The organism is Kineococcus deserti, assembly GCF_050871945.1.
Classification (GTDB): Bacteria; Actinomycetota; Actinomycetes; order Actinomycetales; family Kineococcaceae; genus Kineococcus.
In genome coordinates this window covers 57672-108562 of sequence record NZ_JBJLSI010000014.1, presented here as the reverse complement: position 1 = coordinate 108562, position 50891 = coordinate 57672, and the positions used below count along the sequence as shown (strand labels likewise).

Annotated in this window: 44 protein-coding genes, 1 tRNA gene, 1 pseudogene and 1 riboswitch (1 of these 47 only partly in view); of the genes and pseudogenes, 36 read left to right on the top strand and 10 right to left on the bottom strand. The window is 72.4% G+C overall.

Features of this window, described 5'->3' with window-relative positions:
* Window positions 1-132: 132 nt before the first annotated feature.
* From rpe to ACRYR2_RS12930, 8 genes and pseudogenes are all read left to right on the top strand, one after another.
* Window positions 133-804, top strand: coding sequence for a ribulose-phosphate 3-epimerase (gene rpe, locus ACRYR2_RS12965; RefSeq protein WP_432563276.1), 672 nt, complete (start codon window positions 133-135; stop codon window positions 802-804).
* A 45-nt stretch (window positions 805-849) separates the two neighbouring features.
* Window positions 850-978, top strand: a riboswitch (FMN riboswitch).
* Window positions 979-1200: 222 nt separating this feature from the next.
* The gene (gene ribD, locus ACRYR2_RS12960; protein ID WP_432563284.1) at window positions 1201-2262 is read left to right on the top strand and encodes a bifunctional diaminohydroxyphosphoribosylaminopyrimidine deaminase/5-amino-6-(5-phosphoribosylamino)uracil reductase RibD; all 1062 of its coding nucleotides are present in this window, start codon (window positions 1201-1203) and stop codon (window positions 2260-2262) included.
* On the top strand, window positions 2243-2887 hold the full coding sequence (locus ACRYR2_RS12955) for a riboflavin synthase (RefSeq protein WP_432563275.1): 645 nt from the start codon (window positions 2243-2245) through the stop codon (window positions 2885-2887). Before ribD ends, ACRYR2_RS12955 begins: the two co-directional genes overlap by 20 nt.
* A 23-nt stretch (window positions 2888-2910) precedes the next feature.
* A pseudogene (gene ribB / locus ACRYR2_RS12950) lies at window positions 2911-3498 on the top strand (3,4-dihydroxy-2-butanone-4-phosphate synthase); the annotation flags it as partial.
* 17 nt (window positions 3499-3515) lie between these two features.
* On the top strand, window positions 3516-4001 hold the full coding sequence (gene ribH, locus ACRYR2_RS12945; RefSeq protein WP_432563274.1) for a 6,7-dimethyl-8-ribityllumazine synthase: 486 nt from the start codon (window positions 3516-3518) through the stop codon (window positions 3999-4001).
* 118 nt (window positions 4002-4119) lie between these two features.
* The gene (locus ACRYR2_RS12940; RefSeq protein WP_432563273.1) at window positions 4120-4383 is read left to right on the top strand and encodes a phosphoribosyl-ATP diphosphatase; all 264 of its coding nucleotides are present in this window, start codon (window positions 4120-4122) and stop codon (window positions 4381-4383) included.
* A gap of 9 nt (window positions 4384-4392) precedes the next feature.
* Window positions 4393-5238: an ATP phosphoribosyltransferase gene (hisG, locus tag ACRYR2_RS12935; RefSeq protein WP_432563272.1), complete on the top strand. Its 846-nt coding sequence runs from the start codon at window positions 4393-4395 to the stop codon at window positions 5236-5238.
* Window positions 5239-5255: 17 nt separating this feature from the next.
* Window positions 5256-5699, top strand: coding sequence for a PH domain-containing protein (locus ACRYR2_RS12930; protein ID WP_432563271.1), 444 nt, complete (start codon window positions 5256-5258; stop codon window positions 5697-5699).
* Here ACRYR2_RS12930 and ACRYR2_RS12925 read toward each other — a convergent pair.
* Both ACRYR2_RS12925 and ACRYR2_RS12920 read right to left on the bottom strand, forming a co-directional pair.
* Window positions 5696-6271: a nucleoside/nucleotide kinase family protein gene (locus tag ACRYR2_RS12925; RefSeq protein WP_432563270.1), complete on the bottom strand. Its 576-nt coding sequence runs from the start codon at window positions 6269-6271 to the stop codon at window positions 5696-5698. The two genes, ACRYR2_RS12930 and ACRYR2_RS12925, sit on opposite strands and share 4 nt — an antisense overlap.
* Window positions 6262-7542, bottom strand: coding sequence for a GNAT family N-acetyltransferase (locus ACRYR2_RS12920; protein WP_432563269.1), 1281 nt, complete (start codon window positions 7540-7542; stop codon window positions 6262-6264). The genes ACRYR2_RS12925 and ACRYR2_RS12920 overlap by 10 nt, the downstream gene beginning before the upstream one ends.
* 51 nt (window positions 7543-7593) lie before the next feature.
* Here ACRYR2_RS12920 and hisF point away from each other — a divergent pair, with 51 nt between their 5' ends.
* Window positions 7594-8367 (top strand): imidazole glycerol phosphate synthase subunit HisF, encoded by a 774-nt coding sequence (gene hisF / locus ACRYR2_RS12915; protein WP_432563268.1) that lies wholly within the window; start codon window positions 7594-7596, stop codon window positions 8365-8367.
* On the opposite strand, the gene ACRYR2_RS12910 is transcribed toward hisF, so the two are convergent.
* Window positions 8364-9005: a TIGR03085 family metal-binding protein gene (locus tag ACRYR2_RS12910; RefSeq protein WP_432563267.1), complete on the bottom strand. Its 642-nt coding sequence runs from the start codon at window positions 9003-9005 to the stop codon at window positions 8364-8366. The genes hisF and ACRYR2_RS12910 overlap by 4 nt on opposite strands.
* Window positions 9006-9079: 74 nt before the next feature.
* Between ACRYR2_RS12910 and hisI the strand changes: the two genes are divergently transcribed.
* From hisI to ACRYR2_RS12860, 10 genes are all read left to right on the top strand, one after another.
* Window positions 9080-9469, top strand: coding sequence for a phosphoribosyl-AMP cyclohydrolase (hisI, locus tag ACRYR2_RS12905; protein ID WP_432563266.1), 390 nt, complete (start codon window positions 9080-9082; stop codon window positions 9467-9469).
* A 38-nt stretch (window positions 9470-9507) separates the two neighbouring features.
* The gene (locus ACRYR2_RS12900) at window positions 9508-10092 is read left to right on the top strand and encodes a Trp biosynthesis-associated membrane protein (protein ID WP_432563265.1); all 585 of its coding nucleotides are present in this window, start codon (window positions 9508-9510) and stop codon (window positions 10090-10092) included.
* Window positions 10093-10191: 99 nt separating this feature from the next.
* Window positions 10192-10470 carry an HGxxPAAW family protein gene (locus tag ACRYR2_RS12895; protein WP_432563264.1) on the top strand — a complete coding sequence of 93 codons (279 nt, stop codon included), beginning with the start codon at window positions 10192-10194 and terminating at the stop codon, window positions 10468-10470.
* 79 nt (window positions 10471-10549) lie between these two features.
* The gene (gene trpC / locus ACRYR2_RS12890; RefSeq protein WP_432563263.1) at window positions 10550-11374 is read left to right on the top strand and encodes an indole-3-glycerol phosphate synthase TrpC; all 825 of its coding nucleotides are present in this window, start codon (window positions 10550-10552) and stop codon (window positions 11372-11374) included.
* Window positions 11371-12672, top strand: a complete 1302-nt coding sequence (trpB, locus tag ACRYR2_RS12885) for a tryptophan synthase subunit beta (protein ID WP_432563262.1) — start codon at window positions 11371-11373, stop codon at window positions 12670-12672. Before trpC ends, trpB begins: the two co-directional genes overlap by 4 nt.
* Window positions 12669-13496: a tryptophan synthase subunit alpha gene (trpA, locus tag ACRYR2_RS12880; protein WP_432563261.1), complete on the top strand. Its 828-nt coding sequence runs from the start codon at window positions 12669-12671 to the stop codon at window positions 13494-13496. Before trpB ends, trpA begins: the two co-directional genes overlap by 4 nt.
* 35 nt (window positions 13497-13531) lie before the next feature.
* Window positions 13532-14371, top strand: a complete 840-nt coding sequence (locus ACRYR2_RS12875) for a DsbA family protein (protein ID WP_432563260.1) — start codon at window positions 13532-13534, stop codon at window positions 14369-14371.
* Window positions 14368-15351 (top strand): prolipoprotein diacylglyceryl transferase, encoded by a 984-nt coding sequence (gene lgt / locus ACRYR2_RS12870; RefSeq protein WP_432563259.1) that lies wholly within the window; start codon window positions 14368-14370, stop codon window positions 15349-15351. Before ACRYR2_RS12875 ends, lgt begins: the two co-directional genes overlap by 4 nt.
* Window positions 15352-15600: 249 nt before the next feature.
* Window positions 15601-20202, top strand: coding sequence for a glutamate synthase large subunit (gene gltB / locus ACRYR2_RS12865; RefSeq protein ID WP_432563258.1), 4602 nt, complete (start codon window positions 15601-15603; stop codon window positions 20200-20202).
* Window positions 20195-21652, top strand: a complete 1458-nt coding sequence (locus tag ACRYR2_RS12860; protein ID WP_432563257.1) for a glutamate synthase subunit beta — start codon at window positions 20195-20197, stop codon at window positions 21650-21652. Before gltB ends, ACRYR2_RS12860 begins: the two co-directional genes overlap by 8 nt.
* A gap of 52 nt (window positions 21653-21704) precedes the next feature.
* Here ACRYR2_RS12860 and ACRYR2_RS12855 read toward each other — a convergent pair whose 3' ends face one another.
* A complete protein-coding gene (locus ACRYR2_RS12855; protein ID WP_432563256.1) occupies window positions 21705-22484 on the bottom strand; it encodes an FRG domain-containing protein in 780 nt (259 codons plus the stop codon).
* Between the two features lie 154 nt (window positions 22485-22638).
* A complete protein-coding gene (locus ACRYR2_RS12850; RefSeq protein WP_432563255.1) occupies window positions 22639-23043 on the bottom strand; it encodes a hypothetical protein in 405 nt (134 codons plus the stop codon).
* Window positions 23044-23178: 135 nt separating this feature from the next.
* Between ACRYR2_RS12850 and pyk the strand changes: the two genes are divergently transcribed.
* Window positions 23179-24618 carry a pyruvate kinase gene (gene pyk / locus ACRYR2_RS12845; RefSeq protein ID WP_432563254.1) on the top strand — a complete coding sequence of 480 codons (1440 nt, stop codon included), beginning with the start codon at window positions 23179-23181 and terminating at the stop codon, window positions 24616-24618.
* Between the two features lie 266 nt (window positions 24619-24884).
* Here the strand turns inward: pyk and ACRYR2_RS12840 are convergent.
* Window positions 24885-24958 (bottom strand) — tRNA-Leu (locus ACRYR2_RS12840).
* A 123-nt stretch (window positions 24959-25081) separates the two neighbouring features.
* Here ACRYR2_RS12840 and ACRYR2_RS12835 point away from each other — a divergent pair.
* The 8 genes from ACRYR2_RS12835 (at window position 25082) to polA (ending at window position 34681) form a co-directional block, all read left to right on the top strand.
* On the top strand, window positions 25082-25708 hold the full coding sequence (locus tag ACRYR2_RS12835; protein ID WP_432563253.1) for an ANTAR domain-containing response regulator: 627 nt from the start codon (window positions 25082-25084) through the stop codon (window positions 25706-25708).
* Between the two features lie 288 nt (window positions 25709-25996).
* Window positions 25997-27169 (top strand): branched-chain amino acid ABC transporter substrate-binding protein, encoded by a 1173-nt coding sequence (locus tag ACRYR2_RS12830; RefSeq protein ID WP_432563252.1) that lies wholly within the window; start codon window positions 25997-25999, stop codon window positions 27167-27169.
* An 84-nt stretch (window positions 27170-27253) separates the two neighbouring features.
* Complete coding sequence (locus ACRYR2_RS12825) at window positions 27254-28243, top strand: branched-chain amino acid ABC transporter permease (protein WP_432563251.1); 990 nt, start codon at window positions 27254-27256, stop codon at window positions 28241-28243.
* Window positions 28240-29382 carry a branched-chain amino acid ABC transporter permease gene (locus tag ACRYR2_RS12820; protein ID WP_432563250.1) on the top strand — a complete coding sequence of 381 codons (1143 nt, stop codon included), beginning with the start codon at window positions 28240-28242 and terminating at the stop codon, window positions 29380-29382. Before ACRYR2_RS12825 ends, ACRYR2_RS12820 begins: the two co-directional genes overlap by 4 nt.
* A gap of 55 nt (window positions 29383-29437) precedes the next feature.
* Window positions 29438-30211, top strand: coding sequence for an ABC transporter ATP-binding protein (locus tag ACRYR2_RS12815; protein WP_432563283.1), 774 nt, complete (start codon window positions 29438-29440; stop codon window positions 30209-30211).
* Window positions 30208-30960 (top strand): ABC transporter ATP-binding protein, encoded by a 753-nt coding sequence (locus ACRYR2_RS12810; protein ID WP_432563249.1) that lies wholly within the window; start codon window positions 30208-30210, stop codon window positions 30958-30960. The genes ACRYR2_RS12815 and ACRYR2_RS12810 overlap by 4 nt, the downstream gene beginning before the upstream one ends.
* A 286-nt stretch (window positions 30961-31246) precedes the next feature.
* A complete protein-coding gene (locus tag ACRYR2_RS12805; protein WP_432563248.1) occupies window positions 31247-31834 on the top strand; it encodes a GNAT family N-acetyltransferase in 588 nt (195 codons plus the stop codon).
* Between the two features lie 39 nt (window positions 31835-31873).
* Window positions 31874-34681, top strand: coding sequence for a DNA polymerase I (polA, locus tag ACRYR2_RS12800; protein WP_432563282.1), 2808 nt, complete (start codon window positions 31874-31876; stop codon window positions 34679-34681).
* 46 nt (window positions 34682-34727) lie between these two features.
* Here polA and ACRYR2_RS12795 read toward each other — a convergent pair whose 3' ends face one another.
* Window positions 34728-35582 (bottom strand): class I SAM-dependent methyltransferase, encoded by an 855-nt coding sequence (locus ACRYR2_RS12795; RefSeq protein WP_432563247.1) that lies wholly within the window; start codon window positions 35580-35582, stop codon window positions 34728-34730.
* Between the two features lie 169 nt (window positions 35583-35751).
* Here ACRYR2_RS12795 and rpsA point away from each other — a divergent pair, with 169 nt between their 5' ends.
* The gene (gene rpsA, locus ACRYR2_RS12790) at window positions 35752-37254 is read left to right on the top strand and encodes a 30S ribosomal protein S1 (RefSeq protein ID WP_432563246.1); all 1503 of its coding nucleotides are present in this window, start codon (window positions 35752-35754) and stop codon (window positions 37252-37254) included.
* Window positions 37255-37355: 101 nt separating this feature from the next.
* Here rpsA and ACRYR2_RS12785 read toward each other — a convergent pair whose 3' ends face one another.
* Window positions 37356-38399, bottom strand: coding sequence for a LacI family DNA-binding transcriptional regulator (locus ACRYR2_RS12785; RefSeq protein WP_432563245.1), 1044 nt, complete (start codon window positions 38397-38399; stop codon window positions 37356-37358).
* Window positions 38400-38734: 335 nt separating this feature from the next.
* On the opposite strand from ACRYR2_RS12785, the gene chvE reads away from it, so the two are divergent.
* The 6 genes from chvE to uvrB all read left to right on the top strand — a co-directional run bounded on the left by chvE (window position 38735) and on the right by uvrB (window position 47116).
* Window positions 38735-39883 (top strand): multiple monosaccharide ABC transporter substrate-binding protein, encoded by a 1149-nt coding sequence (gene chvE, locus ACRYR2_RS12780; RefSeq protein WP_432563244.1) that lies wholly within the window; start codon window positions 38735-38737, stop codon window positions 39881-39883.
* Between the two features lie 89 nt (window positions 39884-39972).
* Window positions 39973-41580 (top strand): multiple monosaccharide ABC transporter ATP-binding protein, encoded by a 1608-nt coding sequence (gene mmsA / locus ACRYR2_RS12775; protein ID WP_432563243.1) that lies wholly within the window; start codon window positions 39973-39975, stop codon window positions 41578-41580.
* On the top strand, window positions 41577-42797 hold the full coding sequence (gene mmsB, locus ACRYR2_RS12770) for a multiple monosaccharide ABC transporter permease (RefSeq protein ID WP_432563242.1): 1221 nt from the start codon (window positions 41577-41579) through the stop codon (window positions 42795-42797). Before mmsA ends, mmsB begins: the two co-directional genes overlap by 4 nt.
* Before the next feature lie 187 nt (window positions 42798-42984).
* On the top strand, window positions 42985-43950 hold the full coding sequence (locus ACRYR2_RS12765; protein ID WP_432563241.1) for a glycosyltransferase family 2 protein: 966 nt from the start codon (window positions 42985-42987) through the stop codon (window positions 43948-43950).
* Between the two features lie 45 nt (window positions 43951-43995).
* Entirely contained in the window at window positions 43996-44904 is a 909-nt protein-coding gene (gene coaE / locus ACRYR2_RS12760) for a dephospho-CoA kinase (RefSeq protein WP_432563240.1), read from the top strand.
* Window positions 44905-44914: 10 nt separating this feature from the next.
* Window positions 44915-47116, top strand: coding sequence for an excinuclease ABC subunit UvrB (uvrB, locus tag ACRYR2_RS12755; protein WP_432563239.1), 2202 nt, complete (start codon window positions 44915-44917; stop codon window positions 47114-47116).
* Between the two features lie 3 nt (window positions 47117-47119).
* Here the strand turns inward: uvrB and ACRYR2_RS12750 are convergent, their stop codons facing one another.
* Window positions 47120-47539, bottom strand: coding sequence for a DNA polymerase ligase N-terminal domain-containing protein (locus ACRYR2_RS12750; RefSeq protein WP_432563281.1), 420 nt, complete (start codon window positions 47537-47539; stop codon window positions 47120-47122).
* Between the two features lie 50 nt (window positions 47540-47589).
* On the bottom strand, window positions 47590-48198 hold the full coding sequence (locus tag ACRYR2_RS12745) for a MarR family winged helix-turn-helix transcriptional regulator (RefSeq protein ID WP_432563238.1): 609 nt from the start codon (window positions 48196-48198) through the stop codon (window positions 47590-47592).
* Window positions 48199-48423: 225 nt separating this feature from the next.
* On the opposite strand from ACRYR2_RS12745, the gene uvrA reads away from it, so the two are divergent.
* A protein-coding gene (gene uvrA / locus ACRYR2_RS12740; RefSeq protein ID WP_432563280.1) for an excinuclease ABC subunit UvrA crosses the window boundary here: on the top strand, window positions 48424-50891 show its 5' portion. 439 nt of this gene lie beyond the right edge of the window; only the first 2468 of its 2907 coding nucleotides appear in the window; the start codon lies at window positions 48424-48426; its stop codon lies off the right edge, out of view.

The following is a 50891-nucleotide window of genomic DNA, read 5'->3' as shown; positions in this document are numbered from 1 at the left end:
GGCGGCCCGCCCCGCCCCCCCCCCCCCCCCCCCCCCCCCCCCCCCCCCCCCCCCCCCCCCCCCCCCCCCCCCCCCCCCCCCCCCCCCCCCCCCCCCCCCCCCCCCCCCCACCGCGCGGCTACTGTCTGCGACGTGCCGAACGCCCGAACCCCCCAGGTCAACCCCAGCATCCTGTCCGCCGACTTCGCCAACCTGCAGGCGGAGCTGGCGCGGATCGCCAACGCCGACGCCGCCCACGTCGACGTCATGGACGGGCACTTCGTGCCGAACCTGACGCTCGGCCTGCCGATCGTCGAGGCGCTGCAGAAGGTCTCGCCCGTCCCGCTGGACTGCCACCTCATGATCGAGGCGCCGGACCGCTGGGCCCCGGCCTACGCCGAGGCCGGCGCGGCGGGCGTGACCTTCCACGCCGAGGCCGCGATGGCGCCCGTGAAGCTGGCCCGCGAGATCCGCGCGGCCGGTGGCCGCGCCGGGATCGCGCTGCGCCCCGCCACGCCGATCGAGCCCTTCGTCGACCTGCTGCCGGAGTTCGACATGGTCCTGGTCATGACCGTCGAACCGGGTTTCGGCGGCCAGAGCTTCCTCGACGTCACGCTGCCCAAGATCCGCCGCGCCCGCGCCGCGATCGGCGATCTCGACGTCCGGCTGCAGGTCGACGGGGGTGTCTCGGCGAGCACCATCGAGCGGGCCGCCGAGGCCGGCGCCGACGTCTTCGTGGCCGGTTCGGCGGTCTACGGGGCCGCGGACGCCGCGGCCGCCGTGGACGAGCTGCGTGACCTCGCGGCCGGGGCCTGCCGCCACTGACGGCGGTCCCGTGGCAGACTGAGGCCACCAGCAAGACCGCACGACACGCGTGCTCCGGGGTCGGTGGAAATCCGAACCGGCGGTGACAGTCCGCGAGCCCCCACCTCGGTGGGTGGTTGATCCGGTGGAATTCCGGGGCCGACGGTGAAAGTCCGGATGGGAGGCAGCGCGCGGCGTCGTCGGTGCGTGCCGTCGCCGTCCCCGTCCCGGGACGCAGTGCCGGCCCGGCCGTCGACGCCTCGTCGACGGTCCGCCGCGGTGCACCCCGACGCGGGGTGCGACCGCCGGCGACCCGTCGCGCCTCTCGGCACGTCCCCTCCGGGGTCCGCACGTCGGACGTTCCGCTCGGACGTGAGGAGGAGGACCGCGGTGGCGACACCCCGAGAGCTCGAGGCGATGGCCCGCGCCCTGGAACTGGCCGCGCGCGGCCCGGCCACGGGACCCAACCCCCGCGTCGGCTGCGTGCTGCTCGGCCCCGACGGGGAGACCCTCGCCGAGGGGTTCCACCGCGGCGCGGGCACACCGCACGCCGAAGTCGCTGCCCTGCAGGCCGTCGCGGGGTCGGTGGTGGGCGCCACCGCCGTCGTCACCCTCGAACCCTGCGCCCACTCCGGACGGACCGGGCCGTGCAGCCGCGCCCTGCTCGAGGCCGGGGTGTCCCGCGTCGTGGTCGCCGTGCCCGACCCGAACCCCCGCGCCGCCGGCGGGACCGCCGAACTGCGCGCGCACGGGGTCGACGTCGAGGTCGGGCCGCTGGGCGAGCAGGCCCGGGCGCTGAACGAACGCTGGGCCGTCGCCGTCGGGCGCGGCCGCCCCTGGGTGACCTGGAAGTGGGCCTCCACCCTGGACGGCCGGTCCGCGGCCGCCGACGGCACCAGTCGCTGGATCACCTCGGCCGCCGCCCGCGCCGACGTGCACCGCCTGCGCGCCGGGCACGACGCCGTCCTCGTCGGCACCGGCACCGCCCTGGTCGACGACCCGTCGCTGACCGTCCGCCGCGACGGCGTCGTGACCGGACCGCAGCCGCTGCGGGTCGTGGCCGGGCTGCGCGACCTGCCGGCCGGGGCCCGGCTCGCCGACGCCGCCGCCGAGACCCTGCACGTGCGCACGCGGGACCCGCGCGAGGTCCTGCGGGTGCTGGCCGCCCGGGAGGTCCGCAGCGTCCTGCTCGAGGGCGGCCCCGCGCTGGCCGCGGCGTTCGTCGCCGCCGGGCTGGTCGACGAGGTCGTCTGCTACCTGGCGCCCGCGCTGCTCGGCGCCGGAACCCCCGCGGTCGGCGACCTCGGGATCCGCTCCCTGCCGGACATCAGCCGGCTGCAGACCACCTCCGTCGACCTCGTCGGGGGCGACGTCCGCGTCGTCGCCCGACCCTGCTCGCCCGCGCCGGCGGAGGTTCCCCCGCAGTTCCAGTCCGTCCCCGAGTTCGAGGAGGCCGCCGGTGTTCACCGGGATCGTTGAGGAGATCGGCGAGGTCGTCGCCGTGGAGTACGGTGCGGAATCGGCGCGGCTGACCGTGCGCGGTCCGCTCGTCGTCTCCGACGCCGTGCACGGCGCGTCGATCGCCGTCGACGGTGTCTGCCTCACCGTCACAGGGCAACCCGAACCCGGCACCTTCACGGTCGACGTGATGGCCGAGTCGTTGCGGCGCAGTTCGTTGCACGACGTCGCCGTCGGGCGCCGGGTGAACCTGGAACGCGCGATGGCCGCGCACGGCCGGCTCGGCGGGCACATCGTGCAGGGCCACGTCGACGGCACCGGGACGCTGCTCTCCCGGACCCCGGGGGAAGCGTGGGAGGTCGTGCGGTTCGCCCTTCCCGCCTCCCTCGCGCGGTACGTGGTGGAGAAGGGCTCGATCACCGTCGACGGGACGTCGCTGACGGTCTCCGGGGTCAGCGAGGTCGCCGACCCCGACCCCTGGGTGGAGGTCTCCCTCATCCCCACGACGCTGGAACTGACGGTGCTGGGCAGCAAACCCGTCGGCGCCAGCGTGAACCTCGAGGTCGACGTGCTGGCCAAGTACGTCGAGCGGATCAACGCCTTCGACCGGGCGGCCCAGGACGTGTCGGGAGGGGTTCCGGCGTGACCGCCACGGCCACCGACCTCACGATCGCCGCCGCGCTGGAGGCCCTGCGCGCCGGGAAACCCGTCCTGGTCACCGACGACGCCGACCGCGAGAACGAGGGTGACGCCATCCTCGCCGCGGAACTGGCCACGCCCGAGTGGATCGGCTGGACCGTGCGGCACACCTCGGGGATGCTCTGCGCCCCGATGCCCGCCGACCGGGCCGAGGCCCTGGGCCTGCCGCGGATGGTCGAACGCAACGAGGACTCGCTGCGCACCGACTACACCGTCAGCTGCGACGCCGCGACGGGGGTGAGCACGGGGATCTCCGCAGCCGACCGGGCCCGCACCGCCCGGGTGCTGGCCGACCCCGGCGCCGTGCCGGCCGACCTGGTCCGCCCCGGGCACGTGTTCCCGCTGCGGGCGCGGCCCGGCGGCGTCCTGGAACGGCCCGGCCACACCGAGGCCGCCGTCGACCTGTGCCGGCTGGCGGGGCTGACGCCCGTCGGCATCATCGCCGAACTCGTCGAGGACGACGGCTCGATGTCACGGTGGAACCAGATCGTCGCGCTGGGGCAGCGGTACGACCTGCCGGTGCTGACGATCGCCGACCTGCGGACGCACCTGTCCGCGGCAGGAGAGGAGAACTCATGAGCGGGGACGGAAGCCCGGAGATCACCGTCGACGGCAGCGGGCTGAAGGTCGCGGTCGTCGCGGCCCGCTGGCACGCCGAGGTCATGGACGGACTGCTCGAGGGCGCCCGCCGCGCCCTGCAGGCCTCCGGCGTCACCGACGTCACCGAGGTCCGCGTGCCCGGCGCGTTCGAACTGCCCGTGGCCGCGGCCCGGCTGGCCCGGGCGGGGTTCGACGCCGTCGTCACCCTCGGCGTCGTCATCCGCGGCGGCACCCCGCACTTCGAGTACGTGTGCGACGCCGCCACCCAGGGGCTGACCCAGGTCGCGGTCACCACGGGCGTGCCGATCGGGTTCGGCGTGCTCACCGTCGACAACGAGGCCCAGGCCCTGCACCGCGCGGGTCTGCGCGGGTCGCGCGAGGACAAGGGAGCCGAGGCCGTGCTGGCGGCGCTGGAGACCGTCGTCGCCCTGCGCGACGTCGCGCCGAGGCCGAAGGACTGAGGCCGCGCTTCCGGCACGCCGACTCCACGGGCTCGCCGACCGGGGTCGTGGAGTCGACGTGCCGACCGGGGGACCGCGTGGTCGGGGGAGCAGGGCGGACCACCTAGACTCCGTGCACGTGAAGACCTTCGACGCCCTGTTCGCCGAACTGAGCGACAAGGCGCTGACCCGGCCCGAGGGCTCGCGGACGGTGCTGGAACTGGACGGGGGCGTCCATGCCATCGGCAAGAAGGTCGTCGAGGAGGCGGCCGAGGTCTGGATGGCCGCGGAGCACGAGTCCGGGGAACGGACCGCCGAGGAGATCTCGCAACTGCTGTACCACCTGCAGGTGCTGATGGTCGCCCGCGGTCTGACCCTCGACGACGTGTACGCCCACCTCTAGGAGCCCCCGATGTTGCGCATCGCCGTCCCCAACAAAGGATCCCTGTCCGAGGCCGCCTCGGCCATGCTGCGCGAGGCCGGTTACAACCAGCGTCGCGAGGCCAAGGAACTCATCCTCGACGACCCCGACAACTCGGTGCAGTTCGTCTTCCTGCGCCCGCGCGACATCGCGCTGTACGTCGGCTCCGGCACCCTCGACGCCGGCATCACCGGCCGCGACCTGCTGCTGGACTCGCGCGCTCCCGCCGACGAGGTCCTGCAGCTCGGCTTCGCGCGCAGCACCTTCCGCTTCGCCGGCCGGCCGGGGATCGCGACCTCGGTCGCCGACCTCGAAGGCCGCCGCATCGCCACCAGCTACTCCGGTCTGCTGGCCAAGCACCTGGCCGACCACGGGGTGACCGCCGACATCGTCCACCTCGACGGGGCCGTGGAGACGGCCGTCGCCCTCGGCATCGCCGACGTGATCGCCGACGTCGTCGAGACCGGCACGACGCTGCGCGCGGCGGGGCTGGAGATCTTCGGCGAGCCGCTCATGCGCTCCGAGGCCGTCCTCGTCCGCCGCTCGGGCGCGCCCCAGGACCCGGCGGTCGACGTGCTCGTGCGCCGGCTGCAGGGCGTCCTGGTCGCCCGGCAGTACGTGATGGTCGACTACGACTGCCCGAAGGCGATCGTCGAGCAGGCCTGCGCGATCACCCCCGGGCTGGAGTCGCCGACCGTCTCGCCGCTGGCCAAGCAGGACTGGGTCGCCGTGCGGGCCATGGTGAAGCGGTCGGAGACGAACCGGGTCATGGACGAGCTGTACGACCTCGGCGCCCGCGGCATCCTGGTCACCAGCATCCACGCCTGCCGGCTGTGACGACGGCGAAGACGGCGATGAGGGCACCGGAGCACCGCGACTTCCACCCCCGGCGCGCGCGCGTCGTGGGGTTCGGCGTCGCGATCGGCATCGTCCTGGTCATGGTCGGCGTCTCGATCGGGCTGTCCCTGTCGCCGGACTCGGGTTGGACGTGGAGCGACACCGTCTCCGCGCTGGTCTTCGCGGCCCTGGTCGCCGGGGGCCTCGTGCGGCTGGTCACGGTGCGGGCCAGGGTGACCGAGGCCGGGCTCGTGGTGCGCAACGTCGTCTACACCCGCGAGGTGGAGTGGGGGGCCGTCGTCGCCGTCCGCTTCGGCGGGGCCGACCCGTGGCTGACGCTGGACACCGACGACGGCGAGAACCTCGCCGTCATGGCCGTCCAGCGCGCCGACGGGGAGTACGCCAAGGCCGAGGCGCTGCGGCTGGCCCGGCTCGTCGAGGCGCACGCGCCGAAGGCTTAGCGCCAGGCCGGGTCCCCGCCCGCGCCCGTGTCGGACGTGAACACCACGTCCGGCCGCAACGGCTCGCGGGCGAACAGCTCCGTCTCCTGCGCGGCCCAGGACTCCCAGTGCGGGGCGAACGTCGCCCCGTCGCGGGCCAGGGCGCGGTCCCGGCGCAGCGCCGGACCGGCGACCAGCTCGACGAGCAGGTCCACCGCGCCGGCGCAGCCGGCTCCGACCCCCTCGACGACGAGCACCCCGTGGGTGGGCAGCGGCACCTCGCGGGTGTACCGCTGCCGGGTCCAGTCCCAGACCGGACGGGTCGTCGGCGCGCCCGAGCGCAGGCCCGCCAGCACGCCGCCCAGCAGCTCGACCCCGGCGGCCAGCCCGTCCCAGCCGGGGTACAGGTCGTCCATGTGCACCACGCTCGCGCCCGTACGGGCGGCCAGCGCGGCGGCCAGGTCGGTCTTGCCCGATCCCGACCGGCCGTCGATCGCGACCACCGTGGGCCCCGCGGGCGGCACGGGCACCGCGGCCAGCAGCGCCACGACCTCGTCGACGACGGCCGCGGTGGACCGCAGCGTCAGAACCACGTGGGGCACCACGGTTGCTCGGGCGTGGCCATCAGCGTCTGCAGGGACAGCGCCGCCGCCGGCGTGCCGTCCAGCCGCCCGGCCCGGTGCAGGGCCACCGGGGACGTCCCGCCGAGCAGCACCGACGCGAGCTCGGCCACGCCCAGCACGACGTCCGGGGCCGCGTCGGTCGTCGTGACCTCGGGGCAGGCCCAGCCGTCGGCGCCGGGATCCCCCACGTGCAGGCGCACGGTCGCCTCCGCCAGCCCCAGCGGGTCGAGGACCTGCAGCACGAGCGTGCCGCCGCCCAGGTAGCGCCGCGCCGTCAGCGCAGCGGGCACGTCCAGCACCCGCAGCCACAGGAAGTCGTCGACCGGCCCGGTCTGCACCGCGCGCGGGTCGGTCAGCAGGTGGGGGAGCAGTTCGTCGACGGGGCGGTTCTTCGCCCGGGTCGTGCGCACCAGGTCGATCGAGGTGACGAACTCCCACAGCGCCCGGTACGCGGCGGGGTTCGTCGCGGCCAGGTCCCCGACGTGGACGGTGCCGTTGGGGACGCGGCCGACGGCCTCGTCGACGACGTCGTAGGCCACGTAGCCGTCGGCGGTGCCGTGCTCGTCGCGGTGCAGCACGACGTGTCCGGCCGGGCCGACCCAGCGACCGGCCCCGCGCCGGCCGGCCGCCTCCCACCACGCCGCGTCGCGCAGCAGCCCCGCCGGACGGGCCCGACGGGTCACGTCGTGCACGCGGGAGAGCTCCTCGACGCGGCCGGCGGGCACGAACTCCAGCGAGCCTGCCGGCACCGGGGCGTCGGGGCGGAACCGCACGCGGGCGTTCTCGACGGCCAGGCTCGTGGCGTGGGTGGCCGGGCCGAAGCCGAAGCGGCCGTAGATGGGGGCCTCGGCGGCGATGAGCGCGGCGAAGACGTTCCCGGCGTGCCGGGCCCGCCGCAGGTCCGCGGTGAGCATCCGGGACAGCAGCCCGCGGCGGCGGTGGGTGGGCAGCACGGTCGCCGTCGAGACCAGGTCCACCTCCACCGGGTCCACACCGGGCAGCGTGAGCTCGGAGTCGTAGGTGCGCAGCGTCGCCACGACCCGCTGCTCGCCGCCGACCCCGCCGTCGACCACGTCGTGCACGGCGGTCAGCCGGTGGCCGCCGACCTCTGCGAGACGGTCGTCGAGGTCGGCATCGGTGGCGGCGGGCGTGAGGAACGCGGCACGGCTGGGGGTCGACCAGGCCCGCAGCGCCTCCCGGTCGTGGGGGTCGATCTGCGTCATCACGAGCGGGGCGTCCACCCGGTGACGGTACCGGCCCGGGACGGCGCCGGCTCCGTCTACCCTGCCCGTGTGAGCGTCGCCGTCCGTGTCATCCCCTGCCTCGACGTCGACGCCGGTCGCGTCGTCAAGGGCGTCAACTTCACCGACCTGCGCGATGCGGGCGATCCCGTCGAGCTGGCCCGCCGCTACGACGCCGAGGGGGCCGACGAGCTGACCTTCCTCGACGTGACCGCGTCGTCGGGCTCGCGCGAGACGACCTACGACGTCGTGCGCCGCACGGCCGAGCAGGTGTTCATCCCGCTGACCGTCGGCGGCGGCGTCCGCACCGTCGCCGACGTCGAGAAGCTGCTGCGCGCCGGGGCCGACAAGGTCGGGGTCAACACCGCGGCCATCGCCCGGCCCGAGCTCATCACCGAGATCGCCGAGCGGTTCGGGGCCCAGGTCCTCGTGCTGTCCGTCGACGCCCGCCGCACGCTGCCGGGTGGGCCGGCCACCGCCTCGGGGTACGAGGTCACCACGCACGGCGGCCGCCGGGGCACGGGTCTGGACGCGGTCGAGTGGGCCGCCCGCGCCGCCGAGCTGGGCGCGGGGGAGATCCTGCTGAACTCCATGGACGCCGACGGCACCAAGGCCGGCTTCGACCTGGAGATGCTGCGCGAGGTGCGGGCCCGCGTCAGCGTGCCGCTGGTGGCCAGCGGTGGTGCCGGTGCCGTCGAGCACTTCCCGCCGGCCGTGGCCGCGGGCGCCGACGCCGTGCTGGCGGCCAGCGTCTTCCACTTCGGCCAGCTGACGATCGGGGAGGTCAAGGACGCGCTGCGGGCGAGCGGGTCGCCCGTGCGCTAGTCCGGGAACGAGTCGCGGAAGCGCTGCACCGCAGCGGAGGTCCCGTCGACGGCAACCTGCGCGCGGGACCGGCGGCCGAAGGCGTGCAGCAGCAGTTCGGCCGGTGCGCCGGTCAGCGACACCGACTCCGCGCCCTGGCGGACCACCGCCCGGGGACCGCCCGGGGTGACGAGGACCACGCCCACCCCGGCCCGCCGGTAGGCGACCCGGCCCATGACCTTCACGGTGCGCCACAGCGCCGCGTCCTGGGCGCCGGGCAGCTCGCGCGGGGCCCAGTCCGGCTGGGCCCGCAGGATGTCCTCGTGGTGGACGAAGAACTCGGCGCTGTTGGCCAGGCCGTCCAGCGCCGGCACCTTCAACGGGCCGTGCGGGCCGTTGCGCACCCGGTCGACGAGGTCGCCGAAGGGCTGCGCGGCCAGCTCCGACCAGACCTTGTCGCGGTGCCCGCGCAGGGCGGGGACCGCCTCGCCCAGCACCACGTCGGGACGGTTGTCCCGCACCGCCAGGTGCACCAGCAGGTCGCGCACGTCCCAGCCCGCGCACAGCGTCGGCGCGTCGGGTCCCAGGTGCAGGGCGCTGTCGCACAGGCCCTCGCGTTCGCGGCGGGCGTCGCTGGGCTGCTTGGTGCCGGTGGCCATGCGGCTGATGGTGCCACCCCTGGCGCCCGGGACCACTCCGGGCCGGCCCCGAGGACGCGGGGCGCGGTGAGACGATGGCGGGCGTGTCGTCCCCCGGTTCCTCGCCCGTGCTCGATCCCGCCATCGCCGAGAAGCTGAAGCGCACCTCCGACGGGCTCGTCTGCGCCGTCGTGCAGCAGCACGACACCCGCGAGGTGCTCATGGTCGCCTGGATGGACGACGAGGCGCTGGCCGAGACCCTGACCAGCGGCCGCGCGACGTACTGGTCGCGCAGCCGGCGGCAGCGCTGGCGCAAGGGCGACACCTCCGGGCACGTGCAGTGGGTCAGGAAGGTGTCGCTGGACTGCGACGGCGACGCGCTGCTCGTCGAGGTCGACCAGGTCGGGGCGGCCTGCCACACCGGTGACCGGACCTGCTTCGAGGCCACGGTGCTGCCGGTCGCCGTCGGGACCCCCACGGCGTGAGCGACGAGGGGCGCGACGGAGCGGGCGGGGGTGACCGCGTGAGCGCCGGACGCGAACGCGGCCTGCTGCTCCTGCTCGGCACGGCCGGGGCCGTGGTCGCCCTGGGGGCCGGAGCCCCGACGTGGGTCACCGGTGCGGTGCGGACCGCGACCGGCGACACCGACGTGCTGGCGAGCGGCCGCGACGCCGCGCCGGTCGCCACCGCGCTGGCCCTGGTGAGCCTGGCGGCCGTCGTCGCCTCCACGCTGGGCCGCCGGGTGGCGCGGGTCGTGGCCGCGGTCGTCCTGCTCCTCGGTGGCGCCGGCGTGCTCGCCTCGAGCGTGGCCACCGTGACCGACCCGGCGAGCGCGCTGACCGTCCCGGCCCGCGCGGCCAGCGGGACGACGACCGTCGACCTGGACGGGGATCCGGTGCTGGCGCCCTGGCCGGTCGTCTCGGCGGCCGGTGGGGTGCTGGTCGCGGTCGCCGGGGCCGGGATCCTCGTCCGGTCCCGGCGCTGGCAGGCGACGACCGCGACCTCGGCCCGGCACGAGCGGGACGCCTCGCGAGGGCCCGCCGACGCGCGCGAGGACCCCGCGGCCGCGTGGGACTCGCTGACCCGTGGGGACGACCCGACCCGCTGAGGGAGCCGACCGCGCGGGCGCCGCGCCCGGGACTCGCCGCTCCGGCCCGACTCGGTACGGTGTGCGTAGTACGTCCCCCGCCTTCCGAGGAGTCCCAGCGTGAGCAGCCAGCAGAACCCGTCGACCCACGCGGACGTCGACATCGTCGACGAGCACGGCCACGGGCACAGCATCGCCGCCTGGGCCGGTGTCGGGGTCTGCCTCGTGGGGTTCCTGATCCTGTGCCTGGCCGTCGTGTTCACCAGCCTGGTGTGGGGCATCGTCGGTGGCGCCGTCATCGTGGCCTCGCTCGTGGTCGCCTACGTGCTGGCCAAGGCGGGCTTCGGCGTCAAGGGCGCCGACGGCAAGCCCGTGGGTGTCGGCCGCCCCAAGCGCTGAGCGAGGCCGGCCCTCGCGCGGTCCACAGGTCCCCTGGACCGCTGACGGTCGTGCCGCTGCGCGGCGATACCCTCGTCGCGTGACGGTCCTCGACGACATCCTGGCCGGCGTCCGCGAGGACTTGGCCACGCGCAAGGCGCTGACCACCCTCGACGAGCTGAAGGAACGGGCCCACCGGCAGGTTCCGGCCAAGGACGCCCACGCGATCCTCAAACCCCGCGACAGCGCGCAGCGCGGGGTCAAGGTCATCGCCGAGGTCAAGCGCAAGAGCCCGTCCAAGGGCGCGCTGGCCACCATCCCCGACCCGGCCGAGCTGGCCGGGCAGTACGAGGCCGGCGGCGCCAGCGTCATCAGCGTCCTCACCGAGCAGCGCCGCTTCGGCGGCAGCCTGGAGGACCTGCGCGCCGTCCGCTGCGCCGTCGACGTCCCCGTGCTGCGCAAGGACTTCGTCGTCGAGTCGTACCAGTTGTGGGAGGCCCGCGCCTGGGGGGCCGACGTCGTGCTCCTCATCGTCGCCGCCCTCGAGCAGGAAGCCCTCGTGTCCCTCATCGAACGCACCCACTCCCTGGGCATGACCGCGCTGGTGGAGGTGCACACGGCCGACGAGGTCGCCCGTGCCCTCGACGCCGACGCGCGGGTCATCGGGGTGAACAACCGCAACCTCAAGACCCTCGAGGTCGACAACGGCACGTTCGCCGACCTCGCGCCCCTCATCCCGGACTCCAAGGTCAAGGTCGCCGAGTCCGGCGTCTCCGGGGCGCACGACGTGGTCGAGTTCGCCCGTGCGGGCGCCGACGCGGTCCTGGTGGGCGAGACCCTGGTCCGGGGGGACGACCCGCGCCGGGCCGTCGCCGACCTCGTCGCCGCCGGCGCCCACCCTTCCATCCAGGCGGTGCGCCCGTGACGACGTCGGAGACCCCCCTGACCACCTCGGGTCGCAGCTTCAGCGCCGAGCGCGGGCCCTACTTCGGCGCCTTCGGCGGCCGCTTCGTGCCCGAGGCCCTCGTCGCCGCCCTCGACGAGATCGAGGCCGCCCACACCGCGGCGATGGCCGACGAGGGGTTCCTGGCCGAGCTGGCCGAACTGCACCGCAGCTACACCGGCCGGCCCAGCATCATCACCGAGGTGCCCCGGTTCGCCGCGCACGCCGGTGGTGCGCGGATCCTGCTCAAGCGCGAGGACCTCAACCACACCGGCTCGCACAAGATCAACAACGTGCTCGGCCAGGCGCTGCTGACCAAGCGCATGGGCAAGAACCGGATCATCGCCGAGACGGGCGCCGGCCAGCACGGTGTCGCGACCGCCACCGCCGCGGCCCTCATGGGGCTGGAGTGCACGATCTACATGGGCGAGGAGGACACCCGGCGCCAGGCCCTCAACGTCGCCCGGATGCGCCTGCTCGGGGCCACCGTCGTGCCGGTCACCGCGGGCAGCCGCACGCTGAAGGACGCCGTCAACGAGGCCTTCCGCGACTGGGTCGCCTCGGTCGACACCACGCACTACGCGTTCGGGACGGTCGCGGGCCCGCACCCCTTCCCGGTCCTGGTGCGCGACCTGCAGCGGGTCGTCGGCCTCGAGGCCCGTCAGCAGGTGCAGGACCTCGTCGGCCGGCTGCCGGACGCGGTCGCGGCCTGCGTCGGCGGCGGCTCGAACGCCATCGGCATCTTCCACGCCTTCCTCGACGACCACGGTGTCGCGCTGCACGGCTACGAGGCCGGCGGCGACGGCATCGAGACCGGCCGGCACGCCGCGCCGATCTCGGCCGGCATCGCCGGGGTCTTCCAGGGCGCCCGTCAGTTCGTCATGCAGGACGAGGACGGCCAGACGGTCGAGTCGCACTCGATCTCGGCCGGCCTGGACTACCCCGGGGTGGGTCCCGAGCACGCCTGGCTGGCCGCCAGCGGCCGCGCGAAGTACCACCCCGTCACCGACGCCCAGGCGATGGAGGCCTTCCGGCTGCTGTGCCGGACCGAGGGGATCATCCCGGCCATCGAGAGCTCGCACGCCCTGGCCGGTGCCCTCGACCTGGGCAAGGAGCTCGGCCCCGACGCCGTCGTCCTCGTGAGCCTGTCCGGCCGTGGGGACAAGGACGTCGACACCGCCGCCCGCTGGTTCGGGCTCGTCAGCGACGCCGACCTCGTGGCGTCGGAGGCCGAACGCGTCGGACAGACGCCCGAGAAGACCGAGGGATCCGGCTGGTGAGCACTGTGGAAACGTCTGCCCGCGTGGGGAAGGCCGCCGCCGCGATCGACGCCGCCAAGGCGGAGGGTCGCGCCGCGCTCGTGGCGTACCTGCCCGTCGGCTACCCCGACGTCGACGGCTCCGTCGCGGCCGCCAAGGCGGCCGTGGCCGGCGGCGCGGACGTCGTCGAGCTCGGCCTGCCGTACTCGGACCCGACGATGGACGGCGCCACGATCCAGAAGGCCGTCGACGTGTGCCTGGCCAACCGGACGCGCCCGGCCGACGTGCTGCGCGCGGTCGAGGCCGTCGCCTCGACGGGAGCGGCCGTGCTCGTCATGACCTACTACCCGCCGATCGACCGCTACGGCGTCGACCGCTGGGCGGCCGACCTGGCGAGCGCCGGGGGAGCCGGGCTCATCACACCGGACCTCATCCCCGACGAGGCCGGGGCCTGGATCGCGGCCAGCGACGAGCACGACCTCGAGCGCGTCTTCCTCGTCGCGCCGAGCTCGACCGACGCCCGGCTGGCCACGACGTCCGCGGCCTGCCGCGGGTTCGTGTACGCCGCCTCGTTGATGGGGGTCACAGGAACGCGTGCGACGGTGGGCTCGGGTGCGGCCGAACTGGTCCGGCGCACCCGGGCGGCCGGCGCCGAACGGGTCTGCGTCGGGCTCGGGGTCTCCACCCCGGCCCAGGCCACCGAGGTCGCGGGCTACGCCGACGGCGTCATCGTCGGTTCCGCGTTCGTCCAGCGCCTGCTGGACGCCGACTCGTCCGCGGCCGGTGCGCGGGCCGTCGGTGAGCTGGCCGAGGCGCTGGCCGAGGGCGTCCGCACCCGCCCCTGACGCCCTCACCCAGTCCTGACGAGGAGATCGAAGCGTTGAGCAGCAAGAAGCGGACCGGCGGCAACCCCGCACGCGCGGGCGAGGTGGAGGACGCGCGCGAGGCGCGGCGGGCCAAGGCCGCCGCGCTGCGCCAGCGCGAGCTCGCCCGCGAGCGCAGCCGCCGGGTGCTGCTGGTCAGCATCGCCGTCGTCGTGGTGCTCGCCCTGGCGGCGGTCGTCTTCGTCGTCATCGACCGCTCGCGCCAGGACGACGTCCCGCTCGCGGCGCAGGCCGTCCCGCCGAGCGCGTCGGGCAACGGCGCGGGCCTCGTGCTGGCCGGCACGCCCGCCGCCGGGGCGCCCACGGTGGACGTCTGGCTGGACTACCAGTGCCCGTACTGCGCGCGCTTCGAGGCCGCCGCCGGTGACGCCGTCGTGGAACTGGCCAGCAGCGGCCAGGCGACCGTCGTGGTGCACACGCTGACCTTCCTGGACGGCAACCTGGGCAACGACTCCTCCCAGCGCGCGGCCGAGGCCGCGGCCGCCGCCGACGCCCAGGGTCGCTTCGCCGAGTACAACCAGGTCGTCTTCGCCAACCAGCCCGAGCAGGAGGGCACCGGGTACACCGACGCCCAGCTGCGCGACTTCGCCGAGCAGGCCGGCGTTCCCGACCTGGAGGCCTGGCAGGCCGCCGTCGACGGTCACGCCTACCGCGACTACGTGACCTCGATCGCCGACTCCCAGCAGGAGGCCGGCGTCCAGGGCACCCCGACGGTGACGGTCACCCCCGAAGGCGGCGAGAAGAGCGAGATCCCGATCGAGCAGCTGCTCGGCGCCGACCCGGTCGGGGCGCTGCAGCAGGCCGTCGCCGCCGCCACGCCCGCGGCCACGCCGTGATCGGCGCGTCCCTGCCGAGCCCCACGGTCGCCGTCTGGCACCTGGGCCCGGTGCCGATCAGGGCGTACGCGCTGTGCATCGTGGTCGGCATCGTGCTCGGCGTCTGGATCGCCGAGCGGCGCTGGCGGGCCCGGGGTGGACGCGACGACTTCATCCTCGACGTGGCCGTGTGGGCCGTTCCGCTCGGTGTCGTCGGCGCCCGGCTCTACCACGTCCTCACCTCCCCGGAGGCGTACTTCGGCGCCGGCGGTGACCCCGTCCGGGCGCTGTACGTGTGGGAGGGCGGCCTGGGGATCTGGGGCGCCATCGCCGGGGGAGCGCTGGGTGCCTGGATCGCCTGCCGGCGGGCGGGGTACCGGTTCCTGCCGCTGGCCGACGCCATGGCGCCGGGACTGCTGGTGGCGCAGGCCTGCGGCCGCTGGGGGAACTGGTTCAACAACGAGCTGTACGGCCGCGCCACCGACCTGCCGTGGGCCCTGGAGGTCCACCGCTGGGACGAGGCGGCCGGCCGGGCGGTGACCGACGCGAGCGGCGCCCCGGTCGTCGTGGGCACCTTCCACCCCACGTTCCTGTACGAGTCGCTGTGGTGCCTGCTCGTCGCGGCGGTCATCGTGCTGCTGGACCGGCGCGTGCAGCTGCGGCACGGGCAGGCGTTCTTCCTCTACGTGGCCCTCTACTGCCTCGGGCGCAGCGTCTTCGAGGCGCTGCGCATCGACACCGCGAACGAGATCGCGGGTCTGCGGGTCAACCAGTGGGTCGCGGGGATCATCTTCCTCGCCGCACTCGCTGCGTTCGTCCGCTCACGCCGCGTAAATGCTGGTCGGGGCGAGGTCCTGGAACGGGTACCCTCCTCCGAGTTGCCGGCGGCCACCACCCCGGGCGGTGACACTGCGACGCAGACCGGCGGACCGACCGTCACCGCTTCTGCCGATCGACCCTCACCGGACCGTGACGAACGGCCGGACGCGAAGGAATCGTGATCGAACCTCGATCCTCGGGTGATGCCGGAGTGCTCCTGAGCACGGCGTCCCGCGCGTTACAGTGAGGTGAACGCGGGCCAGCGCCGCCCCTCGTTCGTGGCGCGCGCCCTCCAGGCGCGAGCCTCATCTCGAAGAGACTGACCCGGCTCGCCGAGAACCGCCCACCCGGGCGAACGCTCGAGGAGACCCGTCGAGAGGCCCCCCTGTCCATCGAGGTCCAGCGACCTCTCTCCGAGGACGGTGCACTGCATGTCGCAACTCCCCGCGTCGCACCCGACCAGCACGCAGCAGGTCCGCCCGCTGCCGTTCACGTCGTTCCCCCCGAACGCCGGTCTGTACGACCGCGACAACGAGAAGGACGCCTGTGGTGTGGCCTTCGTGGCCACGATGCGCGGCGAACCCGGCCACGACATCGTCGAGCACGCGCTCACCGCACTGCGCAACCTCGACCACCGCGGCGCCGTGGGCGCCGAGACCAACACCGGCGACGGCGCCGGCATCCTGACCCAGGTCCCCGACGAGTTCCTGCGCGCCGTCATGGCCGAGCAGGGCGTCGAGCTGCCCGCCAAGGGCGCCTACGCCGTCGGCAACGCCTTCCTGCCCCTGGACGCCGACGAGCGGGCCGAGGCCGTGCGCCGCATCGAGGAGATCGCCGTGGCCGAGGGCCTCGACGTCCTCGGCTGGCGCGACGTGCCCGTGACCGCGGACCTGGTCGGTCAGCAGGCGCGGGCCTGCATGCCGTTCTTCGCCCAGCTCTTCGTCGCCACCCGCACCGACGGGCTGCGGCCGCTGGAGACCGGCATCGACCTCGACCGCCGCGTCTACGCGCTGCGCAAGCTGGCCGAACGCGACCTGGGCGTCTACTTCCCCTCGCTGTCGGCGCGGACCATGGTCTACAAGGGCATGCTCACCACCGGGCAGCTCGAGCCGTTCTTCCCGGACCTGTCCGACCGCCGGTTCACCTCCGAGCTGGGCCTGGTCCACTCGCGGTTCTCGACGAACACGTTCCCGAGCTGGCCGCTGGCGCACCCGTTCCGCACCATCGCCCACAACGGTGAGATCAACACCGTCAAGGGCAACCGGAACTGGACCGCGGCCCGCGAGTCGACCATGAGCACCCCGCTCATCCCCGGCGACGTCCAGCGCCTGGGCCCGATCTGCGCCACCGAGGGCTCGGACTCGGCCTCCTTCGACGAGGTCCTCGAGCTGCTGCACCTGGCCGGCCGGTCGCTGCCGCACGCGGTGCTGATGATGATCCCCGAGGCGTGGGAGAACAACACCGAGATGGACCCGGCCCGCCGGGCCTTCTACGAGTTCCACTCGATGTTCTCCGAGCCGTGGGACGGCCCCGCCAACCTCACCTTCACCGACGGCACCGTCATCGGCGGCGTCCTGGACCGCAACGGCCTGCGCCCCTCGCGGTACTGGGTGACCGACGACGGCCTGGTCGTGCTGGCCTCCGAGACCGGCGTCCTGGAGCTGGACCCGTCCTCCATCGTGGCCCGCGGCCGCGTCGCGCCGGGCAAGATGTTCCTCGTCGACACGGCCAAGGGCCGCATCGTCGACGACGAGGAGATCAAGGCCGAGCTCGCCGCCGCCCAGCCGTACGCCGAGTGGCTCAAGAACGTCGTGCGACTCGGCGACCTGCCCCCGCGCGAGCACATCGTGCACTCGCACGCCTCGGTCACCCGCCGCCAGCAGACCTTCGGCTACACCGAGGAGGAGCTGCGGCTCATCCTGGCGCCGATGGCCCGCGCGGCTGCCGAGCCGATCGGCTCGATGGGGTCGGACACGCCGCTGGCGGTGCTCTCCGAGCGCCCGCGGCTGCTGTTCGACTACTTCACCCAGCTGTTCGCGCAGGTCACCAACCCGCCGCTGGACGCCATCCGCGAGGAACTGGTCACCTCGCTGATCAGCACCACGGGGCCGCAGAAGAACCCGCTGGCGGAGTCGGCCGCGCACTGCCACCAGCTGGTGCTGCCCTTCCCGGTGATCGACAACGACGAGCTCGCCAAGATCGTCCACATCGACCGCGACCGCCGCAACCCGGGCCGCACGACGCACATCGTCAAGGGGCTGTACCGGGTCGCCGGCGGCGGTGCCGAGCTCGCCCGCCGGATCGAGGAGATCCGCGCCGAGGTCTCCCGCGCGATCGCCGACGGGGCCGTCTTCGTCGTGCTGTCCGACCGCGAGTCCAACGCCGAGTACGCACCGATCCCCTCGCTGCTGCTGACCTCGGCCGTGCACCACCACCTGGTGCGGCAGAAGCTGCGCACCCAGGTCGGCCTGGTCGTCGAGGCCGGTGACGTGCGCGAGGTGCACCACGTCGCGCTGCTCATCGGCTACGGCGCGGCCGCGATCAACCCCTACCTGGCGATGGAGACCGTGGAGGACCTCGTCCGCCACCAGGTCATCACCAACGTCGACGCCCAGACCGCGGTCAGGAACCTCATCAAGGCGCTCGGCAAGGGCGTCCTGAAGGTCATGTCCAAGATGGGCATCTCCACCGTCGCCTCCTACCGCGGCGCGCAGGTCTTCGAGGCCCTGGGCCTGTCCCAGACCCTCGTCGACGAGTACTTCACCGCCACCACCTCCCGCCTGGGCGGCGTCGGGCTGGACGTGCTGGCCGAGGAGGTCGCCCAGCGGCACCGCCTGGCCTACCCCGTGGAGGGGCAGGAGCGTGCGCACCGCCGCCTGGAGACCGGTGGCGAGTACCAGTGGCGTCGTGAGGGCGAACCGCACCTGTTCGACCCCGAGACGGTCTTCCAGCTGCAGCACTCCACCCGGCAGCGCAACGAGGCCCTCTTCCGCAAGTACACCTCGCGGGTCGACGAGCAGTCCGAGCGGCTCATGACCCTGCGCGGCCTGCTGTCGCTGAAGAAGGGTGTGCGCGAACCGGTTCCGCTGGAGGAGGTCGAGCCGGTCAGCGAGATCGTCAAGCGCTTCGGCACCGGGGCGATGAGCTACGGCTCCATCTCCCAGGAGGCGCACGAGGTCCTGGCCGTGGCGATGAACCGCCTCGGCGGCCGGTCGAACTCCGGCGAGGGCGGCGAGGACGTCGACCGCCTCTACGACCCCGAGCGCACCTCGAAGGTCAAGCAGATCGCCTCGGGCCGCTTCGGCGTCACGAGCAACTACCTCACCTCCGCGACCGACCTGCAGATCAAGGTCGCCCAGGGCGCCAAGCCCGGTGAGGGCGGTCAGCTGCCGGGCCACAAGGTGTACCCGAACATCGCCAGGACCCGGCACTCCACGCCGGGCGTCGGGCTCATCTCCCCGCCGCCGCACCACGACATCTACTCGATCGAGGACATCGCCCAGCTCATCCACGACCTGAAGAACGCGAACCCCTCCGCTCGGGTCCACGTGAAGCTGGTCTCGGAGGTCGGGGTCGGCACGGTCGCGACGGGTGTGTCCAAGGCCAAGGCCGACGTCGTGCTGATCTCCGGCGCCGACGGCGGGACGGGCGCCGCCCCGCTGACGAGCCTGAAGCACGCCGGCGGTCCCTGGGAGCTCGGCCTGGCCGAGACCCAGCAGACCCTGGTGGTCAACGGGCTGCGCGACCGGATCGTGGTCCAGGTCGACGGGCAGTTCAAGACCGGCCGCGACGTCGTCATCGCCGCCCTGCTGGGCGCCGAGGAGTTCGGTTTCGCGACCGCGCCGCTGGTCGTCTCGGGCTGCATCATGATGCGCGTCTGCCAGCTGGACACCTGCCCGGTCGGCGTCGCGACGCAGAACCCCGAACTGCGGGCGCGCTTCACCGGCAAGGCCGACTACGTCGTGAACTTCTTCGAGTTCATCGCCGCCGAGGTCCGCGAGATGCTGGCCTCGCTGGGCTTCCGCTCCATCCAGGAGGCCGTCGGCCACGTCGAGGTCCTCGACACCCGCCGCGCCGTCGCGCACTGGAAGGCGTCCGGGCTGGACCTGGCGCCGATCCTGCACGCGCCGACCGCGCCGGAGGGCTCGACGCTGCACAACTCCCAGACGCAGGACCACGGTCTGGAGAAGGCTCTGGACCACGTCCTCATCGAGCGGGCCGCCGACGCCCTCGTCAGCGGTACCCCGGTGCAGATCGAGCTGCCCGTCCGCAACGTCAACCGCACCGTCGGGACGCTGCTCGGGCACGAGTTGACCAGGAAGTGGGGCGAGGAGGGGCTGCCCGAGGGCACCATCGACGTCACCTTCACCGGGTCGGCCGGCCAGTCGCTGGGGGCGTTCCTGCCCAAGGGCATCACCTTGCGGCTGTTCGGCGACGCCAACGACTACGTCGGCAAGGGCCTGTCGGGCGGCACCGTCGTGGTGCGCCCGGACCGCTCCTCCGGGTCGCGCGAACGCGACATCGTGGCCGGCAACGTCATCGCCTACGGCGCCACCAGCGGGAAGCTGTTCCTGCGCGGCGAGGTCGGCGAGAGGTTCTGCGTCCGCAACTCCGGGGCGACGGCCGTCGTGGAAGGGGTGGGCGACCACGCCCTGGAGTACATGACCGGTGGTGAGGTCGTGATCCTGGGCCGCGTCGGCCGCAACCTCGCCGCGGGCATGTCGGGCGGCCTGGCCCACGTGCTCGACCTCAAGGAGCACCGCGTCAACCGCGACATGGTCGACGTCGTCCCGCTGGACGACGAGACCGCCGCCCGCGTCCACGGTCTGCTCGTGGCCCACCGCGAGCACACCGACTCCACCATCGCCGCCAAGCTGCTCTCCGACTGGGGCGCTGCCCGGCAGCGGTTCTCGACGATCGTCCCGCGGGACTACCGCCGCGTGCTCGAGGTCCGGGCCAAGGCCGTCAGCGACGGTCTGGAGCCCGACTCCGAGGCCGTGCTCACCCGCATCATGGAGGCTTCTCATGGTTGATCCCCGGGGGTTCCTCACCGTCCGCGAGCGGGAACTGCCTCCGCGCCGGCCGGTGCCGCTGCGTCTGATGGACTGGCGCGAGGTCTACGAGACGCAGGACCGCGCCCAGCTCAAGCGGCAGGCCGGTCGCTGCATGGACTGCGGCATCCCGTTCTGCCACAACGCCTGCCCGCTGGGGAACCTCATTCCCGAGTGGAACGACCTGGTCAGCCGCGGGGACATGCGTGAGGCCATCGAGCGGCTGCACGCGACGAACAACTTCCCCGAGTTCACCGGGAAGCTGTGCCCGGCCCCGTGCGAGTCGGCCTGCGTGCTGGGCATCAACCAGCCGCCGGTGACGATCAAGCAGGTCGAGGTGATGATCGCCGAGAACGCGGCCGACTCCGGCTGGATCACCCCGCAGGTCCCCGAGCGCCTCACCGGCAAGACCGTCGCCGTCATCGGTTCCGGCCCGGCGGGCCTGGCTGCGGCGCAACAGCTCACCCGGTCCGGTCACACCGTCGCGGTCTACGAGCGCGACGACAAGATCGGCGGGCTGATGCGCTACGGCATCCCCGAGTTCAAGATGGAGCGCTCGGTCCTGGACCGCCGGCTGGCCCAGATGGAGGCCGAGGGCACCCGGTTCCGCGCCGGGGTGAACATCGGTGTCGACATCACCGGTGAGCAGCTGCGCGACCGCTACGACGCCATCGTGGTGGCCACGGGGGCGACCCAGTGGCGCGAGGTCGACCTGCCCGGTCGCGACCTGGCCGGCATCCACCAGGCGATGGAGTACCTGCCCCCGACCAACCGCATCGCGGTGGGAGAGGAGCGCCCGGCGGACTACATCGACGCGCACGGCCTGGACGTCGTCATCATCGGCGGCGGCGACACCGGTTCGGACTGCTACGGAACGGCGCTGCGCCAGGGCGCGAAGTCGGTGACGCAGCTGGACATCTACCCGATGGGGCCGCAGGAGCGGGCCGAGACCGAGCCGTGGCCGACGATGCCGAAGGTGTTCTCGGTGTCCTCCTCCCACGAGGAGGGCGGGGAGCGGAAGTTCTCCGCCTCCACCCAGGCGTTCATCGGCGAGGACGGGAAGGTCACCGGCCTGCGCATCGTCGAGGTGCGCAAGGTCGACGGCGTGTGGACGCCGGTCGAGGGCACCGAGCAGGACCTGCCCGCGCAGCTGGTGCTGCTGGCGATCGGGTTCTCCGGTCCCGAGCACGGCGACCTGGTGGGCCAGCTGGGTCTGCAGGCCGACGCCCGCACCCGGTTCACCCGCACCCCCGGGTACGCCACGTCCACCCCCGGGGTGTTCGTCGCCGGCGACGCCGGGCGCGGGCAGTCGCTCATCGTGTGGGCCATCGCCGAGGGGCGCGCGTGTGCGGCCTCCGTCGACGAGTTCCTCATGGGTGACACCGCGCTGCCCTCGCCGATCCGCGCGGACGCGGTGCCGCTGACGGCCTGAGCTCACGCGCTCCCGGGGAGCCCTGCACGCCGAGGGTTCCCCGGGAGCGTCGTCACGTGCGCGGCGGGCTCGTGTAGTAGCGGGTCAGCCAGCGGCTCAACCCGTCCAGGCCGGGGAACAGCACCCGCTCGGTGATGTTGGCCTGGTCCAGCCGTTCCCGCACGCACGGTTTCAGGGCACTGCCGACCACGACGCGCCGCACCAGCGGGGTCGCGGCCCGGGCCAGCCAGTCGTCGGTGCGCGCGTGCGCGGAGGAGAGCACCGAGAAGCTGGCGTACTGGTTGACGATCCGCTCGTCCAGCGACGGCGGTTCGAAGAACGTCAGGAACGGCTCGTCGTCGAGGGCGTCGAAGTCGGCCAGCGTGGGCGCCACCCTGGCCAGCGTCTCCACGCTCAGCTGGGCCCCGCCGCTGGCCTCCAGCTCAGCGCGCAGCGCCTGCGGCAGCAGGTCGTGGACGGCGAGGAAGTCGGCCGACCAGACGGCGCCGTCGACGTCGTGGCGGGCCACGTCGGCCGTGGCGAAGTGCAGCGCCACCAGCGGGGAGTACGTCCAGTCCAGGATGCGTGTCGGCAGCCCGTGGTGCTGGGCCAGCGTCAGCCACTCCCAGTCGCTGTCCTGCTTCGAGAACGGCATCCGCGAGTACTTGCGGAAGTTGCGCAGCAGGTCGCTCTCGCGTTCGGCCCGTCCCAGCCGCTGCACCGAGGTCAGCAGGGCGTGCGCGGCCTCGGACATCCCGCGGTGCACCACGGTGGCGTGGTAACGGCCGGCACGCTCGGGCCAGGGGTCGGCGAACAGCAGGTCGTGCAGTTCGGCCCAGGTCGAGGGCGTCACCGTCTCGACCTCGGGCGCGTCGGACGCCTCGGATGAGTGGTGGTGCGAGGACAACGGTGCCGCCTCCGGTGCCGGGGAGCGCGGCTGCCTGCTCGACCGCCCCTCCAGTGTGTCGCGGAGGGGCGGTACCCCGCTCGTCACCGGGGGGCGCGCGTCACCAGGTGTCGACCTCGTCGCGTCCGTAGGTCCACACGGCGCTGTCGGACAGCACGGTCACGTCGGCGGCGTGACCGGTCAGCCCGCGCGCGGCGGCCGCCTCGCCGATGCGTTCCAGGGCGTGCCGGGCCGCGCCCTGCGCGTCGAGGCCGTCGCCGTCGATGCTCAGGACGACGTCGTGCTCGGGAGCCAGGTCGGGGTCGTTGACGGGCTCCACCCGCGGGTGCGCCGAGTGCAGGTCGGCGACCAGCCCTTCCAGCGCGCCAGCCGGCCAGCCGCCGTCCTCGTGCAACCGGACGTAGACGGCGTACTCGTGGTCGAGGGACTCCTCGACGAGTTCCTCCACCAGGTCGTCGACCTGCCGCTCGAAGTCGTTCTGCGGCTGCGGTTCCTGCGTGTTCACGTGGCCATGGTGGGGCTGCGGCGCAGGTCCCGCACGTCGGCCGCCCGGTGTCGTGCGGGTGGGGATCCGGTGACCGTCGGCCCGGCGGCACGCCCCACGCGTCGGTCACCGGTCGCGGCGCAATAGGGTCGGGGCATGCGCAGAGCGAAGATCGTCTGCACCCTCGGGCCCGCCGTGGCCGGTCCCGAAGGGTTGCGGTCACTGGTGGACGCCGGGATGGACGTCGCCCGGTTGAACTTGAGCCACGGCTCGCACGACGACCACCGGGCGAACTTCGAGGGGGTGCGGGCGGCCGCCGAGGCCACGGGCCGGTCGGTGGCGATCCTGGCCGACCTGCAGGGCCCGAAGATCCGCCTCGGGAAGTTCGCCGACGGACCCCACGACCTGGCCGTCGGTGACGTGTTCACCATCACGACCGAGGACGTCGTGGGCACCAAGGACGTGTGCTCCACCACGTACAAGGGCCTGCCCGGCGACGTGGCGGTCGGCGACCGGATCCTCATCGACGACGGCAAGGTGGGCCTGGAGGTCACCGCCGTCGACGGTCCCCGGGTCACCACCCGCGTGACCGTCCCCGGTCCGGTGAGCAACAACAAGGGCATCAACCTGCCCGGCGTCGCCGTCAGCGTCCCCGCGCTGTCCGAGAAGGACAAGGAGGACCTGCGCTTCGCCCTCAAGCTCGGCGTGGACATGGTCGCGCTGTCCTTCGTGCGCTCGGCCGCCGACGCCGAGGACGTGCACAAGATCATGGCCGAGGAGGGGATCACCGTCCCCTGCATCGCCAAGGTCGAGAAGCCGCAGGCCGTCGAGAACCTGCGCGAGGTCGTCGCCGCCTTCGACGGCATCATGGTCGCCCGCGGTGACCTGGGGGTGGAGCTCCCGCTCGAGGAGGTGCCGCTGGTCCAGAAGCGCGCCATCGAGCTGGCCCGCCGCCAGGCCAAGCCGGTCATCGTCGCGACGCAGATGCTCGAGTCGATGATCACCGCGCCGCGCCCCACGCGCGCCGAGGCCTCCGACTGCGCCAACGCCGTCCTCGACGGCGCCGACGCGCTCATGCTGTCCGGCGAGACCAGCGTCGGGGCGTTCCCGTTCGAGGCCGTGCGCACCATGGCCCGCATCATCGAGAACACCGAGACCCACGGCGCCGAGCGGATCGCGGCGCTGGGCACCGTCCCGCACACCAAGGGCGGCGCCATCACGCTGGCCGCCTCCGAGATCGGCAAGCAGCTCGACGCCAAGCTGCTGGTGACCTTCACCCAGTCCGGTGACTCCGCGCGCCGCCTGTCCCGGCTGCGCTCGCAGATCCCGCTGCTGGCCTTCACCCCCGAGGAGGCGACCCGTCGCCGGCTGGCCCTGTCCTGGGGCATCGAGCCGGAGTACGCGGCGTTCATCTCGACCACCGACGAGATGGTCAAGGAGGTCGACCGTCGTCTGCAGGAGATGGGTCGCTGCTCCGTCGGCGACCTCGTGGTGATCGTCGCCGGTGCCCCTCCGGGCATCGTCGGGTCCACCAACGCCGTGCGTGTCCACCGCATCGGCGACGCGACGTCGGGCGTCAGCGCGGCGTACAAGTAGGACTGGCTCCGCAGGGCGAGCGGGCCTCTGGTTCGCGTCGAGCGGGGCGGAAACGGCGCAAGCGCTCCTTCCCCGGGGAACTCACCCTGGTGGGAGGGGCGCTTGCGCCGTTTCCGCCCCGCTCGACGCGATACGAGACGCGAAGAGCCTCGAAGCGGCGTTCCCCGGTCCCGTGAGGGTCATCGGGAAGTCGCTGCTTCGAGGCTCTTCGCGTCTCGCTGGCCGACACCTGGCCCGCTGCGCTCCGCGCAGCCGATCCGACACGGTGCCCTGGGTGGGATTCGAACCCACACTGGATCGAGTTTGAGTCGATTGCCTCTGCCGGTTGGGCTACCAGGGCGTCCCGGGGGATGCGTCGATCACCCTACCGGGGTGCCGGGACCGGTCGGCGCCGGGGCCCGGCCCACCGTCCGGGCCACCCACGACCACGACGAGTCGTAGTAGCCCCGGGGCACGGACTAGGATGCCCGCTGTGACGAACACTGCCGACACCACCGCCAGCTCTTCCACGACCACACGTCGGGTGGTCGTCGCTGAGGACGAGGCGATCATCCGCCTCGACATCGTCGAGATGCTCACCGAGGCCGGGTACGACGTCGTCGGCCAGGCCGGCGACGGCGAGCAGGCCGTGGCCCTCGCGGAGGAGCACAAGCCCGACCTCGTGGTCATGGACATCAAGATGCCCGTCCTGGACGGCATCTCGGCGGCCGAGCGGATCGCGAAGGCCCGCATCGCCCCGGTCGTGCTGCTGACGGCGTTCTCGCAGGCCGAGCTCGTCGAGCGTGCCCGCGACGCCGGCGCGATGGCCTACGTCGTGAAGCCGTTCACCTCCGCCGACCTGCTCCCGGCGGTCGAGATCGCGGTCAGCCGCTACCAGCAGATCATGGCGCTGGAGGACGAGGTCGCCGACCTCGCCGACCGCTTCGAGACCCGCAAGCTGGTCGACCGGGCCAAGTCGAAGCTGCAGACGCAGTTCGGCATGTCCGAGCCCGAGGCGTTCCGCTGGATCCAGAAGACCTCGATGGACAAGCGCCTGACGATGCGCGAGGTGGCCACCACGGTCATCAGCGCCGGTGACGACCGCGCCTGACCCGTTCCCGGTGCCCCGAGCACTCTCGAGCAGCCCCGACACGCCGACCAGGCGTGCCGGGGCTGTCGTGTTCCGGCGACTCACCGGTCACCGACCGGTACATCTGCGCAGCACCGGGTCCTCCAACTGGCCGATCTGTGTAACGACCCGGTGAACTCGCACACTGAAAGCGTCCGAAGTCCTCACCAGCCCCTTAGTGTTCACCCCGGCTCCACCGCTCCCGGGTGGCGCCCTCGGGTGTGTGCGTCGGTGCGCACCCCCGTGCCCCCGGCTCAGGAGGACAAGCCAGTGCGCTCCATCGTCAAACTCGCGGCCCCCGCCGCGGCCGCCGCCCTTCTGCTCGCCGCATGCGGCACGACCGGTGGTGACGACACCGCCTCCGGTGAAGGCACGTCGGGCGCGAGCAGCTGCCCGGACGGCATCAGCATCGGCTACTTCGGTGCCCTCACCGGAGCCAGCGCCAACCTGGGCGTGAACATCAACAACGGTGTCAAGCTGGCGGTCGACCAGCACAACGCCGAGGACGGCGCCTGCCAGGTCACGCTCACCGACTACGACTCCCAGGGCGACCAGAACCAGGCTCAGGGGCTGGCCCAGCAGGTCGTCGGCGACGAGCAGGTCGTCGGCATCGTCGGCCCGGCGTTCTCCGGCGAGTCCAAGGTCGCCGACCCGATCTTCGCCGAGGCCGGCATCGTCGGCATCACACCGTCGGCGACGAACCCGGAGCTGGCCGAGAACGGCTGGGAGACCTTCTTCCGCGTCCTGGGCAGCGACGCCTCGCAGGGGCCGGCGGCCGCGACCTACCTCACGGAGACGCTGGGCAAGCAGAAGGTCTACGTCGTCGACGACTCCTCGGAGTACGGCAAGGGCCTGGCCGACCTGGTCCGCGCGGAACTCGGTGCCGCCGACGTCAAGGACAACACCATCCAGACCGGGCAGACGGACTTCTCCGCGGTCGTGGCCGACATCCGCGCGACCGGCGCGGACGCGGTGTTCTTCGGCGGGTACTACGCCGAGGCCGGGTTGCTGCTGAAGCAGATGCGCGAATCGGGCCTGACGAACGAGCAGGTCGCGTTCGTCAGCGACGACGGTGCCAAGGACGAGGGCCTGGTCACCGCGGCCGGTGCGGCGGCCGCGGAGGGCGCGCTCGTCACCTGCCCGTGCTCGCCGCCGGAAGAGGTCGAGGGTTCCTTCGTCGAGGACTACACCGCGGCCTACGGCTCGGCGCCGGCGACGTACTCGGCCGAGGGCTACGACGCGGCGACGATCCTGCTCGACGGCATCGCCGAGGGCAACGTCACGCGCGAGGACCTGCTGGCGTACGTGAAGACGTACGACAAGCCGGGCGTCACCAAGCAGCTGAAGTTCGACGACAAGGGCGAGCCCAGCGCGATCACCGTCTGGGCCTACAAGGTCGAGGGCGGTCAGATCGTGGCCGACCAGGAGATCAACGCCTCCTGACGTCTCGCCGACGACCCCACCCGCACTGCGGGTGGGGTCGTCCCGCGTCCGTGCGCATCCCCCCGTCAGCACACCGCACCCCAGGTGGTTCTCCTGTCCACGTTCCTCGACCTGACCTTCACCGGTCTGGTGGTCGGCGCGATCTACGCCCTCTTCGCGCTCGGCTACACCCTCGTCTACGGCGTCCTGCGCCTCATCAACTTCGCGCACTCCGAAGTGTTCATGTGGGGCAGCTTCGGCGCCGTCTGGATGATGACCCTGCTCGGCGCCCACCAGGGCGTGAGCTGGCCGGTCGCCATCGGCATGCTGCTGCTGGCCCTGGTCGCCGCGATGGCGGTGAGCGGTGGTGTCGCGCTCGTCGTGGAGCGGGTCGCCTACCGCCGGCTGCGGGAGAAGCACGCGCCCCCGCTGGTCGCCCTCATCTCCGCCATCGGCGCCTCCTTCGTGCTGTCCGAGATCATGGGCCTGCGGGACCGGATCGCCGGCTGGGCGGGCCTGGAGGACGTCCTGGCCCCCTACGTCCGCCAGGCCCGGGAGAACACCGCGTTCGTCAACCCCCTGCCGAACGTGCAGGTCCTGGCGATCGGTGACTTCCAGATCCGCAGCAACCAGCTCATCGTCCTGCTGGCGGCCATCCTCATGATGGTCGCGCTCGACCAGTTCGTCTCCCGGTCGCGCCTGGGCCGCGGTGTCCGCGCGGTCTCCCAGGACGCCGAGGCGGCCGCGCTGATGGGCGTGAACCAGAAGCGGGTCGTGCAGCTGACCTTCCTCATCGGCGGTCTGATGGCCGGCGCGGCGGCGCTGCTCTACCTCATGCACATCGGGGTGACCCGCTACAACGTGGGGTTCATCCTCGGCATCAAGGCGTTCACGGCCGCCGTCCTCGGCGGCATCGGCAACATCCGCGGCGCGCTCGTCGGTGGACTCGTGCTCGGCCTCGTCGAGAACTACGCCACCCTGTTCGGGCTCGCCTCGTCCTGGAAGGACGTCGTGTCGTTCCTGCTGCTCGTCGTCGTCCTGCTGTTCCGGCCCACCGGCATCCTCGGTGAGTCCCTCGGGAAGGCCCGCGCATGAGCACCAGCACCCGGACCGTCAAGCCGTCCTTCGCGCAGCGCTGGACCGCCCTGCCCAAACCCGCGCAGATCGCGATCTGGTGCCTCATCGCGCTGTTCTTCTTCGTGCTGCCGCTGCTGAACCTGCCGATCGTCTCCACGCAGGACGCCGAGTTCGGCGCGGTCCTGGCGACCGTGGCCAACTACGCCCTCGTCGCCCTCGGCCTGAACATCGTGCTCGGGTACGCCGGCCTGCTCGACCTGGGGTACGTGGGGTTCTACGCCATCGGCGCGTACACCGTGGGGGTGTTCGGCTCCCTGCACGGCCAGGTGAACTGGTTCGTCCTGATCCTCATGGCCGTGACCATCTCCACCGCGAGCGGTCTGCTGCTGGGGGCGCCGACCCTGCGGGTGCGCGGTGACTACCTGGCCATCGTGACCCTCGGTTTCGGCGAGATCATCCGCCTGACGGCGCTGAACTCGGAGTGGCTGAACCAGGCCCGCGGCATCACCGGCATCCCACGGCCGCCCTCGACGGAACTGTTCGGCCTGCCCAGCCTGGTCTGGGACGGCCTGACCGCCAAGGTCGACCTCGGTGAGGGGGCGCGGTCCGTCTTCCTCACGTTCGGGTTGCTCGACGCGGTCCCGTACTACTGGCTCGCGCTGATCGTCATCGTCCTGGTGCTCATCGCCGACCGGCTGCTGCAGAACAGCCGGGTCGGCCGGGCCTGGGAGGCCACCCGCGAGGACGAGGAGGCCGCCGAGCTCAACGGCGTCCCCACGTTCCGCTTCAAGCTGCTGGCCTTCGCCATGGGCGCGTTCGTCGGCGGCCTGTCCGGGGCGCTCTACGCCTCCCGGATCGGGGCGATCAACCCGGACTCCTTCATGATCAACCTGTCGATGATGTTCCTCGCGGCCGTCGTCATCGGCGGGCAGGGCAACCGCTGGGGCGCCATCGTCGGTGGCGTCGTCGTGGCCTACCTGCCGGAGCGCTTCCGCGAGTTCGCCGACTTCCGCATCGTCGTCTTCGGTCTGCTCCTGCTGCTGCTGGCCAACTTCCGGCCGCAGGGTCTGCTGCCACCGCGGCGGGCCCGGCGGGCTCAGCGCGCCGACGAGATGACGAAGGAACTCGAAGGGACCGAGGAGGGCGCTCGTGCCTGAGCTCACGAAGGACAGCCAGCCGACCGCGCGCGAGTTCGGGCCGCCGCTGCTGTCGATGGAGAACGTCACCCTGCGCTTCGGCGGGGTCGTCGCCCTCAACGACGTCTCCTTCGACATCCGGCAGGGGGAGATCCTCGGGCTGATCGGCCCGAACGGGGCGGGGAAGACGACGTGCTTCAACGCCCTGACCGGGGTCTACCAGCCGACCGAGGGACGCGTCGTCTTCGACGGGCAGCCGCTGGGCCGGCGCAAGCGGTACCAGATCAACCGGCTGGGCATCGCCCGCACGTTCCAGAACATCCGCCTGTTCGGCAACATGACGGCGCGCGAGAACGTCCTCGTCGGGGCCGACTCCCACCACCGCTCCGGTGTCGTGAACTCGCTGTTCCGGCTGCCCCGGCACCGGCGGGAGACCCGCGAGGGCAACCGCACGGCCGACGAGCTGCTGGACATGATGGACCTGGGGCACCGCGGCGACGACCTGGCCCGCAACCTCTCCTACGGCGAGCAGCGCCGCCTGGAGATCGCCCGGGCGCTGGCCACGCGGCCCAAGCTGCTGTGCCTGGACGAACCGGCCGCGGGGTTCAACCCGGTGGAGAAGCAGCGGCTCATGGACCTGATCCGGCGCGTGCGCGACCTGGGGAACACGGTGCTGCTCATCGAGCACGACATGCGCCTGGTCATGGGCGTCACCGACCGGATCGTCGTCCTGGAGTTCGGCAAGAAGATCGCCGAGGGGCTGCCCGCGGAGATCCGCAACAACCCGGCCGTCATCGCCGCCTACCTGGGCGTCGACGACGACCAGCTGTCCGAGGAGGGGGACCTGTGAGCACCGGCTCCGACCGCGTCCTCGGGGACGACCAGCTCGTCGTGGAGGACCTCAGCGTCAACTACGGGCGCATCGAGGCCATCCGGGACGTCTCGTTCCGGGTGCCCTCGGGTGCCATCGCCACCCTCATCGGCGCCAACGGCGCCGGCAAGACGACGACGCTGAAGACCGTCTCCGGGCTGCGCACCGTCCGCGCGGGCCGGATCGTCTTCGAGGGCCAGGACATCACCAAGGTGCCCTCGCACAAGCTCGTCCAGCGGGGCCTGTGCCAGGCGCCGGAGGGCCGCGGGACGTTCGTCGGCATGACGGTCGAGGAGAACCTCGACATGGGCGCCTACACCCGCAAGGACCGCCGCACGGCGGCCTACAAGCAGGACCTGGAGCGCGTGTACACGCTGTTCCCGCGGCTGCTGGAGCGGCGCACCCAGCCGGCGGGCACCATGTCCGGCGGCGAGCAGCAGATGCTCGCCATCGGTCGCGCGCTCATGAGCCGGCCCCGGGTGCTGCTGCTCGACGAGCCGTCGATGGGTCTGGCGCCCAAGCTGATCCAGCAGATCTTCTCGATCATCGTGGAGATCAACCAGCAGGGGACGACGGTGCTGCTCGTGGAGCAGAACGCCGCCCAGGCCCTGCGCATCTCCGACGTCGCGTACGTGCTGGAGACGGGCACCGTCGTGCGCTCGGGCACGGGCGCCGAACTGGCCTCGGACGACTCGATCCGCGCCGCCTACCTCGGCGGCGACGTCTAGGCCGCGGTCGCGGTGGGGGCTCGTCGCCTCCCCGGGGACGATCATCGTCCTCGGGGAGGCGACGAGCCCTTCCGCCTCCTCCCGGCCGGCCCCGCACCGCGACGTCGGGTGGTCGGTGAGCCACCCGGGGTGAAGGTCACGATCAGATCGCGATCTGATCTTCCGCCGCGAGCGCGCGTGCCCTAATCTCCGGCGAAGCCGCCCACGTCGTGAGCGGTCACCGGAGCGGGGGCCCGGTCTGCTTCGTCGGGTGCGTCGTCGACGCACCGCGCGGAAGGGGTTTCCCGTGGCACGACCCGCAGTCGAGGTGCGCGACGCCGGCGCCGGCGACGTCGACGTCCTCATGGCGCTGTACGCCTCCGCCCGCTTCGACCAGGCCCAGCTGCGCGCCTCGGTCGACAACGTGCGCGCCCGTCTGCTGCGCTCCCTGGAGCACGGCGAGGTCCGGGTGCTGCTGGCCTTCCTCGGCCCCGAGCCGGCCGGGTACGCCCTAATGACGACGTCGCCGCTGCTGCCGCTGGGCAACTGCGCCGGCCCCAGCATCGAGCACCTGCACGTCGTTCCCGACTTCCGCCACCGCGGGGTCGGGCGGGCGCTGCTGCGCAGGGCCATGCACCTGGCCGAGGCCGAGGGCGCCGACCAGGTCGCCTGCACCGTCCTGCCCGGCGACCGCGACTACACCCGCTACATGGCCCGGCTCGGGTTCGCCCCCGTCGTCGTGCGCCGCGCGGTCCCGCTGCCGGTGCTGCGCCGTCGGCTGGCCGACCCGGCCGCCGGCAGTGCGCACGCCACCGGCGTCGTGGCCCGCCGCCGGTCGCTGCGGGCCCGGCTGGCCCGCGCCGGGGAGTCGCTCGGGGTGCCCACCGCCGGGTGAGGCTCGCCGGGACGGTGACTGTCGCAGGGGCTGACTACCCTGGCGGACGTGACACCCCCCGCTGCCACCACGCCGGCTCGCAGGACCGCTGCGAAGAAGACGGCCGCCCAGAAGGCCGCCGGGCCGGCCCGCACCCGTCCGCGGTTGCTGCTCATCGACGGCCACTCGATGGCCTACCGGGCCTTCTACGCACTGCCGGTGCAGAACTTCGCGACGACCACGGGGCAGCCGACCAACGCCGTCTACGGCTTCACCTCGATGCTCATCAACCTGCTGCGCGACGAGGACCCGACCCACTTCGCCGTCACCTTCGACGTCTCGCGCGCCTCCTTCCGCACCGAGGTCTACGCCGACTACAAGGGCACCCGCACCAAGAGCCCGGACGAGTTCCGCGGTCAGGTCGGGCTCGTCAAGGAGGTCCTCGCGGCCCTGCGGGTGCCCGTCGTGGAGGTGGAGGGGTACGAGGCCGACGACGTCATCGCGACCCTCACCGAGCAGGCCGTCGAGCAGGGGTTCGACGTGCTGATCTCCTCCGGTGACCGCGACGCGTTCCAGCTCGTCCGGCCCGAGGTCACCGTGCTGTACCCGGTCCGGGGCGTGTCGGAACTGACCCGCATGACCCCCGAGGCCGTGGAGGAGAAGTACGGCGTCCCGCCGGAGCGCTACCCCGACCTCGCCGCGCTGGTGGGGGAGACCTCCGACAACCTGCCCGGCATCCCCGGCGTCGGCGCCAAGACCGCCGCCAAGTGGATCAACGCCTACGACGGTCTGGACGGCGTCATCGCCAACGCCGACCTGGTCAAGGGCAAGGCGGGGGAGAACCTGCGCGCCCACCTCGACTCGGTCATCCGCAACCGCCGCCTCAACGCGCTGGTGCGCGACCTGGACCTCGACACCACCGTTCCCGACCTCGTCCGCCGGGCCTGGGACCGCGAGCAGGTGCACACCGTCTTCGACGGACTGGAGTTCCGCGTCCTGCGCGAGCGCCTGTTCGCGACGCTGGAGTCGGCCGAACCCGAGGCCGAGGCGGGTTTCGGCGTCGACGGCGCCGTCCTGCTGGCCGGCGAGGTCGGCCCGTGGCTGGCCGACCACGCGCTGGAGCGCACCGGCCTGTTCGTCCAGGGCGAGTGGGGCCGCGGCACCGGGGAGGTCACCGGGGTCTCGCTGGCCGGGTCCGACGGCGTCGCCGCCTGGATCGACCCGCTCACCCTCGAACCGGCCGACGAGCAGGCGCTGGTCGCCTGGCTGGCCGATCCGGACCGCCCGAAGGTGGCGCACGACGTCAAGGGGCCCTCGCACGCGCTGCGCGCCCGCGGCTGGGACCTGGCCGGCGTCGTCTTCGACACCGCCCTGGCCGCCTACCTGTGCCGGCCCGACCAGCGCAGCTACGACCTGGCCGACCTCGCCGTGCGGCACCTCAAGCGCGAGCTGCGGGCCGAGGGCTCGGCCGCCGCGGCCGAACCGGCGGACGAGCAGCTGACCCTCGACGGCGGCGACGGCCCCGTCGGCGGTGACCTGCAGGCCCGCGCCGAGGAGGGCATGGTCCGGGCGCTCGCGATCGGCGAGCTCGCCGGCGTGCTGGCCACCGAGCTCTCCGAGCGCGGCGGCACCCGGCTGCTGTCCGAGGTCGAGCTGCCGCTGGTGGGGGTGCTGGCCCACCAGGAGCGGGTCGGCATCGCCGTCGACCAGCAGCTGCTCGCCGACCTCGAGAAGCACTTCGCCGACCGCGTCGCCCAGGCGCAGTCGCTGGCGTACGAGGTCATCGGCAGCGAGATCAACCTCGGCTCGCCCAAGCAGCTGCAGACCGTGCTGTTCGACCAGCTCGGGATGCCGAAGACCAAGAAGACCAAGACGGGCTACACCACCGACGCCGACGCCCTCGCCGCGCTGTTCGTCAAGACCGAGCACCCGTTCCTGGCGCACCTGCTCGAGCACCGCGACGCCTCGCGGCTGCGGCAGACCGTCGAGGGGCTGCAGAAGTCCGTCGCCGACGACGGCCGCATCCACACCACCTACCAGCAGATGATCGCCGCGACGGGCCGGCTGTCCTCGACCGACCCGAACCTGCAGAACATCCCGATCCGCACCGAGGAGGGCCGGCGGATCCGCGAGGCCTTCGTGGTCGGTCCGGGCGATGCGCAGGGCGGGTTCGAGTGCCTGCTGACCGCGGACTACTCCCAGATCGAGATGCGGATCATGGCGCACCTGTCGCAGGACGAGGGCCTCATCGCGGCCTTCACCTCCGGCGAGGACCTGCACCGCTTCGTCGGCAGCCGGGTGTTCGGGGTGGCGCCCGCCGACGTCACATCCGAGATGCGCGCCAAGATCAAGGCGATGTCCTACGGCCTGGCCTACGGCCTGTCGGCGTTCGGCCTGTCGAACCAGCTGAAGATCTCCACCGAGGAGGCCCGCGGCCTCATGGACGAGTACTTCGTGCGGTTCGGCGGGGTCCGCGACTACCTGCACGGTGTCGTCGACGAGGCGCGCCGCGTCGGCTGGACCGAGACCATCCTGGGCCGCCGCCGCTACCTGCCCGACCTGTCCAGCGACAACCGCCAGCGCCGCGAGATGGCCGAGCGCATGGCGCTGAACGCGCCCATCCAGGGCTCGGCCGCCGACATCATCAAGGTCGCGATGCTGGACCTGGACAAGGGCCTGCGGGAGAACGGGTTGCGCTCGCGTCTGCTGCTGCAGGTCCACGACGAGCTGGTCCTGGAGGTGGCCGAGGGCGAGCGCGAGCAGCTCGAGGCGCTGGTGCGGCGGACCATGGCGGGAGCCGCGGACCTCGCGGTGCCGCTCGACGTGTCCGTGGGCATCGGGCAGAGCTGGCACGAGGCGGGGCACTAGTGGCCCGGCCGGGAAGTTCCCGGACGGGGACTTCCCGGCCGGACCACTAGGCCCGGTCGGCGACGAGCACGAGGGTTCCCGGCAGCAGTTCGCCGCGCAGCCGGCTCCACCCGCCCCACACGGCGTCGCCGGAGGCCCACTCCGGCTCGACGAGGTCGCGCACGACGAAACCCGCCCCGACGAGCAGGCGGACCCAGTCACCCACGGTCCGGTGGTGCTCGGCGTAGGTGACGGTGCCGTGCTCGTCGGACTCCACGTAGGCGCGGCGGTCGAAGTAGGAGTGGGTGGCGGTCAGGCCCTCGGGGCCGGGGACGTCGGGCAGGGCCCAGCGCAGGGGGTGGGGCACGCTGGCGGCGAACCGCCCGCCGGGTCGCAGGACGCGGGCGGCCTCGGCCAGGACGCGGTCGGCGTCGGCGACGAAGGGCAGCGCGCCGTAGGAGGTGAAGACGACGTCGAAGGCGGCGTCGGCGAAGGGCAGGACGCGCGCGTCGCACTGGGCCAGCGGCACCCCGGCCTCGCGGGCGGCTGCGGCCCCTTCGCGCAGCATCCCCAGCGACAGGTCGCTCGCCACGACACGGGCGCCCCGGGCCGCGACCCAGCGGGCGCACTGCGCCGCGCCGGCCCCGAACTCCAGGACGGTCGCACCGGCCAGGTCGCCCAGCAGGTGCGCGTCGGCCTCGCGCAGGCCGTCGGGGCCCCACACCAGGTCGGAGCCGGCGCGGTCGTCGCCGAGGAAGGCGCCGTGCTCGAGCCGGTACCCGGAGGCCTCGGCGTCCCACCAGCTGCGCTGGGCGCGGACGGTCTCGTCGGCGCCGACCGGGCGACGGCCGACGGAGGGCTGGTCGGGCAGGTCGGGGGTGGACCCGGGGGGCGACTGGGGGGAGGGCTGGGGGGAGGGCACGGCGCGATCGTCGCAGCACCACCCGGCTTTGACCCCCTCCCCAGCACCCGGGTAGGCTCGTACGGCTTGCGTCTCCGGGTGTCACCACTGGCTCCGGTGGTGCAGGTGGCGGCCGGGAACCTCCCGGGCCCGCGACCCTACGACTGTCCCTGACGGAGCCCCTACCTCCATGACGACCACCACGACCGCGCCGGCGGGCACCACTCCTCAGATCGCGATCAACGACATCGGATCGGCTGAGGACTTCCTTGCCGCGGTCGACGCGACCATCAAGTACTTCAACGACGGTGACATCGTCTCCGGCACCATCGTGAAGGTCGACCGTGACGAGGTCCTCCTCGACATCGGTTACAAGACCGAGGGCGTCATCCCCTCGCGTGAGCTGTCGATCAAGCACGACGTCGACCCCAACGAGGTCGTCGGTGTCGGCGACGAGGTCGAGGCCCTGGTCCTCCAGAAGGAGGACAAGGAAGGTCGGCTGATCCTGTCCAAGAAGCGCGCTCAGTACGAGCGCGCCTGGGGCACGATCGAGGCCAAGAAGGAAGCCGACGAGGTCGTCGAGGGCACCGTCATCGAGGTCGTCAAGGGTGGGCTCATCCTGGACATCGGCCTCCGTGGCTTCCTGCCCGCGTCGCTGGTCGAGATGCGTCGCGTCCGCGACCTGCAGCCGTACGTCGGCCAGAAGATCGAAGCCAAGATCATCGAGCTGGACAAGAACCGCAACAACGTGGTCCTGTCCCGCCGCGCCTGGCTCGAGCAGACCCAGTCGGCGGTCCGCCAGAACTTCCTCACGACCCTGCAGAAGGGTCAGGTCCGCTCCGGCGTCGTCTCCTCGATCGTCAACTTCGGTGCGTTCGTCGACCTCGGCGGCGTCGACGGTCTGGTCCACGTCTCCGAGCTGTCCTGGAAGCACATCGACCACCCCTCCGAGGTCGTCGAGGTCGGCCAGGAGGTCACGGTCGAGGTCCTGGACGTCGACATGGACCGCGAGCGCGTCTCCCTGTCGCTGAAGGCGACCCAGGAAGACCCGTGGCAGCAGTTCGCCCGCACCCACGCGATCGGTCAGGTCGTGCCGGGCAAGGTCACCAAGCTCGTCCCGTTCGGTGCGTTCGTGCGCGTCGACGACGGCATCGAGGGCCTGGTCCACATCTCCGAGCTGGCCGAGCGCCACGTCGAGGTGCCCGAGCAGGTCGTCCAGGTCAACAGCGACATCTTCGTCAAGGTCATCGACATCGACCTGGAGCGTCGCCGGATCTCGCTGTCGCTGAAGCAGGCCGACGAGTCCCTGGCCGCCGCCGGCGACGAGTTCGACCCGTCGCTGTACGGCATGGCCGCCGACTACGACGAGCAGGGGAACTACAAGTACCCCGAGGGCTTCGACCCCGAGACCAACGAGTGGCTCGAGGGCTACGAGGCTCAGCGCGAGGAGTGGGAGGGCCAGTACGCCCTCGCCCACGAGCGTTGGGAGGCGCACCGCAAGCAGGTCGCCGAGCGCGCCGAGGCCGAGGCCAAGGCCGAGGCCGAGGGCACCAGCGCCCCCGCGAGCAGCAGCTCCAGCAGCAGCTCGTCGGCTCCGTCGTCGTACACCTCGGAGGCTCCGGAGGCCGCGGGCACGCTCGCGTCCGACGAGGCCCTCGCGGCGCTGCGCGAGAAGCTGACCGGCGGGAACTGAGGTTCACGCTGATCGGCTGACGATCTGAACGAAGGCCCCGACCGGATCCCGGTCGGGGCCTTCGTGTCTCCGGGCCGCGCCCTCGCCCTCGGGGGAGGGGATCAGCGCAGGACGGGCGGGGGAGCGGTGCTGGACCGGACGACGAGGGCCGGGGCGACCGGTCCCGGCTCGACGACCCGGTCGCGCAGCCGGCCCAGCAGCACGCGCACGCAACGCCGGCCGATCTCGGCGAAGTCCTGGTGGACGGTCGTCAGCGGCGGGGCGTAGAAGGCGGCCTCGGGGACGTCGTCGAAACCGACGACCGACACGTCGTCGGGAACGCGCAACCCCTTGCTGGACAGGGCGTGCAGCACCCCCACGGCCATGGCGTCGTTGCCGACGAACAGCGCCGTGACCTCCTCCAGGGGCAGTTCGGCCACGGCCGCGCAGCCGGAGGCGGCCGACCAGTCACCGCGGACGGGGCGGGGCACCACGCGCAGCCGGTCGACCAGAGCGGTGCGCCACCCGGTGGACCGCGCCCGGGACTCGGCCCAGTCGGCCGGGCCGGCGATGTGGTGCACGGTGCGGTGCCCGAGGTCGAGCAGGTGCTCGACGGCCTCGCGGGCCGCCGCCACCTCGGCCCAGTAGGCGTCGGCGACCCCGGCTCCGTCGAGGCCGGGCGCCAGGACGCAGGGGAAGGCGGCGTCGGCCGCGCGGACCGCCTCCTGCGAGGCGTCCTCGGGCACGACGGCGATCGCCCCGTCGACGTACTGCGCGCGCAGGTCCTCCAGCGCCTCCTGCACGCTGGCGGTCGTCAGCTCGGGCAGCATGACCAGGGAGACGGCGTAGCCGGCGGCGCGGGCGGCCTCCTGGATCCCGGCGAGGGTCATCCCCGCGCCGTACAGCGAGGCGCTGGCCGCCACGACGCCGATGCGGTGCGAGCGGCGGGTGACCAGCGCGCGGGCGGCGACGTTGGGGCGGTACCCGATCTCGGCGATCGCGGCCTCGACCCGCTCGCGGGTGCGCCGGGCCACCGACGGGCTGCCGCGCACCACGCGGGAGACGGTCTGCTGGGAGACCCCGGCGAGCTGGGCGACGTCGGCGAGCACCGGCACGCGCGCGTCGTCGGGAGAGGTCCCCCGCGCGGCGTCCGAGTCCGCAGACATGGCGTGTCCCACTTCTCTTCGGTGGCCGGTTCCTCACCGCTGAAGACCGGGGATCGGATGGGGCGAGGGAGCCGGGTCGACCTCGCGGCGTCAGAGTAACCCACGAACCGTCACCGGGGACTGCTCCGCCGGGTCCTGCCGCCAAGCGGGTGTTCCGCTTGACGCTGCCGAATGGCAACGCTAACAATGAGGTCACCAGTTCAACCTGCCGTGCGGTCGACGGGTCGAGGAAGCCCGCACCGGACGGTAGATCCCCGATGCGCCACCACGGCGCACACCCAACCGCCGCGCGCCTCCGCGCGGCTGTTCACGAGGTACAGAGGAGTTCCGCCGTGATGAAACGCCGCAGTGCCCTGGCCGTCTTCGGTGCGGGCCTGGCCCTGACCCTCGCCGCGTGCGGCGGTGGCGGTGCCGGGTCCGACACCGGGTCCGGTGACAGCAACGAGTCGGCCAACGCCTCCGACATCACCATCGGGGTCGCGATGCCGACCCAGACGTCCGAGCGGTGGATCGCCGACGGGAACAACGTCAAGGCGGGGCTGGAGGCGGCCGGTTACAAGGTCGACCTGCAGTACGCCAACGACGACATCCCGACCCAGTCGCAGCAGATCGACCAGATGATCACCAAGGGCGACAAGCTCCTGATCGTCGCGGCGATCGACGGCACGGCGCTGAGCAGCCAGCTGTCCTCGGCGGCCGCCGCCGGCATCAAGGTCATCTCCTACGACCGCCTCATCCGTGGTTCGGCGGACGTCGACTTCTACGTCTCGTTCGACAACTACAACGTCGGTGTGCAGCAGGGCACCTCGCTGCTGACCGGGCTCGGCCTGCTGAACGCCGACGGTTCCCCGGGAACGGCCACCGGCCCCTTCAACGTGGAACTCTTCGCCGGCTCGCTCGACGACAACAACGCCCAGTTCTTCTGGGACGGCGCGATGGACACCATCCAGCCGTTCATCGACAAGGGCCAGATCGTCGTCAAGTCGGGGCAGACGAAGATCGACCAGGCCGCGATCCTGCGCTGGCAGCAGGAGACCGCGCAGAAGCGCATGGAGGACCTGCTGACCTCCGCCTACGGCGACGGCAGCAAGGTCGACGGCGTGCTGTCCCCGTACGACGGCATCTCCCGCGGCATCATCACCGCGCTGCAGAACGCCGGTTACGGTGCGGGCCAGACGATGCCGGTCATCACCGGGCAGGACGCCGAGATCGCCTCGGTCAAGCTCATCAACGACGGGGTCCAGTACTCGACCATCTTCAAGGACACCCGCAACCTCGCCGACGAGGCCGTCAAGGCCGCCTCGGCGATGGTCGAGGGCGAGGAGCCCGAGGCGAACGACACCGAGACGTACGACAACGGCGTCAAGGTCGTCCCCTCGTTCCTGCTCGAGTCGCAGATCGTCACCAAGGACAACGTCACGAGCGCCCTGGTCGACACCGAGTACTACACCCAGGCCGAGGTCGACGCCGGCAAGGCCAGCTGACCCACCTCCGCGTCCCCGCCCCGGAAACCGGGGCGGGGACCGTCTGGTGCCAGCGACCCAACCACTCCCACGAGGACGACGGTTCACCGATGACCGACACCACCCACACGCAGCCCAACATCTTGGAGATGCGTTCCATCACCAAGACCTTCCCCGGGGTCAAGGCGCTGTCCGACGTCTCGTTGTCGGTGCGGCGCGGTGAGGTCCACGCCATCTGCGGCGAGAACGGCGCCGGGAAGTCGACGCTCATGAAGGTCCTGTCCGGGGTCTACCCGCACGGCACCTACGAGGGCGAGATCCACTTCGACGGCCAGCTCTCGACGTTCTCCGGCATCGCCGACAGCGAGCGGGCCGGCATCGCGATCATCCACCAGGAACTCGCGCTCGTGCCGTACCTGTCGGTCGCGGAGAACCTCTTCCTCGGCAACGAGATCAAGGGCCGTGGCGGGCTCATCGACTGGAACCGCACCAACGGTGAGGCCTCCAAGCTCCTGGCCCGCGTGGGGCTGAACGAGAACCCCACGACGCCCATCGGCCAGCTCGGCGTGGGCAAGCAGCAGCTCGTCGAGATCGCCAAGGCCCTGAGCAAGGACGTCAAGCTCCTCATCCTCGACGAGCCCACGGCCGCGCTGAACGACAACGACTCGGCGCACCTGCTCGACCTGCTGCGCCAGCTGCGCAGCGAGGGCATGACGAGCATCATGATCTCGCACAAGCTCAACGAGATCGAGGCCATCTCCGACGCGGTGACGATCATCCGCGACGGCCGCACGATCGAGACCCTCGACATGCGCGCCGACGCCGTCACCGAGGACCGCATCATCCGCGGCATGGTCGGCCGCGACCTCGACAGCCGCTACCCCGAACGGGAGTCGCACCCGGGCGAGGAGATCCTGCGCATCGAGGACTGGACCGTCGGGCACGCCTCCCAGGACCGCCTCGTCGTCGACCACGCCTCGCTCACCGTCCGTGCCGGCGAGGTCGTCGGCATCGCCGGGCTGATGGGCGCCGGCCGCACCGAACTGGCCATGAGCGTCTTCGGCCGCAGCTACGGCCGCTACCTCGGCGGGCAGCTGTTCCTGCACGGCAAGCCCGTGCAGGCGCGGTCGGTGCGCGAGGCGATCCAGGTGGGGCTGGCCTACGCCACCGAGGACCGCAAGAAGTTCGGCCTGAACCTCATCGACGACATCAAGCGCAACATCTCCGCCGCCGCGCTGGACAAGCTGGCCCGCACCGGTTTCGTCAACGCGCACGAGGAGATCAAGGTCGCCGAGGACAGCAAGCGGAGCATGAACATCAAGGCTCCGACGGTCAGCGCGCTGACCGGGAAGCTGTCCGGCGGCAACCAGCAGAAGGTCGTCCTGTCGAAGTGGATCTACTCCGACCCCGAGGTCCTCATCCTCGACGAGCCGACGCGCGGCATCGACGTCGGCGCCAAGTACGAGATCTACACGATCATCAACCGCCTGGTCGCGGCCGGCAAGGCCGTCATCGTCATCTCCTCCGAACTGCCCGAACTGCTGGGCATCTGCGACCGCATCTACACCCTGTCCGCCGGCCGCATCACCGGTGAGGTGCCGATCGCCGAGGCCTCGCAGGAGAGCCTCATGGTCCTCATGACCAAGGACCGTTCCCTCACGACCGGCCCGACCGGTTCGTCCCCCGAAGAACTCACCCCGCAGGAGCACTCCGCATGAGCGGCAGCACGCTGACCAAGGCGCCCGCACCGGAGCCGAAGACCGGTACGGCGAACCCCTTCCGCGCCATGACGCAGAACCTGCGCGAGAGCGGCATCTACATCGCGTTCGTCGTCGTGGTGCTGCTGTTCGCCGTCCTCACCGACGGGCTGTCCCTGAGCCCGACGAACGTCACCAACATCGTCCTGCAGTACTCCTACGTGCTGGTGCTGGCGATCGGCATGCTCATCGTCATCGTCGCCGGCCACATCGACCTGTCGGTGGGGTCGGTGGTCGCGCTCACCGGGGCGGTCTCGGCGCAGCTGGTCATCGGCTCGAGCCAGCCGTGGTGGGTCGGCATCCTGGCCGCCCTCGGCGTCGGCGTCCTCATCGGGGCCTGGCAGGGCTTCTGGGTCGCCTTCGTCGGCATCCCGGCCTTCATCGTGACCCTCGCCGGCATGCTGCTGTTCCGCGGTCTGACGTTCTACGTCCTGGACAACGTCTCGCTCTCGCCGTTCCCGGAGCAGTACGGCAAGGTCGCGACCGGGTTCATCAACGGCCTCATGGGCGGGTACGGCTACGACGCCTTCACGCTGTTCATCGCCGCGCTCGGGGTGGTCGGCTTCGCCGTGCAGCAGGTCCGGACCCGCATCGCCAAGGTCCGCTACCAGCAGGTCGTCGACGCGATGCCGCTGTTCGTCCTGAAGATCGTCGCCGTCGCCGTGGTCGTCATGGCCTTCGCCTGGCAGCTGGCGCACAGCCGCGGCCTGCCGATCGTGCTGATCGTCCTCGCGGCGCTGATCCTCATCTACTCGACGATCATGAAGTCCTCGGTGTTCGGCCGGCAGGTGTACGCCATCGGCGGCAACCTCGCCGCGGCCCAGCTGTCCGGCGTCAACGTGCGCCGGGTGAACTTCTGGATCTTCGTCAACATGGGGTTCCTGGCGGCCGTCGCGGGCGTCATCTTCTCCTCGCGGTCCAACGGCGCCCAGCCCAGCGCGGGCACGAGCTTCGAGCTCGACGCCATCGCCGCGGCCTTCATCGGTGGTGCCGCCGTCACCGGCGGTGTCGGCAAGATCCAGGGCGCGATCATCGGTGGTCTGCTCGTCGGCGTGATCTCCAACGGCATGCAGCTGCTGGGCGTCGACCAGTCCCTGCAGCAGGTCATCAAGGGCCTGGTGCTGCTGCTGGCCGTCGCGTTCGACGTCTTCAACAAGCGCCGCGGCGGGGTGCGCTGAACCCCACCCTCCACGAGAAGGGCCCGACCGGTCTGCCGGTCGGGCCCTTCGCCGTTCCCGCACGGTTTCCCGGCGGCCCGACGGTTCCCGCCGGAGTCGTCAGGGGCCTGCCCGGCGCCTTGTCCTGGGCGGGGCGCGAGGGGAGGTTGCGGGGAGGAACGCATCCGGGCCCACCCGAAGGAGCGCCGTGACCGACCGTGCCAACCCGACCGTGAGCGTGGTCGTCTGCACGTACACGCCCGCCCGCTACGCGGTGTTCCGCGATGCGGTGCGAGCCACCGTCGCCCAGCTGCGCGAGGGTGACGAACTCGTCGTCGTGGTGGACCACCACCCCGAGCTCCTCGGGCGGGTGACCGTCGACTTCCCGAGGGCCACCGTGGTGGAGAACTCCGGTCCGCGCGGGTTGTCCGGTGGCCGCAACACCGGAGTGGCCAAGGCCGGCGGGGACGTGGTCGTCTTCCTCGACGACGACGCGGTGCCCCGCCCCGGCTGGCTCGAGGGCCTGCGCGCCGGCTTCCGCCGCGAGGCGGTCAGCGTCGTGGGCGGGGGAGTCGTCGCCGACTGGGAGGGCGGCCGCGCGCCCCGGTGGTTCCCCGAGGAGTTCGGCTGGATCGTCGGCTGCGACTTCCGGGGCCTGCCCGGGGAGGGTTCGCCGGTGCGCAACCCCATCGGGGCCAACATGGCCGTGCGCGCCGCCGCGTTCGGCGTCGTCGACGGGTTCGACACGACGAGCGGCCGGGTCGGCGCCCTGCCGGTGGGGTGCGAGGAGACCGACTTCTGCATCCGGCTGCGCCGGGCCGACCCGAGCGCCCTGATCGTGCGCCGGCCGAGCGCGGTGGTCGACCACCGCGTTCCGCGGGCGCGGCAAACGGTCTCCTACCTGTTCAGCCGCTGCTGGCACGAGGGCCGGTCCAAGGGACTGCTCGCGGCCCGGCTCGGGACGGCCGACGGACTGTCCGCCGAACGTCGCTACGTGCTGCGCACCGTCGGCAGCGGCGTCCTGCGCCACGTGGCCGCGCTCGCCCGTGGGGACGTGGCCGGACCGGCCCGTGCCGCGCTGCTGGCCGCCGGCACCGTGGTCACCGCGGCCGGCTACGCCAGCACGCGCTCACCCTCCTCGCCCGTCGTGGTCAGCAGCCCCGCCGGGGTGTGAGCCGCCGGCGCCCGCCCGGGCTCGCCGTTCGTCTAAGGTCCTGACGTGCTGCGAGTGGGTCTGACGGGTGGCATCGGGGCGGGCAAGTCGACGGTCTCGGCGCTGCTGGCCGACCTCGGTGCGGTCCTGGTCGACGCCGACGTCCTGGCCCGGGAGGTGGTGGCCCGCGGAACCGACGGCCTGGCGGCCGTGGTGGCCGAGTTCGGTCCGCAGGTCCTGACCGCCGCGGGCGACCTGGACCGGCCCGCGCTGGGACGGATCGTCTTCGGCGACGCGCGGCGGCGGGCGGCGCTCAACGCCATCGTGCACCCGCGGGTCGCGCAGCGGCGGGCGGAGCTGGCCGCGGCCGCACCGGCCGACGCCGTCGTCGTGGAGGACGTGCCGCTGCTGGTCGAGACCGGCGCGGCGCCGGGCTACCCCCTCGTCGTCGTCGTCGACGCCGGCGCGCACGAGCGCCTGCGGCGGCTCGTCGAGGACCGGGGGATGGATCCCGACGACGCCCGGGCCCGGCTGGCCGCGCAGGCCACCGACGAGCAGCGGGCGGCCGCGGCCGACGTGCTGCTGCCCAACCCGCGCCGCACCGACGGCGCGGCCGACCCGCTGCCCGGGCTCGTCGAGCGGTTGTGGCACGAGCGGCTGGTCCCGTTCGAGGCGGGCCTGCGGGCCGGCCGCCCCGGGCCGGTGCCGGCCGGGGTCCCGGGCGCCGCCGACGCCGACCGGGTGCGCGCGCGGGTCGAGCGTGCCCTCGGCGCCCCGGTGCAGCTGGCCGCGCCGACCGGCTGGCCGCTGCGGGTGCAGGCGGTGGCCGACGAGGTGAGCGCGGGCGACGTGACCGGTGCCCTGCACGCCGTGGGTTACGTCCCCGCAGGTCAGGACGCCTTCGCCGGCGCCGACCCGGGCTGTGCCGTCCGCCTCGACCTCGTCCGGGCGGCTCGTGTCGGAGGGCCCGCCTAGGCTTCCCCCCATGCGGCCGACGACAGACATCCAGCGCCGGGTGGCCCCCTTCCAGGTGGTCTCCGAGTTCTCCCCCTCCGGCGACCAGCCCGCCGCGATCGCGGAGCTGGCCCGGCGCGTGAACGCGGGGGAGCAGGACGTCGTGCTGCTCGGTGCGACCGGTACCGGCAAGTCGGCGACGACGGCCTGGCTCATCGAGCAGGTCCAGCGCCCCACCCTGGTCATGGCGCCGAACAAGACGCTCGCCGCCCAGCTGGCGAACGAGTTCCGCGAGCTGCTGCCCCACAACGCCGTCGAGTACTTCGTCTCCTACTACGACTACTACCAGCCCGAGGCGTACGTCCCGCAGTCGGACACCTACATCGAGAAGGACTCCTCGATCAACGACGAGGTCGAGCGGCTGCGGCACTCGGCCACGAACTCGCTGCTGACCCGCCGCGACGTCGTCGTGGTCGCCACGGTGTCCTGCATCTACGGCCTGGGCACGCCGCAGGAGTACGTCGACCGGATGGTGACGCTGAAGGTCGGCGACACCATCGAGCGCGACGACCTGCTGCGCAAGTTCGTGGCCGAGCAGTACACCCGCAACGACCTGGCGTTCACCCGCGGCACCTTCCGGGTGCGCGGCGACACCGTCGAGATCATCCCGCAGTACGAGGAGCACGCGCTGCGGATCGAGTTCTTCGGCGACGAGATCGACGCGCTGTACACGCTGAACCCGCTGACGGGGGAGGTGCTGCGCGAGGAGGAACTCGTCTACGTCTTCCCCGCTTCGCACTACGTCGCCGGTCCCGAGCGCCTCGAGCGTGCCATCGGTTCCATCGAGGCCGAGCTGGAGGGCCGGCTGGCCGAACTGGAGCAGCAGAACAAGCTGCTGGAGGCGCAGCGGCTGCGCATGCGCACGACGTACGACATCGAGATGCTGCGCCAGGTCGGCTCCTGCTCGGGGGTGGAGAACTACTCCCGGCACCTGGACGGCCGGGAGCCGGGGTCGGCCTCGAACACGTTGCTGGACTACTTCCCCGAGGACTTCCTGCTCGTCATCGACGAGTCGCACGTGACGGTCCCGCAGATCGGCGCGATGTTCGAGGGCGACGCCTCGCGCAAGCGCACCCTGGTGGACTTCGGGTTCCGCCTGCCCAGCGCCATGGACAACCGGCCGCTGCGCTGGGAGGAGTTCCTGGAGCGCACGGGGCAGACGGTGTACCTGTCGGCGACGCCGGGCGACTACGAGCTCTCCCGGGGCAAGGGCGTGGTCGAGCAGATCATCCGCCCGACCGGCCTGGTCGACCCCGAGGTCGTCGTCAAACCCACCAAGGGCCAGATCGACGACCTGCTGCACGAGATCTCGCTGCGCACGGCCAAGGACGAACGCGTCCTGGTGACGACCCTGACGAAGAAGATGGCCGAGGACCTCACCGACTACTTCCTCGACCAGGGGGTGCGGGTGCGGTACCTGCACTCCGAGGTCGACACCCTGCGCCGGGTGGAACTGCTGCGCGAGCTGCGCCAGGGCGAGTACGACGTCCTGGTCGGCATCAACCTGCTGCGCGAGGGCCTGGACCTGCCCGAGGTCTCGCTCGTGGCCATCCTCGACGCTGACAAGGAGGGGTTCCTGCGCTCCTCCAAGTCCCTGATCCAGACGATCGGCCGCGCGGCCCGCAACGTGTCCGGCCAGGTGCACATGTACGCCGACACGATCACCCCCTCGATGGCCGGGGCCATCGAGGAGACGAACCGGCGTCGTGAGAAGCAGATCGCCTACAACAAGGAGCGTGGTGTCGACCCGATGCCGCTGCGCAAGCGCATCGCCGACATCACCGACCTCATCGCGCGCGAGGACGCCGACACCGCCGAGCTGCTCGCCGCGACGCGGGGCGGGGGCGCGGGCGGCAGCGGTCGCTCGCAGTCGCGGGGCAAGACGCCCACGCCCGCGAAGACCACGGGGGCCAGCACGGCCAAGGCCGGCGGCAAGGCCACGTCCAAGGCGCCGACCGGGGGCAGCACGGGCCGGAACGTCGGCCGCGAGGTCGGTCCCGAACCGCGCGGGTCGATGCCGCAGGCCGACCTGGCCCAGCTCATCCAGGAGCTCACCGACCAGATGCACTCCGCGGCCGCCGAGCTGCAGTTCGAGCTCGCGGCCCGGTTGCGCGACGAGGTCGGGGACCTGAAGAAGGAGCTGCGCGGGATGCGGGCGGCCCAGGGCGCCTAGGGCTCAGGGGTCAGCCGCGCGCGGCTGGTCCGCAGTCAGGTGCAGGAGCAGCTCCGGTCCCGCCGCGTGCGTGCGGATGAGCGCGTACCGGCGGGAGCCGTGCCGTCCGTGCAGGACGAAGACGGTGCGCCGGTCGGTGCGCGACTCCAGCTGCCACCAGCCGGTGTCCGCGATCGCCTTGTCCGCGTCGGTGTACCCGAGGTGCTCCAGGTCGTGGTCGGACACGGCGACGGCCAGCCGGTTGCTCCGGGGGTCGGTCGGCAGCCCCCGGGGCAGGGCCCACGACCGCAGCACGCCGTCCTCCTGCAGCCGCAGGTCGTGGTGCGGCCGGGGCGTGCGGTGGTCGTGCAGGACGAACGCCGGCCGGTCGCCGCCCGGGCTGGCCGTCCCCTCCTGATCGGTCAGCACCGTCTGATCGGTCAGCACCGTGGCGCTCCGGCGTCGTCGTCCGGGTGTCCGGGACGTCCCGGTGGTCAGGAGCGCGGCGGCACGCCCGGCACGGGCGAGACGCCGCCGGTGGAGGTCAGGTGCTCGAACAGGACGGAGCTGATCTCCCGCAGCTGGCCGACCTGCTCGGGGCCGAGCTGGTCGAACAGCGTCGTGCGCACGGTCTCGACGTGCCCGGGGGCGGCGGCCGCGAGGGCGGCGAAGCCCTCGTCGGTCAGCACGGCCAGGAAGCCGCGGCCGTCGGTGGGACACGCCTCGCGGCGGATCCAGCCGCGTTCCTCCATGCGCGCCACGGCGTGCGAGACGCGGCTGCGGGAGGACAGCGAGGAGTCGGCGAGCTCGCTCATGCGCAGCGACCGGTCCGGGGACTCCGAGAGCCGGACGAGCATCTCGTAGTAGGTCAGCACGATGCCGGAGTCGTGCTGCAGCTGGCGGTCGATGCGGTCGAGCAGGAGCTGCACGCTGGACAGGAACGTCCGCCAGGTGACCTGCTCGTCGTCGTCGAGCCAGCGGACCGGTCGTGCCGTGTTCTCAGCCGGGTTCCCGGCCGGGTCCCCCGTCGTGCGGTCAGCCGTGCCCCGGGCCGGCCGTGGGGAGTCGAGGGTGTCGTCGAGGAGCGTTCCGAGCGGGGCCATGCACCGAGAGTAGGCAGCCCTCTCAACTACCGACGTCCCCCGAACGGTGGACCCTGCGTCGTGCACTCGTCACACGGGTCCTCCGGGCGCGCTCCGGGAGGTCGTGTCGGAGGTGACGCCTAGGGTTGGGGTGTGGCTTCTCGCACCCCCTCCTCCAGCACGACCACCAGCAAGGGCGCCGCCCGTCCGGCCAAGCGCACGTCCGCGAGCGCCGCGTCCCGTCCGGTGTCCTCGGCCCGGGTCCCGGGCGACCGGCTCGTCGTGCGCGGCGCCCGGGAGCACAACCTCAAGGACGTCTCGGTCGACCTGCCCCGGGACAGCCTGGTCGTGTTCACCGGCCTGTCCGGGTCGGGCAAGAGCTCGCTGGCCTTCGACACGATCTTCGCCGAGGGGCAGCGCCGGTACGTCGAGTCGCTGTCGGCCTACGCCCGCCAGTTCCTGGGGCAGATGGACAAGCCCGACGTCGACTTCATCGAGGGGCTCTCCCCGGCCGTCTCGATCGACCAGAAGTCGACCTCGCGCAACCCGCGCTCGACGGTCGGGACGATCACCGAGGTCTACGACTACCTGCGCCTGCTCTTCGCCCGCGCGGGCAAGCCGCACTGTCCGGTCTGCGGTGAGCCGGTGGGCCGTCAGACCCCCCAGCAGATCGTCGACCAGCTGATGGAGCTGCCCGAGGGCACCCGGTTCCAGGTGCTGGCCCCGGTGGTGCGCGAGCGCAAGGGGGAGTACGCCGAGCTGTTCCGCGAGCTGCAGGCCAAGGGGTTCGCCCGTGCCCGCGTCGACGGCGAGGTCGTGCCGCTGGACGACCCGCCGACGCTGCAGAAGCGGCTCAAGCACACCATCGAGGTCGTGGTGGACCGTCTCGTGGTCAAGGAGGGCGTCAAGCGCCGGCTGACCGACTCGGTCGAGACCGCGCTCGTGCTGTCCTCGGGGCTGCTGGTCGCCGACCTGGTCGGCGTGGAGGGTCCCGAGGGTGAGCGCCGCTTCTCCGAGAAGATGGCCTGCCCCAACGAGCACCCGCTCGAGCTGGACGAGATCGAGCCGCGGTCCTTCTCCTTCAACTCCCCGTTCGGCGCCTGCCCGGAGTGCACGGGCATCGGCACCCAGCTGGAGGTCGACCCCGAGCTGGTCGTGCCCGACGAGGACCTGTCGCTGAACGAGGGCGCCATCGCGCCGTGGACGTCGGGGTCGGCCGACTACTTCCAGCGGCTGATGACGGCGCTGGCGGACGACCTGTCGTTCTCGATGGACGTGCCGTGGCGGGCGCTGCCCAAGCGGGCCAAGGACGCGCTGCTGAACGGCAAGGACCACCAGGTCCACGTCCGGTACAAGAACCGCTGGGGCCGGGAGCGGTCGTACTCGACGGGGTTCGAGGGCGTCGTGGAGTTCGTCAAGCGCCGGCACTCCGAGACCGAGTCGGACATGTCCAAGGAGCGCTACGAGGGCTACATGCGCGAGACGCCGTGCCCGGTCTGCAAGGGGGAACGGCTCAAGCCCACGTCGCTGGCGGTGAAGATCGCCGGCCGGTCCATCTCGGAGATCTGCGCGCTGCCGATCGACGAGTGCTCGAAGTTCCTGGACACCATGGAGCTGTCGGCGCGGGAGAAGAAGATCGCCGGCCAGGTGCTCAAGGAGATCCAGGCGCGGCTGGGCTTCCTGCTGGACGTCGGGCTGGACTACCTGTCGCTGGCCCGCCCGGCCGGGACGCTGTCAGGTGGTGAGGCCCAGCGCATCCGGCTGGCGACCCAGATCGGCTCGGGTCTGGTCGGGGTCCTGTACGTGCTGGACGAGCCCTCGATCGGGTTGCACCAGCGCGACAACCGCCGGCTCATCGACACCCTGACGCGGTTGCGGGACCTGGGCAACACCCTCATCGTCGTCGAGCACGACGAGGACACGGTGCGGGTGGCCGACTGGATCGTCGACTTCGGGCCGGGGGCGGGCGAGCGCGGCGGGCAGGTCGTGCACTCCGGCGACCTGGAGGGCCTGCTGGCCAACCCCAAGTCGCTGACGGGGCAGTACCTGTCGGGCCAGCGGGCGATCGAGGTGCCCGCCGTGCGTCGTCCGGTCGACCCGGCCCGTCAGCTGGTGGTGACCGGTGCACGTCAGCACAACCTCAAGGACGTCACGGTCGAGTTCCCGCTGGGAACGCTGGTCGCGGTGACGGGGGTGTCGGGGTCGGGCAAGTCGACGCTGGTCAACGACATCCTCTACACGGTGCTGGCGAACAAGCTCAACGGTGCCCGCCGGGTGCCCGGGCGGCACAAGAGCGTCCAGGGGCTGGAGCACCTGGACAAGGTCGTGCACGTGGACCAGAGCCCGATCGGGCGCACCCCGCGGTCGAACCCGGCCACCTACACGGGGGTGTTCGACCACATCCGCAAGCTGTTCGCCTCGGCGCCGGAGTCGAAGCTGCGCGGGTACCAGCCGGGCCGGTTCTCGTTCAACATCAAGGGCGGTCGCTGCGAGGCGTGCGCCGGTGACGGCACGCTGAAGATCGAGATGAACTTCCTGCCGGACGTGTACGTCCCCTGCGAGGTGTGCCACGGGGCCCGGTACAACCGGGAGACCCTCGAGGTGCACTTCAAGGGCAAGACGATCGCCGAGGTCCTGGACATGCCGATCGAGGAGGCCGCGCAGTTCTTCGCCGCGGTCCCGGCGATCTCGCGGTACATGACCACCCTGACCGA

Bases quoted from the DNA above. Each gene is read 5' to 3' on its own strand.
- ribD (WP_432563284.1), top strand. From the start codon at position 1,201: ATGGCCCGCGCCCTGGAACTGGCCGCGCGCGGCCCGGCCACGGGACCC.
- ribH (WP_432563274.1), top strand. From the start codon at position 3,516: ATGAGCGGGGACGGAAGCCCGGAGATCACCGTCGACGGCAGCGGGCTG.
- hisG (WP_432563272.1), top strand. From the start codon at position 4,393: ATGTTGCGCATCGCCGTCCCCAACAAAGGATCCCTGTCCGAGGCCGCC.
- ACRYR2_RS12930 (WP_432563271.1), top strand. From the start codon at position 5,256: ATGAGGGCACCGGAGCACCGCGACTTCCACCCCCGGCGCGCGCGCGTC.
- ACRYR2_RS12910 (WP_432563267.1), bottom strand. From the start codon at position 9,005: ATGGCCACCGGCACCAAGCAGCCCAGCGACGCCCGCCGCGAACGCGAG.
- hisI (WP_432563266.1), top strand. From the start codon at position 9,080: ATGGCGGGCGTGTCGTCCCCCGGTTCCTCGCCCGTGCTCGATCCCGCC.
- gltB (WP_432563258.1), top strand. From the start codon at position 15,601: ATGTCGCAACTCCCCGCGTCGCACCCGACCAGCACGCAGCAGGTCCGC.
- ACRYR2_RS12860 (WP_432563257.1), top strand. From the start codon at position 20,195: ATGGTTGATCCCCGGGGGTTCCTCACCGTCCGCGAGCGGGAACTGCCT.
- pyk (WP_432563254.1), top strand. From the start codon at position 23,179: ATGCGCAGAGCGAAGATCGTCTGCACCCTCGGGCCCGCCGTGGCCGGT.
- ACRYR2_RS12835 (WP_432563253.1), top strand. From the start codon at position 25,082: ATGCCCGCTGTGACGAACACTGCCGACACCACCGCCAGCTCTTCCACG.
- ACRYR2_RS12820 (WP_432563250.1), top strand. From the start codon at position 28,240: ATGAGCACCAGCACCCGGACCGTCAAGCCGTCCTTCGCGCAGCGCTGG.
- ACRYR2_RS12815 (WP_432563283.1), top strand. From the start codon at position 29,438: ATGGAGAACGTCACCCTGCGCTTCGGCGGGGTCGTCGCCCTCAACGAC.
- rpsA (WP_432563246.1), top strand. From the start codon at position 35,752: ATGACGACCACCACGACCGCGCCGGCGGGCACCACTCCTCAGATCGCG.
- ACRYR2_RS12785 (WP_432563245.1), bottom strand. From the start codon at position 38,399: ATGTCTGCGGACTCGGACGCCGCGCGGGGGACCTCTCCCGACGACGCG.
- chvE (WP_432563244.1), top strand. From the start codon at position 38,735: ATGAAACGCCGCAGTGCCCTGGCCGTCTTCGGTGCGGGCCTGGCCCTG.
- mmsA (WP_432563243.1), top strand. From the start codon at position 39,973: ATGACCGACACCACCCACACGCAGCCCAACATCTTGGAGATGCGTTCC.
- mmsB (WP_432563242.1), top strand. From the start codon at position 41,577: ATGAGCGGCAGCACGCTGACCAAGGCGCCCGCACCGGAGCCGAAGACC.
- uvrB (WP_432563239.1), top strand. From the start codon at position 44,915: ATGCGGCCGACGACAGACATCCAGCGCCGGGTGGCCCCCTTCCAGGTG.
- ACRYR2_RS12745 (WP_432563238.1), bottom strand. From the start codon at position 48,198: ATGGCCCCGCTCGGAACGCTCCTCGACGACACCCTCGACTCCCCACGG.